This window comes from Leisingera sp. JC1 (assembly GCF_001679925.1).
Taxonomy (GTDB): Bacteria; Pseudomonadota; Alphaproteobacteria; order Rhodobacterales; family Rhodobacteraceae; genus Leisingera.
Genome location: NZ_LYUZ01000147.1, coordinates 53,987 through 108,621 on the forward strand (window position 1 = coordinate 53,987; position 54,635 = coordinate 108,621).

Sequence of the window (54,635 nt, forward strand, 5' to 3'; positions counted from 1 at the left end):
GGTCGGTCGGCCCGATCTGCATGTTTGCTTCAACGTCGCGTTCGGTATTGATGCCCATATTGCACTCCACTGGCAGTCAGCCGCTTGAATGCCGGTGCTAGCCCGCCGCAGGCTGAAACGCAAGCCGGGTTTGCGTTACACTGCCTGCATGATGGATGTAACGCTGCGCCGATTCGCCCCGACCGACATGCAATGGCTGGTGGCCCGCCACCAGGATCTCTATTCCCGGGAAGCCGGGTTCGACAGCAGTTTCGGAGTGCAGGTCGCGGAGATTCTGCACAGCTTCTGCGCGGCTCATGATCCGGCGTGTGAGCGCGGCTGGGTGGCGGTCAGCGGCAAGGAGCGCCTGGGCACGGTTTTCTGCATGAAGAAAGACCGGGAGACAGCACAGTTGCGCCTGTTCCTGCTGACGCCAAAGGCGCGCGGCAAGGGGCTGGGCAAACGGCTTCTGCGTGAGTGCATGGCCTTCGCCCGCTCCGCCGGATACAGCGCCATGATGCTGAAGACCCACGAAAGCCACCGCACCGCCTGCGCCCTTTACCGCGCTTTCGGATGGCAGCTGCAGGACAGCTGTCCAGTGCGTAATTATGGCCAGGAACTGGTGGAGCAGACCTGGCATCTTACTTTTCAGGAAGCTGTGGCATCATAAGGCGCAGGGGTGGAATTCTGGAGCAAATGCAAGCGGTTGCGGGTGACGCTCCGCGCCAGTTTGTGTGTCCTGCTGGGGGCATCGCCACGCGGGTTCTTATGAGGCGGATTTCTGAAACAGAAAGGTGAAAAACCTCTTGCACGCCTCTGGAGCGTGCTATAAATGCCCCCTCAGTGCCGCCTTAGCTCAGTTGGTTAGAGCGCTGGATTGTGGATCCAGAGGTCCCCCGTTCAAGCCGGGGAGGCGGTACCATCTCCCCGCTGAAAAATGTATGATGCCTGCCTTTTCATCAGGGTGTTAGTGTCCGGTTTTTCGGGCATGGATTTGCCCGGTGAACACATGACGGGGGTTCCCTTATGTGCGGCCGCCAATCCTAAGCCTGCCTGCTCTCAGTCCGCTGACGTGGATGACGTGGTTGTACCTGCGGAGTCACTGTCGCTTGCAACCACTGCAATGAACAGTAATCCGGTGATTGCCCCGGCGGCGGCTCCCGCTGAAAGCCCGGTGGCAGGCAGCGCCTGACCAGTGACACCGCTTATTGATTGGGCTCCCGCGGCCTGGCAGGTGACTTGCAGGGCGCCATCGGGCAGATAGCTGGCAGAGACTGGCGTTCCCGCTCCGCAGGCGAGCCGTCTTTTGGCTTCGTCGAGCGCAGATGGATCCGCCTGTGCCAGAGCAGCCTGTCCGGCAAAGATGATCGGCAGAATAAGGGGTATTCCCCGGAAAATACTGGTATACATAGGTAAACAACCTCATAGGTTCGGATGGATTAAGCTTAGGAAGTCATCTGTTTTTGAACAACATGATGGTGCTGTGTGATCCGTTTTCCAGCGAAATGCCGCCCAGCTGCGAACATCTGATCGGCGGAAAAGAGTTCTGTGATGCCTGACAGCGAATGGAGAGGGAAACTATGTTCAGAGTGGTGTTAAAGAGTTTGACAGCGGGGGCTGCCTGTCTCGGTCTGGCGGGCGGGCCGGTTCTGGCTCAGGCTCCAGGGGGGCTCATCTATACTGTGGTCGTGCCTGCGGGGGAATTCGGCTCAGCCGCATTTCTAAGCGAGCTTTTGAGCACATTGGCAGCTGCCAAGGCTTTCTGCAGTTCCACCGGCGATTCGTCGCTGCAGGTTGACTGCTTGTCCGAACGTCTGGAGGCTGCGGCGGACGGGATACCCGATGGCACCGACTACGAAGAGGTGCGGGAAGTCCTGCAGGACACTTCTCAGCAGCTGAAGCGGCTGGCCCGCCAGAACAGGGATCCGAACCGGGGGCGGGTGACGGTCACCAGTTCAACTGACCCGGCGCAAAAAACAAACCGTCCTCTGATCCCGGTCCGTGCGTCGGCGCAGGCTGCAGTCAACAGGGAAGCAGCCAAGATGTTTGAGGAGGCTGGCAAAGTGCTGCTGCGCAGTGCAGAGGCGGCACAGGAACGGCAGACGCAATATGCGCAAATCGCCGCGGCAATCGATTCCAACAAAGTGCTGCTCAGGTCCTGACCAGCCGGATCACCGGGTGATCTGCACTTCCTGGCGCAGGTCTCCGGTCTCGCGGTCAAAAATCAGGATGCGGTTGTCCTTGCTGATGATGGCAATCCAGTCGCGCCCTAGGGTTACCGCTTCGGCCTCAACACCGCCGGGCAGGGCGATTTCCGCAGGCAGCGGCGTTTCGCTTGCCTGCAGGCGGATGACAAGCAGAGAGATTATCACTACAAGCCCGCCAATCATCACCACCGTAAGTGTGGTCACCAGCCGCCGCAGGAACCGGATCTGCGGCGGTTCCTGTTGGATTTCGGTCTTGGAAGGATCAGTCATGGGCAGCCGCCGGATTGAGTTTGTCATCGCGGAAAACCCGCCTAAGCGGCTTGATAAAGCGGTTTCGCGCGATGTGCCAGAGGAGGCGTCTCTGTCGCGCACCCGGCTGGCCCGGCTGATCGAGGAGGGGGCGCTGACTGTGGACGGCGCTGTCGTGCAGGACCCCAAGGCCAAGATCGCAGAGGGCGCAGAGATCGCCATCCTGGTGGAAGAGGCTGAGGACAGCCACATCGGCCCCGAGGACATCCCGCTGGAGATTGTCTACGAGGACGAAGATCTGATTGTTATCAACAAGCCCGCCGGCATGGTGGTGCACCCGGCGCCTGGCTCGCCTTCCGGCACGCTGGTTAACGCGCTGCTGCACCATTTCGGGGGCAATCTGTCAGGCGTTGGCGGGGTCAAGCGTCCCGGCATCGTGCACCGGATCGACAAGGAAACCAGCGGTCTCCTCGTGGTGGCCAAATCCGATGCCGCCCACCAGGGGTTGGCGGCGCAATTCGAAAAACACACGGTAGAGCGCTACTATAAGGCTATCTGCTATGGCGTGCCGGATGGCAATGATCCGCGCCTGCGCGGGGTGAAGGGCGCCAGTTTTGAGCCGGGCAATATCCTCAAGCTCACCACCCAGCTGGCGCGGCACAAGACCGACCGCCAGCGCCAGGCGGTGCTGTTTCAGGGCGGCCGCCACGCGGTGACCCGCGCCCGCATCGTCGAAAGTTTCGGCACCCCGCCCAGCCTGGCGCTGATCGAGTGCTGGCTGGAAACCGGCCGCACCCACCAGATCCGGGTGCATATGGCCCATGCCGGCCACGGGCTGATCGGTGACCCCACCTATGGCGGCCGCCGCAAGCTGGCCGCGAAGACGCTCAGCGAGGCCGGGCAGGCGGCAGTGCAGGCCTTCCCGCGCCAGGCGCTGCATGCGGCGGTGCTGGGATTTGATCACCCGGTAACAGGCGAGGCCCTCAGGTTCGAGGCTCCGCTGCCCGCGGATATGGCCGGAATGCTGGACGCTTTGCGGCAGTAAACTCCCTGCAAATATGTGTGTTCCGACCTGTGACGCAATTCACAGACGAAAAGACTCGGGCTAACATAGAGGAATTCCTTAAGCGGTCCTTGAAAAGGGCTTAGCGCTAACACATATGCGCTAATGTTAAGTCCTTATACATTTTGGGAGGGACACTTTATATGGCGAATTATGCAAACCTGCCTGCCCCGACACCCGAAGGCGGCCTGAACCGGTATCTCCAGGAAATCCGCAAGTTTCCGTTGCTGGAACCGGAAGAGGAATACATGCTGGCCAAGCGCTGGGTCGAGGAACAGGATGCGGCTTCGGCGCACAAGATGGTGACCTCGCACCTGCGGCTCGCGGCCAAGATCGCCATGGGCTACCGCGGCTACGGCTTGCCGCAGGCCGAAGTGATCTCTGAGGCGAATGTCGGCCTGATGCAGGCGGTGAAACGCTTTGACCCGGAAAAGGGCTTCCGCCTGGCAACCTATGCCATGTGGTGGATCCGTGCCTCGATCCAGGAATACATCCTGCGGTCATGGTCTCTGGTGAAGCTCGGCACCACCTCGGCACAGAAGAAACTGTTCTTCAATCTGCGCAAAGCAAAAGCCCGCATCGGTGCGCTGGAGGAGGGCGACCTGCGCCCCGAAAACGTCGCGCAGATCGCTCACGACCTTGGCGTGACCGAGGATGAAGTGATCTCGATGAACCGCCGCATGTCCGGCGGCGATGCGTCCCTGAATGCCACCGTCGGCTCTGAGGGCGAAGGCACCATGCAGTGGCAGGACTGGCTGGAGGATGAGGACGCAGACCAGGCCGGCGATTATGAGGCCCGGGATGAGCTGGAAGCCCGCCGCGAGCTGCTGGCTGAGGCGCTGGATGTGCTGAACGACCGCGAGAAGGACATTCTGACCCAGCGCCGGCTGATGGATCAGGCGGTCACGCTCGAGGACCTGAGCACCCAGTATAATGTCAGCCGTGAACGCATCCGCCAGATTGAGGTGCGCGCGTTTGAAAAGCTGCAGAAGAAGATGCGCGATCTGGCGATGGAAAAGGGTATGCTGAACAGCGCCTGATCCCCGGCTCTGGCAGTAAAGCAGAAAGGCGGTGCAGTGCACCGCCTTTTTTGTCTGCTGGCAATGACGCTGGCTTTACGGCAGTGGTTCTGCCGGAATGTTTCGCGCGCGAAACATTTGGTCAGAAGTTCTGACCTTCTTTGCTGGCAAATGCTTTCGGGGATACCTGTCTAGCACGGGCCTGGCAAACTGCTGGGTGCGCGGCTGAATGGGCGTGGGCTGGCAGAATTGCTGGCTGAGATGTCTAGGCGCGGCTGGCTGAAATCACGCTGGTTGCTGGCGAGGCTTGCTGTCTGGCTGCCCTGGCGGGTGGCTGGAGCGCTGGCTGCTTGCGGCCTGGTGATTCTGGCTTGCTTGCAATTTCTGCATTCTGTGTAACCGCCTGGGGCGAGGTGGTCAATGGAAAATCTAATGAAATCAAATAGTTGATAGATTTACTCGGAAATTGGAGCGGACTGGACCTAGTCAGGCCATCCGTACGGCCCTAAATTCATCTCCTCTGGCACAGGAGGAAGGACCATGGCAGGCGGCTGGGCGCAGGACGGCGCGGTGAATGAACAGATCGAAGCCTCGATCAATGACGAACTCGCGCGGCTGAAGGCGCAGAAACGCCCCGTCGGCGAAAGCCTGACCCATTGCGCCGAATGCGAAGAGCCGATCCCGGAGAAGCGCCGCATTGCCATCCCCGGCGTCAAGCTGTGCATTGATTGCCAGCAGGAGCGCGACGGCGCCCACCAGGCGCGCGGCGGCATTAACCGGCGCGGATCCAAGGACAGCCAGCTGAAATAGCCCGGGTCTGGGCCTGGGGGTGTGAAACATCTTCCCCGGGCTCATTGCTGATGATATATCCAGCGCCGGGCTGACTGGCGATGGCGTCGCTGCAGAGCTGACTGCTCTGGCCCGCAACCCACGATCCTGTACGCCGGGACTTTCAATCGGGAGATTGAAGGCCCCGCCTTTGCCTCCCTAACAAAGGAGGCATTCATGGCCTGGTCGCCGGAGAAAACTGAAGTCAAAAGCTGGAATGAATGGGACACGTTGCGACATGTGATCGTGGGCCGCGCCGATGATTGCCATATCCCGCCGGAAGAGCCCGCGCTGGATGCCAAGGTGCCGGAAGACAGCGACATGCGCGGCCAGTGGGGGCGCCGTCCGCAGGAAACCATCGACCGAGCCAATGAACTGCTGGACAATTTCGCCAGCCAGCTGCGCGGCCGTGGCATCCGGGTGGACCGTCCGGTCTCCATCGACCATTCCCAGCCGGTGACGACCCCGGATTTCCACACCGACAGCCAATTCGGCTGCATGCCGCCGCGCGACGTGCTGCTGACCGTGGGTCATGAGATGCTCGAAGCGACCATGTCCTACCGCTGCCGCTGGTTCGAGTATCTGAACTACCGGCCGCTGCTGAAGCAGTACTGGGAGGAAGATCCGAACTTCCGCCACGAGGCAGCGCCCAAGCCACGCCTCACGGATGCGGATTACCACCCGGATTACCTCAGCGACAAGATCGGCGTGGCCAAGCGGCTGGAATGGGCAGCGGAGAAGTTCTTTGTCACCACCGAAGAAGAACCGCTGTTCGACGCCGCCGACGTGCTGCGTTTCGGCAAGGATCTGGTTGTGCAGCATGGCTTCACCACCAACCTCAAGGGCATTGAATGGCTGCGCCGCCACTTCCCGGACCACCGGGTGCACACGGTGAACTTCCCGGGCGATCCGTACCCGATCCACATCGACGCCACCTTCACGCCGCTGCGCCCGGGCCTGATCCTGAACAACCCGCAGCGCCGCCTGCCGGAGGAGCAGCGCGCGATGTTCAGCAAGAACGGCTGGGACATCGTCGATGCGGCCCAGCCCGCCCACAACACCCCGCCGCCGCTGTGCTATTCCTCGACCTGGCTATCGATGAACGTGCTGGTGCTGGACCCGAAAACCGTCTGCGTTGAGAAATCAGAGGTCTACCAGGCAGAGCAGATGGACAAGCTGGGCATGGAAGTCGTCGAAGTCGAGCTGCGCGACGCCTACGCGTTCGGCGGCGGTCTGCATTGTTGCACCGCGGATGTTTACCGCGACGGTGACTGCGAGGACTACTTCCCGCATCAGTAAGCCTTTTCAGAAGCCGCCCGCTCTAAGAAGCGGGCGGTTGACCCAACCCCATCCGCAGGATGTGCTGCGGGCCGGCGATGCCATGCGGATAAATGCCGCCGGTGTCCTGAAATCCGCCTTTCAGATAGCAGCGGACCGCACCGGGGTTTTGCATGTTGACCGTCAGCAGCACAGCGGCGCGGCCTGTGTAGTGCCCTGGCAGGTAATTTCGCAGCGCTGCTACGGCTGCGGTCGCGTAACCTTTGCCCTGTTCAGCGCGATCCACCATGAAAGCGCGCAGGCCCAGGGTATCTGCATCCGCGAAATCATAGGTCTCATGGTAAAGGCGGTCTGTTTTGAAGAACCCGACCGCGCGGGTGCCGTTGAGGATGGCGTGGAAATCCACGCCCTCCTCATCTTCTTCAAAGGCTTGCGCCACGGTCCCGGAAAAGCGGGTCTGATCCGGCTCCACCTGAATATGGCGCACCAGGTCAAACTCGCTGCGGGCCACCGGGCGCAGGCTGAGGGTCATTACTCCTCCATCGCCTCCAGCTCATCAATGAAGCCGGAGATCATGCTGAGGCCCTTGTCCCAGAATTTCGGGTCGGTGGCATCTAGGCCAAAGGGCGCCAGCAGCTCCTTGTGGTGCTTGGAGCCGCCCGCCTTGAGCATCTCGAAATACTTGTCCTCAAAGCCCTCCGCACCGCTGGCGTAGACAGAATAGAGCGCGTTGACCAGCCCGTCGCCGAAGGCATAGGCGTAGACATAGAAGGGCGAATGCACGAAGTGGGGAATATAGGCCCAGAAGGTTTCATAGCCTTCCATGTATTCAAAGGCTTCGCCCAAGGATTCCGCCTGCACCGACATCCAGATGGCGTTGATGTCATCCGGGGTCAGCTCGCCCTCGGCGCGGGCAGCGTGCAGTTTGCATTCGAAGTCATAAAAGGCGATCTGGCGCACCACCGTGTTGATCATGTCCTCGACTTTGCCCGCCAGCAGCACCTTGCGCTGCTGTTTGGTTTCGGCCTTGTCGAGCATCTTGCGGAAGGTCAGCATCTCGCCGAACACGGACGCGGTTTCCGCCAGGGTCAGCGGGGTGGAGGAGAGCATCTCGCCCTGTTCCGCCGCCAGCACCTGGTGCACGCCGTGGCCCAGCTCATGTGCCAGCGTCATCACGTCGCGCGGTTTGCCCAAGTAGTTGAGCATCACATAGGGATGCACGTTGGTGACGGTCGGGTGCGCAAAGGCGCCCGGCGCCTTGCCGGGTTTCACGCCCGCGTCGATCCAGCCGTCGGAAAAGAAGGGGGCCGCGATTTCGCCCATGCGGGGATCAAAGGCGTTATAGGACTCCATCACGGTCTTTTCGGCCTCATCCCAGCCAATGGTGCGAGAGTCTTCCAGCGGCAGCGGCGCGTTGCGGTCCCAAACCTGCATCACATCCAGCCCCAGCCATTTGCGCTTCAGCTCGTAATAGCGGTGGCTGAGCTTGGGGTAGGCGGCGACCACCGCCTCGCGCAGCGCTTCGACCACTTCCGGCTCCACGTCGTTGGACAGGTGGCGGCCGGTCTGCGGGCTGGGCATGCCGCGCCAGCGGTCAATGATTTCCTTCTCCTTGGCCTGTGTGTTGTGGACGCGGGCAAAGGTCTTGATGTTTTCAGCAAAGACGCGCGCCAATTCGCGCGCTGCAGCCTCGCGCATGCTGCGGTCCTGTTCGGTCAGAAGGTTCAGGGTGCCCTCGATGTTCAGCTCTTCGCCGTTCACAGTGAAGGTGAGGCCTGCGATGGTCTCATCAAACAGCTTCTCCCAGGCGTCGCCGACGATGCCGAGGTCGTGCATGAACCTCTCCAGTTCGTCAGACAGCTGGTAAGGCTTCATCGCGCGGATGCGGCGGAACACGCTGTCATAACGCCTCAGTTCCGCATTGGCGGTCAGATGCGCGTCCATCACACTGTCTTCGATCCGGTTCAGCTCAAGCGTGAAGAACACCAGCGGGGTGGTGGAAACGGTGACCTTTTCCTGGCAATCGGACAGGAATGCGGCGCGGTCCGCGTCGATGGTCAGCTGGTAATAGCGCAGGCCCGCAAAGGACATGATGCGGCCGGCGATGTTGTTGATCTTCTCGTTGCGCTGCACGCAGGTCAGCAGCCCGTCCGCGTCCAGCTCCGCCAGCTTGCCCTCGTAATCGGCGGCAAAGGCGGCGCATTCCTTGTCCAGCCACTCCAGGTCGCGGGCCAGTTCGGGGGCGTCCTCAGACGCGTAAAGATCGCTGAGGTCCCATTCCGGCAGATCGCCGAGCCCGCCGGAACCGGCAGTTGCGTTTGCGTCGCGGACGGGGAAGGGAAGCTGGAACATGGGGGCTCCTATCATGAGAAATACATTGACCCAACATCTAAGGGCGGGCTTGCGGGATCACAAGCAGGCGGATGCCGGGCCGCAGGACAATGGCATATTCGGGTAAGGAGCGCGTAAACGGGGCGTGCGCAGCCCGCGCAACGGCCAGTGTCAGCCGCTGTGCTGATCGAACAGGCGGCACATGCTGGAAAACACATGGGCGCGGATTTCCGGGGTTTCCATCATCACCTCGTGCTGCCCCCCTTTGATCAGGTCCAGTTCACCGCCCGGCCAGCGGTCCATGCGGTCGTGGATCGCCTCCGGATTGACGATCTGCTCTTCGGAGCCGAGGAAGGTGATGCAGGGCAGGACGGGTGAGGGCATTTTCTCCAATTCCGCGCATTCCTGCAGGCTGACCCGCAGCCATTGGATGGTGGGGCCTCCCAGCGCCAGATCCGGCTGTGCGGCCAGTTGGGCGTGCATCAGCTTGTACATCTCGGGATCGGTGGTCAGCGTGTTGCCCTCGAACGGGGTGATCTGCACGTATTGCTCCAACGCGGTGGTCGGCAGCAGCCGTTCGTCCAAGCGCAGCAGCGGCGCGATGCCGCCAAGGGCACGTACCAGCGGACGCAGCAACGGCGGGATCTGGATGCCCCACATCGGGCCGGTAAAACAGCAGGAGTTGACGTTCAGGCCCTCAACCAGCGAGCGCAGGCCAATGGCGCCGCCCATCGAATGGCCAACCAGGTGCCAGGGCCGGGGCAGATCCAATTGCGCGGCCAGTGCGGCCAGCGCCTGCACGTCTTTCTGGAAATCGGTGAAATGGCCGACATGGCCCAGCCGCCGTTCTGCCAGCATCCGTCCGGCAAGCCCTTGGCCGCGCCAGTCCACGGTCAGCGTCGCATAGCCCCGGGCGGCGAACTCGGCCGCGGCAGGGCCATATTTTTCGATGTATTCCGTGCGCCCGGGGAACAGCAGGACGGTGCCCTTTGCCTCCCCCTCCGGGCGCCAGTGGCCTGCACGGATGCGCAGGCCATCGCAGGTGTGCACCCAGTGGGCTTCCCCGCCGGCCGGTCCCTGCGCAATATCAGCAAACAGGGGGGCGGGCTGGAGGTCCACCGGGGTGCCGTCCATCAGGCCAGCGCCGAGGCGAGCTGCATCGCCGTGCCCATGTCGCCGTCAATGGTCAGCTTGCCGGACATGAAGGCCGCGGTCGGGTTCAGGTCGCCCTCAAGGATCGACTGGAAGGTGTCGGCGTCGGCGGACATGGTTACATCCGCCTCTTCGTCGGCGACGCGGGCGCCGGAGCTGTCCAGCATGATGGCGCCCAGGCCTTCAATCTGGAATTTGGCGGAGGCGGTGAATTCGCCTGCGTCCAGTTTGCCGTTCAGCGCCTCAGCTGCCTGTTCAAGGGTAACGCTCATCTTGATCCTCAATCTGTTTTGCGCGCCTTATAGCACAAACCTGTGAAGCCATAGCAGCTATTACTGGTAAATGCAGCGCGCGGGATTACACTGGGGGCATCATGGTGGCAAATTTCCCAAAGCTCAAAGCTATCGTGGCGGCAACGGCTGCCATGGCCGCGCTTTCCCTGCCTGGCAGTGGTGCCGCGCAGGCGCTGTCCGCCGAGGTGCTGCTGCAGGATCTGGCGCAGTCCGAAGCATCGGAGGCCGCGGCGATTGACCGGGAGCTGCAGGCGCTGTGGGCCAGGAGCGGCTCTCCGTCGATGGACCTGCTGCTGCGGCGCGGGCGCGACGCGATGGAGCGCGGCGACCTGCAGGAGGCGGTGGAGCATCTGACCGCGCTGACCGATCATGCACCTGGCTTCGCCCGCGGCTGGTATGAGCGCGCGCGGGCCTATTTCGAGATCGGGCTTTACGGACCGTCAATCGCGGATCTGGAGCGGTCGCTGGCGCTGAACCCGCAGGATTACAACGCGATCTACGCGCTGGGCGTGGTGTTTGAGCAGTTCCGCCAGCCGGAACGAGCCTATGAGGCTTACCGGCGCGCCAAGGCTATACATCCGCACCACGAGGAAGTAAGCAGCGCCCTCGAACGTCTGAGGCCCTCGATCGAGGGCCGGAAACTGTAAGCCCCTTTGGGGCGCGGGGGCTGAAGTTATGGCAAGCGCATCGCGGATCGTGGCCGTCCTGGGCCCGACCAACACCGGCAAAACCCACTATGCCATCGAACGGATGCTGGGCTACCGCACCGGGGTAATGGGGTTCCCGCTGCGCTTGCTGGCGCGCGAGGTCTATGACAAGGTCGTGGCCGCCCGCGGGCCGTCGGTGGTGGCGCTGGTTACCGGTGAGGAGCGCATCGTTCCGCCGCGGGCGCAATACTGGATCTGCACGGTCGAGGCGATGCCGGAGGGCATGGGCTGCGACTTCCTGGCCATCGACGAGATCCAGCTCTGCGCCGACCCGGAGCGCGGCCATGTGTTCACTGACCGGCTGCTGCGCGCCCGCGGTACCCATGAGACGCTGTTCCTGGGCGCGGACACTATGCGCGGGCCCATCTCCGCCCTGGTGCCGGGCGTCGAGTTTGTCCGGCGCGAGCGGATGTCCGATCTGGTCTATACAGGTTCGAAAAAGATAAGCCGGATGCCGCCCCGGACCGCAATCGTCGGGTTTTCGGTTGATAATGTCTATGCGATTGCCGAGCTGATCCGGCGCCAGAAGGGCGGTGCGGCAGTGGTGATGGGGGCGCTGAGCCCGCGGACACGCAACGCGCAGGTGGAGCTTTATCAGAATGGCGAGGTCGACTATCTGGTCGCCACCGATGCCATCGGCATGGGGCTGAATCTGGACATCGACCACGTGGCGTTTTCCTCCACCACCAAGTTCGACGGCCGCCGGATGCGTCCGCTGGCACCGAATGAGCTGGCGCAGATCGCGGGCCGTGCGGGCCGGGGGATGAGCCACGGCACCTTTGGCGTCACCGGCGATGCAAGGCCGCTGGATGAGGGCACCGCTTCGGCGATCATGAACCACCAGTTCACGCCGCTGAAGAAACTCAACTGGCGCTCCGCAGAACTTCAGTTCGGCACGGTGGAGGCGCTGATCAATTCGCTCGAATCAAGTCCCGCGAACGAAAACCTGATCAAGGCGCGCGAGGCGGATGATCTGGGCGCGTTGAAGATGCTGTCGCGGGAATCCGCCGTGATTTCGCGCACCACCAATGCGCAATCGGTGAAACTGCTATGGGATGTCTGCCGGATCCCCGATTTCCGAGGTATCAGCCATGCTGAGCACGCCTCGCTTCTGGGGGTGATTTTCGAGCATTTGCACGGCGGCGGGGTGGTGCCGGACGACTGGATGGCCCGCCAGATAAAGCGGATTGACCGCACCGACGGAAACATCGACACATTGTCCAAGCGTCTGGCATTTATCCGGACGTGGACATATGTCGCGCAGCGGAACGGATGGCTGCGTGACGAAAGCCATTGGCGCGGAGAGACGCGCGCTGTAGAAGACAGACTGTCGGATGCTCTGCATGAGCGTTTGACTCAGCGATTTGTGGACCGGCGCACGTCTGTGCTGTTGCGGCGGCTCAAACAGAAGGAGGCCCTTTTGGCCGAAGTGAATGACAAGGGTGAAGTGACGGTCGAAGGCGAATTCGTCGGCCGTCTGGAGGGGTTCCGGTTCAGCCCGGATAAAGCTGCGCAAGGCACTGAGGCAAAAGCCCTCAAGGCGGCTTCGCTGCAAGCTTTGGCGCCGCAATTCCATCTGCGTGCGGACCGGTTCTATAACGCGCCCGATACCGAGATCGATTTTACCGAGCAGGGCGGCCTGATGTGGGGCGAGCATGCGGTGGGCAAGCTGGTTGCCGGCGCCGACGCGCTGAACCCTCAGATCGAGGTATTTGTGGATGAGGCGGCAGGCCCGGATGTGGCCCAGAAGGTCGAGCGCCGCCTGCTGCATTTCATCACCCGCAAGATCACGGCGCTGTTCGAGCCGCTTTTGAACCTGCAAAAGGATGAAGAGCTGACCGGCCTCGCGCGCGGCTTTGCCTTCCGCATGGTCGAAAACCTTGGCGTGCTGCCCCGTGCGGGCGTGGCACAAGAGGTCAAGGATCTGGATCAGGACGCTCGCGGCGCGCTGCGCAAGCACGGCATCCGGTTCGGCCAGTTCACCATTTTCATGCCGCTGCTGCTGAAGCCTGCGCCGACCCGTCTGCGTCTGGTGCTGTGGTCGCTGGCAAACGGCCTGCAGGACTTCCCCGAGGCACCGCCGCCGGGCCTGGTCACTGTGCCGTCGATCAAAGACGCGCCGGAAGGCTATGACACTATGTCCGGCTACCGCGCTGCAGGCGAGCGGATGATCCGCATCGACATGCTGGAACGCCTGGCCGATATGCTGCGCAGCGAAGACAGCCGCGGCGGTTTTGAAGCCAAGGCCGACATGCTGTCGATCACGGGCATGACGCTGGAGCAGTTCGCCGACCTGATGCAGGGACTGGGCTACAAGGCCGAGAAAGGCGAGCGCGAGAAGGTGAAGCCGGTTGCGGCTGAGGCCGAGGCGAAACCTGCAGAGGCGGCCGAAGAGGCGCCCGCAGCGGAAGACATTGCCGCTGAAGATCCGGTTGCTGAGGCTGTTGCGGAAACTCCGGAAGCGCCGGTTGAGGCCGAGGTCGAAGCGGCACCTGTTGAAGAGGCAACTGAAGCCAAGGCTGAGACTGCTGCTGACGCAGACCCCGAGGTCGAAGTCTTCTTTACCTTCACCTGGGGCGGTAACCGCGGCGGACGCCAAGGCGGTGGCCAGCGCCAGCAGAACCGCCGCCCGCAGGGCGAAGGCAAGCCTGGCGGCAAGGGCAAGCCGCGCGGTGCCAAGGGCGGCGACCGTGATGGTGGCCGGGGCAAGCCGGGCCGCAAGGGCGGTCCGCGCCAGGACCAGGGCGCCAAGACCTATTCCTCGCGTCCCGCCAAGAAGGAAAAGCAGATCGACCCGGACAACCCCTTTGCGGCAGCGCTGATGGGGTTGAAGCAGGGCGATTGATCCGGCCATGACTGAGGGGGCGCCCAAGATCCGCATTGACAAGTGGCTGTGGCATGCGCGGTTCTTCAAGACCCGCAGCCTGGCCGCCAAGCAGGTCAGCGCGGGACATGTGCGCCTCAACGGCACCAAGGCTTCGAAACCGGCTCAGAGCGTCGCCCCCGGTGACGTTCTGACCTTTGCTCAAGGCAAAGTGATCCGCGTGGTCAAGGTGGAGGCAATCGGCGAGCGCCGCGGCCCGGCGCCGGAAGCACAGGCGCTGTACTTCGACATGACGGAAAAGCAGGAAAAAGTTCCGGCTAATCCAAGGTTCGAAGGAAAAGGCCGCCCGGACAAAAAAGCCCGCAGGGCGCTTGATCTTACCCGCAAGTCCGAAGGCTTTTGACGCCTTGAAGTGCAGCCGCGTCTGGATTAGCTAGGCGCAAACGGAAAACGGGACTCGGTACAATGACCTATGTCGTGACGGAAAACTGCATCGCCTGCAAATACACCGACTGTGTCGAGGTATGCCCGGTGGACTGTTTCTATGAGGGCGAGAACACCCTTGTGATCCATCCCGACGAATGCATCGACTGCGGCGTTTGCGAACCGGAATGCCCGGCTGACGCAATCCGCCCGGATACCGAGCCGGACATGGACAAATGGGTTGAATTCAACCGCAAATATGCAGAGCTGTGGCCGGTCATCGTGTCCAAGAAAGACCCGATGCCCGGGTATGAGGAGCGCGACGGCGAAGAAGGCAAGATGGAGAAGTATTTCTCCGAGGCGCCCGGCGAAGGCGGCTGATTCTCTGCCTCTCGCGGCAATGCCGCATTTGTGCGGAAAACCGCCGTATTGCTTCGGGTTTTCACGGGCCCTTGCCAGCAGGCCGCCTTTCGGGCGGACCTTTTTTATGGTATACTTAAACCACAATAGACATAAACAATCGGAGTCCGCCCCCGGTGCGCCGTAGCAGTGGCGCGCATAATGGGCGGTATTTCTGCGGAGAAAATGTCCTGAGGGCTGGTCAAACTGAACTGACCGGAACTGGAGATTTATTCCGCCATAGTGCCGGTGCCGCCCGGCCATGAGTGAGGAAGAACCTGTATGACCAAGTCGAAGAAGCTCGAATTCCGCCCCAATGATTATGTGGTCTACCCGGCGCATGGCGTCGGCCAGATCATCTCGATCGAGGAGCAGGAAGTGGCCGGCTTTGCGCTGGAGCTTTTCGTGATCACCTTTGAGAAGGACAAGATGACCCTGCGGGTGCCGACCAACAAGGCGACCGAAGTGGGCATGCGCTCGCTGAGCTCGCCGGACGTGATTGCCCAGGCGATGAAAACGCTGAAAGGCAAGGCCAAGGTCAAACGCGCCATGTGGTCGCGCCGCGCCCAGGAGTATGAGCAGAAGATCAATTCAGGCGATCTGATCTCGATCGCTGAAGTGGTGCGCGACCTGCACCGCACTGACGACCAGCGCGAGCAGAGCTATTCCGAGCGTCAGCTGTATGAAGCCGCGCTGGAGCGCCTGACCCGTGAAGTGGCTGCCGTTTCCGGTAATGATGAAATTGCTGCTGCCAAGCAGGTGGATGAGGTTCTCACCTCCCGCGCTGCCTGACTTTTGCGATGAATTTTTGTTGAGAGGGCCGTGCCTGAAAGGGCGCGGCCTTTTTCGTGTTTGAAGGCAGCCTAGCTGCAGAGTGCAAGCAAGGTTAGCAAGCCCGCGATCTCAGCAACTTGCTGGGAGGCGCCAAGGATATCGCCGGTCTGCCCGTCGATTTTGGCCTTTGCCACCCGGCCCAGCCCGGCCGCAGCCGCACCCATTGCCGCAGCCGCGGCAAATGCAGTGCCGCCGACAATCGGCAGCGACAAGGAGATGGCCATTCCCGCGGCCAAAAGGCACGGGAGAGTGCCAGGGCGTCCGACAGTCTGAGACAGCCCGGTGGAACGGGCGTGGGGAAGCGCGGTCATCAATACCGGCATCACGGCCCGGCTCAGCATGGCGAGAGCCAGAAGCGGCCAGACACCGGCGGATGCAAACAGCGCTGCCAGACCGCTCCAGCGCAGGCCCAGGCCTAGGATCAAAGCGATCACCCCATAGGCGCCGATGCGGCTGTCCTGCATGATCTCCAGCCGCCGCTCGCGGGTGAACCCGCCCCAAAGCCCGTCGGCGGTATCAGCCAGCCCGTCCTCGTGCATGGCGCCGGTCAGCATCACCTGAACAGTCAGCGCAAGCCCGGCGGCAACTGTTGCGGGCAGCCCGGCGGCCATCGCCAGTGAGGCCAGCAGTGCCGCAGGCAGGGCAACTGCAAGGCCTGCCAGCGGAAAGGCCCAAACCGCCTTGGCCTGCCGCTGGAATGTATTGGACGGCAATTGAGGCAGCGGCAGCCGGGTCAGCAGCACCAGTGCCAGAAGGATGTCTTTTGGCTGTATGTCGTTTTTTGGCATTCGCGGGCCTATTGCAGTGCTTGCGGCGGGGCTGCTAGCGGTTAAAGAGGGTCAATCCGCTTTATCCGCGTCCACCACTCAGATGCAACGAGGCTTTCACATGCTGCCACAGCTTTCCTCCCTTGATGATTTCCGCGCCGCACTGGCTGGCGCACCGGCCCAGGACCAAACTTCCGTGGCCGGCGCGGCGGCACGCAATGGCCAGCTGACAAAACCGCCGGGTGCGCTGGGACGGCTGGAGGATCTGGCGATTTGGTACGGCGGCTGGCGGGGCAGCGAACGGCCTGAAATCACTGCGCCGCAGGTGATTGTGTTTGCCGGCAATCACGGTGTGATGGAGCAGGGTGTCTCGGCATTCCCGGCAGAAGTGACTGCCCAGATGGTGATAAACTTTGAGCACGGCGGCGCAGCCATCAACCAGCTGGCCAAGCTGGCCGGGGCCCGCATGGATGTGCATGCGCTGGAACTGGACCGCCCGACCGCCGACTTCACCAAAGGTGCCGCAATGAGCCAGGAAGACCTGCTGGCGGCGCTGAAAGCTGGCTGGGATGTTGTGGATCCATCAGCGGACTTGCTGGTGGTCGGCGAGATGGGCATCGGCAACACCACCCCGGCAGCGGCCCTGGCCTGCGCGCTGTTCGGCGGTGAGGCGGCGGACTGGACCGGGCGCGGCACTGGCGTGGACGACGCGGGGCTGGCCAATAAAACCAGAGTGGTTGCTGAAGGGGTGGCGCTGCACGGGGATGCAATCCGCGACGGCCTGGACGCGCTGGCCTGCCTGGGCGGGCGGGAGATTGCGGCAATGGCAGGCGCTATAGCCGCAGCCCGTGTGCTGCGCATTCCGGTGATCCTTGATGGGTTCATCTGCTGTGCTGCGGCTGCGTGCCTGCTGCAAACGGCGGATGGGGCGCTGGATCATACGGTTGCGGGCCACCAAAGCGCCGAAGGTGCGCATGCCGCGTTGCTTGCAAAACTTGGCAAGGAGCCGCTGTTGTCGCTTGGTTTGCGCCTGGGTGAAGCCTCTGGTGCGGCGCTGGCCATCCAGATTCTGAAGGGCGCCATAGCCTGCCACAGCGGGATGGCCACATTTGCCGAAGCCGGGGTTTCGGACGGCTGATCCATAGGCCTTTTTAGCTTTAAAGGGAAAACCCCGGCTTGGCGCCGGGGTTTTGTCATTCTGCGGCTTCCGATGATCTTTTGCGCCGTCGTTCAGCCATTTCGAAGATTGCGCTTTCGATGGCTTTTTCCAGCTCCTGAGCCCGTTCGATATAGGCCGGGTTCTGGCTCGCGGGCACGCCCGGCATCCAGTGCTGCGCCAGGTCGCGCAGGTTCTGGCGGTCATGGTTGTAGAAGGTCTGCGCCGCTTGCGCCGCCTCATACTCGCTGAGGCCAACGTTTTCGAGCACATAGCGGCCCGCGCGCACTGAGCTGTCGAACAATTCGCGCACGATGTCGTCGGCGCCGGCCTGATACAGTTCGTAGACGTGGTTGCGGTCCTTGGCGCGGGCGATGATGTGCAGGTCAGGATAGGCGCGGCGCACATAGGACACCATCTTTACCACACCTTCAGGGTCGTCCAGCGCCACCACAAAGACCTTGGCCTTGGCGATTCCTGCGGCCTTCAGGAGTTCCGGGCGGGTGGGATCGCCGAGGAAGCTCTTGACCCCGAAGCGGCGCATCAGCTGCACCGCTTCCATATCGTGGTCCAGCACAACTGTCTTGAAGCCGCTGGCCTGCACCAGGCGGTTGACGATTTGCCCGAAACGGCCGATGCCTGCGATGATCACCGGCCCTTCTTCGTCGATCTCGTCAGGTTCAGGCGCCTGCAGCGGTTCGCCCATGCGTTTGGACAGCAGGTCATAGGCGATGAACAAGAGCGGAGTGATCAGCATAGACAGCGCGATCACCAGCAGCAGTTTCTCTGACAGTGCCGTCGGAAGAACGTTGAGCTGAGCGGAAAACGCCAGCAGCACAAAGCCGAATTCCCCGGCTTGCGCCAGGCTGAGGGTAAACAGCCACAGCCGGCGCCGGCGCAGCCCGAAGGCACGGCCAACAGCAAACAGCACCACGCCCTTGGCAAAGATCACCAGGAGCGCCAGTCCGATCAGATCGCCAGGATCGGCCAGGAACTGCCGGTAATTTATACCGGCGCCCACGGTGATGAAAAACAGCCCGAGCAAGAGCCCCTTGAATGGGTTGAGATCGCTTTCCATTTCGTGCCGGAATTCGGAGTTGGCCAGAACCACACCCGCCAGGAAGGCGCCAAGCGCCGGAGACAGGCCGACAAGGGTCATCACGAAGGAAATGCCAACCACGATCATCAGCGCCAATGCGGTGTACATTTCGCGCAAGTTAGAGGCGTGGATGAAGCGGAATAAAGGCCGGGTCAGGTAGATGCCCGCCAGGATTATGAAGGCGATTGCAGCCAGGGTCACCAGCGCCACAGCCCAGCCGGGCAGCCCGTCGACCAGTGACAGGGAGCCATGGCCGCCGCCGTGCCCGCCCGCGCCTTCACGGCTGATTGAGCCGTCGGCGGAGAATTGCGGGATGGCGTAAGAGCCCAGAAGCGGCAGAAACGCGAGGATCGGAATGACCGCAATATCCTGCGTCAGAAGCACCGAGAATGCCGCGCGGCCACCGCCGGTCTGCATCAGCCCCTTTTCCGATAGTGTCTGCAGCACAATCGCGGTGGAAGACAGAGATAGCGCCAGGCCCACCGCCAGGCTGACATGCCATGGCTGGCCCATGGCCACTGCCGCGCCCATCAAGACAACTGTCGAAGCGGTAACCTGCATGCCGCCCAAGCCGATCAGCTTGTCCCGCATCGCCCAAAGCGCGCGCGGTTCAAGCTCCAGCCCGATCAGGAACAGCATCATCACCACGCCGAACTCGGCAAAATGACGAAGATCCTCAGTTTCGGCGCCGGTCAAGCCAAGCACAGGGCCAATCGCGATGCCGGCCGCAAGATACCCCAGCACCGACCCCAGGCCGAGCCGCGCCGCCAGCGGCACTGCGATGACCGCAGCGCCCAGGTAAATAGTTGCCTGATAGAAAAACTCTTCCATGAAACAGGTATCGCAAGCCCGCCGGTACCTTGGCAATGGCTTTAGAGCGGCAGGGCAGGCTGTTATGGCAATTGAGCGCCTGCGTGGCGCTATTGCTCGAGCATACGGATGTCCTCGCTGAGTTTTGCGATCCTATCCAGCCGCCGTGAAATCCGTTCCTGGAAGCCGCCGAGCTGGTCGATGATGTCAGCCAGGGTTTCGCCGGAATCAGTAAGCCGCGCACTTTCGATCTTGAGCAGTACCCTGGTCGAGCTGAGACCCAGAAAATGGCGGTGCATGATCTGGCAGGCGCCGGTGATGCGTGCGGCTTCCTCATCCACTTCCTTCATTCCGTCCTCAGACCGTTTCACCTGCGCCTTCACCAGGTCGCCCAGGATCTTGCGCTCGGATTCCATGTCGGCGTTGCCGAGTTCGCGACGTTCCTTCTGAAGCTGGTTGTCGCACTCAATAAGCACGCGCGCCATGCCTTCGACAAACAGGCTGTCGTTCACCGACGACTTAATCTTGGCGAAGTTGCTGTTCTCTCCCATCACGTGGGCGCCGAACCAATCGGACATCTGCCGTGACATGGCGCCATAGTTCTGGGACAGGACTGTCACAGGGCCGCCCGAAGGTTCGATGCGTGAGGCCAGCACCCGCAGGTTATGCGGGATGGTGTGCATGGCATCGAAATCGGCAATCAGCCCATCGGTTTCCTCTGCCAGTTTTTCGGCATCCTGCAGCATGCCTGACAGCTCTTGAATCCGGGCATGCGTCTGGTTTCCCAGCCCCTGATCCCGTGCAATCAGTTCCTGGCTGAGAGCATGGGCTGCAAATTGATGATAGTTCTCGTAGCCTTGGCCTTTGAGCCAGTCGAGCAGGTGCTGGGCGCTTTCTTCCGGTTTGACGCCTTCTTCCTTTTCGCGCTTCAGCATTTTGGCGTATAGGCTGCGCACGTCTTCAAACAGCTTGCTGCTCGGTTTAATGCGGGCAGACAGATAGCCGTCCTGACAGGGGACCACCACGGCAAAGACCCAGTAGTACAGCCCGTCCTTGGCCTTGTTCTTAACGTAGGCGCCGATGCTTTCTCCGCGCTGGATGGTATCCCAGAACAGCGAGAACACGCCCTTGGGCATGTCCGGGTGGCGGATCACTTTGTGCGGCGCACCAATCAAGTCTTCCCAGGGATAGGCGCCGACGCGGCGGAACACATAGTTGCCGGCCTGGATCACACCGCGGCTGTCGGTTCGGGAGAAAAACACTTCATTGAGGCCAAACGGGGCCTCGCCGCTGGTTGGGCGGGTTTCAACACGGCGGTCTACAAAGGACACGGAAGGGATCCACTTTGGGTTACAGAAATCGTTGCAGCATCTTTATGTCCAATTCCTTCCCAGCTGGTTAAGTCGGCAGCGGCGCGTCGCGTTTTAATTGTGCCATCACGATTTGGCTTTGAACCCTCGCAACGCCGGGATGGGGCAGCAAAATCTCGTGGATGAGGGTGTTCAGTGCCTGCAGGTCGGTGCAATAGACGCGCAGCAGGTAATCGGCCTCGCCGGTCATGGTCCAGGCAGATGTGATTTCCGGCTGGCTGGCCACCAGACGGGCGAATCCCTTCGACTGTTCCGGTCCATGGCTGCTCAGGTGCACCTGCACGAATCCCTGAACGGCCAGCCCCAGCCTGGCGGGGTTGAGCCGGGCGGCGTAGCCCTCGATGTAGCCTTCTGCCTCCAGCCGCTGCCGCCGCCGGCCAGCCTGGCTGGGGGACAGGTTCAGCATCTCTCCCAGCTCTTGAGCCGTCAGGTGGGCGTTTTTCTGCAGAGCCGCGAGCAGTTTGGTGTCGGTCGGATCGATCATGCGCGATTTTCCTTTCAATGATCATAATGGTGCGGCAACTGCGCATATTTCAAGGTTTTGGTGCGTAAGTATGCGGAAAATATGCGCTCGGAATGCGGTATTCTTGATTCAAGAAATCACATTATCCCGAATGACATGAAGGAGACGCGCTATGGGTCCATTTCCGCACAACGCCCCCAAATCCGAGATCACGCCGGAAAACCCGGCCGGCACGGATGGCTTTGAGTTTGTTGAGTTTGCCAGCCCGAACCCGGAAGAGTTGCGGGCTTTGTTCACCCGCATGGGTTATGAGCTGACCGGCCACCGCAAGGACCAGCCGCTGGTGGAACTGTGGCAGCAGGGGGATGTCACCTACATCCTGAATGCCGACCCGGAAAGCTTTGCCGCAAAATTCGTGGACGAACACGGCCCCTGCGCCCCGGCGATGGGATGGCGGGTGGCCGACGCTCAGAAGGCCTTTGAACATGCCGTGTCCAAAGGCGCGGAAGCCTATGAAGGCCCTGGTAAGGTCATGAACGTGCCTGCCATCAAGGGCATTGGCGGTTCTCTGATCTACTTCATCGACCAGTACTACGACACCTCGCCCTACAACGAGGAATTTGAGTGGCTGAAGCAGTCCAAACCGCGCGGCGACGGCTTCTACTACCTCGATCACCTGACCCACAATGTCTACAAGGGCAATATGGACAAGTGGTTCAAGTTCTACGAGGAGCTGTTCAACTTCAAGGAGATCCGTTTCTTTGACATCCAGGGTAAATACACAGGCCTGTTCAGCCGTGCACTGACCTCGCCTTGCGGCCGCATCCGGATCCCGATCAACGAAGACCGCGGCGAGACCGGTCAGATCGTGTCTTACCTGAAAAAATACAACGGCGAAGGCATCCAGCATATCGCGGTCGGCACCGAGGATATCTACGCCAGCACCGATGCAATTGCAGAAAAGGGCCTGAAGTTCATGCCCGGCCCGAATGACACCTACTATGAGTTGTCCAAGGAACGGGTGCACGGCCATGACGAGCCCCTGGACCGGATGAAGAAACACGGCATCCTGATCGACGGCGAAGGCGTGGTGGACGGCGGCGAGACCCGCATCTTGCTGCAGATCTTCTCGAAAACCGTGATCGGGCCGATCTTCTTTGAGTTCATTCAGCGCAAGGGCGACGACGGCTTTGGCGAGGGCAACTTCAAAGCGCTGTTTGAATCGATCGAGCGCGAGCAGATTGAAAGCGGCGAGATCCAGGCCGCGGAATAAGCGCAGGCTGAGGAACTGACTGAGCCGGGTCTGTCATGCAGGCCCGGCTTTCTTGTGCCTGGGTATTGTCGGCTTTGGCGCCTGCAGGCGGACAACAGTGCTGACACTTGACATGCGGCCAGCACCAGGGATGCCTAATGCCGCAGGGGGCTGGGGTGTTCAGTTTTCTCTTTTAGCCTTTGGGCATCGTCAGGGTGCGGTTGCGGCCGCCTTTCTGATACTGCAGCTGGCTTTCGCCAATGGCGATAACCCGGCCGCCGTCGATGCGGTCGCCGACTTGCACCTTCTTGTAGCGGCCCGAAGGCAGGCGCACCAGGGCGCGGCGGTTGGCTGCCGTGCCATAGACGCCGATCAGGTTCAGCTTTCGCAGGTTCAGGGCGTTGCTGACGGTGGCGCGGCGGGCGACTGAGGCGCTGGTCGGAATGCGCGGCGGCGTTGCCGCTGCGGCGGCAGGAACGGCGGCGGCAACTTGCACTTGGTTCTGGGCATTGCGGCGGGCGCGGTCGACCAGGKTGGCGAAATTGGCAGGACGGCCGCGCGGCACGACTGAGGACGCGATGGCCTGCGCGGTGACCGGCAGTTCCTCCTCTTCTGCCGGTTTCAGGCTCGCGGGACGATGGCGCGGGCGCAGGCTGGCCAGTTCGGCGCGGCTGAGGCCGCCATTCTGGGCCCGTTCCACTTGCTCCGCCAGATCGGAAGGGCGGGCCTTGGGCCGCTTGCGCGACAGCACCTGATTTCGGGCGACTTCTTCTGCCAGCGCTTCGGCGGCCGGGTCGCTGCGGTCCGGCGCAGGCGGCGGAACCTTTTTGGGGCGGCCTAGGTAAACGGTGATGCCATCGGGATTGAGTGCCCCCTCCGGTGTTGCCTTGACCAGACCGCGTGCATCCAGATCAAAGGCTGATCCTGCCGCGGCAGGGGAGGCAACTGCAGACGGCGCGTCATCCTGATCATAGGACCGGGGATCTGGCAGGGCCAGGGCGTCAGCCGCAAATTCGGTGCGGTCGACAGACGCGGTATAAAGCTCATCCAGACCGGCCGCTGCAGGGATGCCGTCAAGTTCCGGCACCACTGGCCAGACGCCGGTCGCCGCGTAGCGTGCGGTCAAGGCCAGTTCTTCCAGTTCGGGTGAAACCTGCGTGTCTGCGGCACCAGGCTGCAAGGCTTCCGGATCCAGGAAGGCAGAATCTGTTCCTTCTTCCGGCGGCTCGACGCCGTCTGCAGCTGCTTCATCTTCTGCTGTGGGGTCCGCGTCCGAACTGCTGACTTCAGGGAGACCGGCATCGGCGAGACCTGGGTCCGGCTGATCCGCCAGCACGCTGACCTGCGGTGCGATATCCTCCGCAGGCCCGGTATCGCCGGAAAGCCGGGATGAAGCGGTTTCGCTGCTGCTGATGGTTGGGGCAGGGGAAAGGTCGCTGCCGGTTTCCGTCAGCGCTGCAAGAAATCCGTCCTCGCGGAACAGCGCCCAGGCGGCCATTGCCGCCAGGAGCAGTGCGGCTGTCAGGGCAAGCCCAAACGAACGCCGCTTGCCGCCAGTTGCAGCCTTATGTTCCGGTGCAGTTTCCGGCGGCTGGACCGGCGCGGCAGGGGACGGCGCGCGTAAGGCGGCTGGAGCGGGCGGAATCGTTCGCGTTGGTCCGGGCTGCTCCGCTGCGGGAGCGGCACTTGCCGGTCCTAGTGGTTTCGCCGCTGCAGGACTTGCGGCACTTGAATGTCTTTCAGTCAGGACCAAGGGGGCTGGTTTCGCCGCAGGCGGCGGACCGGAAGTGAAATTATCTTCGGTCCCTTGCAAGTTCGCCGGAACCTGGGGGCTGGTGTCTTTTGGGGTATCCGGCTTTGCGGCCTCCGGGGCAGGAGTGCTGCCGGTTTCGGATGCCGCTGGCGGCGCAGGCGGAACGCTTGCTGGCATTGCAGCAAGAGGTGGCTGATCGGTTTCCGCCTCCCTAATAGTTTCCGTCCGTTCCAGCAGGGGGGGCGTCTTCGGGGTGTCTGGTTCCTCGTCAGCGTCAGACATTTCTTCCGCTTCTGCAGCTTCCTCTGAGGAGGCGGCTGAGACGAGCTCTTCTTCAGGCTTAAGTTCAGTATCAGCCGGGTCTTCAACGTCATCGGCTGGTGCAGGATCGGGCAGCTGAACCGCACCGATTGTTTTGACAACGGTATTGTCGGGTTCGACCTCGGTTCCGCGGATCGCCCGGGTGGTGCCAAAGAACGGCTCTCCCTGGAAAACACCGTCTTCCGGCACCGCCACGAAACTGACAGGCCCGAAGCCATGCTCAACCGCAAAAGTCTCTGCCTCGTCCAGCGTTTCCAGCGCCACTGCGGCCACGTGGGTTACACTGCCGTCAGCGCAAACATCAAAGGCCAGTTCGTCCACCGGATACGGCGTGGCACCTTCCAGCGCCTGACGTGCCGCCTCAATCCTTTCTCCGGCGGGGAGCCCGCCTGTTTCAATGCTCAGATAACGGATCTGGTCATTAGGTAGGATCAGCTTGCTGTAAATCCCTTCCGGCGCCAGCCGCAGCGCGTCAGCCCGGATTGCGGCCAACGCGGCGGGAAGGTCATCTGTGTCAAACGGAGTGCTGGCGACGCTCCTCCAACCGTCCTCGGCGCGGTAGATCAATGCGATCCCGTCGGCGGAAAGCGAAAGAGCAAAGGCCGGTTTCATGCTTTGGGTCAAACCATCCGAATCCATACTGCCCGGGGGCGCACGGCACGCCCGGTGTTTTGCCGCGAACCTTAAAGCAGGAACCTGCCGAGTTAAAGGAAAAGACATTTCCAGGCTCTTGCGGGCGGCGGTTTGCCGTCCCCATGTAAAGGGTATTCGGAAAAGGAGCTTTTTCAGCATGAAGGCAAAGAAACTTTTGGCAGCCGCGCTGATGCTGTCGGTGAGCGCAGGCGCTCTTGCTGCAAATGAAACCGTGCCGCCGCGCCAGATTACTGTGAACGGTGAAAGCACCTTGCAGGTGCCGCCTGAGCTGGCAACGATCACCCTGGGTGTGACTGAGGAGGCCGAGGAAGCCGCCGCCGCCATGGCCGCCGTGTCAGAAGCCATGAGGGCGGTGATCACCCGGCTCAAGGAGAGTGGCATTGCCGCTGAGGACTTGCAGACCCAGCAGATATCCATGCGGCCTGTCTGGTCGCAGGACCGTTCCTATGACAGCGGCGGGCAGCGCGAGATCACCGGTTTTGAAGCCTCGAACACGCTGATGGTGCGGGTGCGCGATCTGGACGGCCTTGGGCCGGTTCTGGACAAGGTTCTGGCTGCAGGCGCGAACCGGTTTCAGGGGTTGAGTTTCGGGGTGTCTGATCCCGCCGCGGTGATTGACCAGATCCGCGGTGAAGCGGTCAAAGATGCCATCCGCAAAGCTCAGCAGCTGGCGGATGCCGCGGGCATGGACTTGGGGCCGGTACGCTCGATCTCGGAGCATGGCGGCGGCGGCCGTCCGATGATGGCGATGGAAATGGCCCGCAGCGACGCGATGCCGATCGAGGCCGGGGAACTTACCTTTACCCACAATGTCTCGGTTGTCTTCGATTTGGCAGTGCCGGGCAGCGATTAACCTTAATCGAAGAAAGGCCGGGCATGGTGCCCGGCCTTTCTTTTGGAGTGGAGCAGCCCTTAGCCGCAGGCTTTGGCCAGTGCTTGATCCAGGTCGCGTATAAGATCGTCCGCATCTTCGATACCGATTGAGACACGGACCACGTTCGGTCCGGCACCTGCCGCTTCCTGCTGTTCCGGAGTCAGCTGCCGGTGAGTGGTTGAGGCCGAGTGAATGATCAGCGAGCGGGTATCGCCGAGGTTGGCCACATGGCTGAAAATCTCCAGCGAATCCACCAGCTTGACGCAGGCCTCATAGCCCCCCTTGACGGCAAAGGTGAACAAACCGCCGGTGCCTTTCGGATAGCAGACCTGGGCGCGCTCGTAATAGGGGGAGGACGGCAGGCCGGCATAGGTCACATAATCGACACGGCTGTCATTCTCCAGCCATTCGGCAACCTTGCGGGCGTTCTCGCAATGGCGTTGCATCCGCAGGGACAAAGTCTCGATCCCCATCAGTGTGTAATGTGCGGCTTGCGGGTTCATGGTCATGCCAAGGTCGCGCAATCCGATTGCGATGCCATGGAACGTATAGGCCAGTGGGCCGAAGGTTTCGTGGAACTTCAGGCCGTGATAGGCGGTTTCCGGCTCCGACAGCGAGGGGAACTTGTCATTTGCAGACCAGTCGAACTGGCCGCTGTCGATAACACAGCCGCCAGTGACGGTGCCGTTGCCAGTCAGATATTTGGTAGTGGAATGCACGACTAGCGTCGCACCTTGGGAAATCGGGTTGCACAGGTACGGTGTGGCGGAGGTGTTGTCGACGATCAGCGGAATGCCTGCGCCATCGGTGATGTCAGCAAGCGATCGGATGTCGGTTACATAGCCGCCGGGGTTGGCCACGGATTCACAGAACACCGCGCGGGTGTTCTCGTCGATCGCGTCCTTCACCGCGTCCAGATCGTCGGTATCGACGAATTTCGCCGACCAGCCGAAGCGTTTGAAGGTCTGGCTGAACTGAGTGACGGTGCCGCCATACAGCCGGGTCGAGGCCACTACGTTGCAACCCGGCCCCATCAGCGGGAACAGCGCCATGATCTGCGCCGCATGGCCGGAGGAGCAGCAGACGGCACCGACGCCGCCCTCCAAGGTTGCGAGGCGTTCCTGCAGCACTGCAACTGTAGGGTTGGTCAGCCGCGAATAGATGAAGCCGACTTCCTGAAGGTTGAACAATGCCGCAGCGTGTTCGGCATCGCGGAAGACATAAGCTGTGGATTGGTAGATCGGTGTCTGCCGTGCGCCGGTGGCCGGGTCCGGCTTGGCGCCGGCGTGAATTTGCAATGTGTCAAACCCATAGGACGGGGCGTCGGTCATCTGTATGTCTCCCTGAGAGGTCTTCTGTTGCGCGCACCTCAGCATGGCTGCGCGCGGAAGGCAATCGCACGAATGCCGCAGCAGCAGCGTCCTCCCGGCTAGTGAATGTCTTGCGCAGCCGTGCCCTTTGAAAAACGCATCATGGGATGGCACCTTGGCCAAAGGTATCGCTCCAGAACTTGAGCAGCAGTGCGCGCCGGTTGGCATCGAGCGCGACCAGCAGGGATGGCGACAGGGGGATGTACCTTCGGGCGCTAGCGGTAAGGCCGGAGCTGGTGTCCTCGATCACGGCGACGAGACCGGCCTCGACGAGCAAGTTTTGCGCTTCGGCGCTCAGCAGAAAATCGAGCAGCTCCGCAGATGCGCCTTTTTGCGCGGCTCGTTTGGGGATCATAAATGCACGGGACAGAACCAGCGTATAGTCCTCTGGCAATATGGTGCCGACCTCTGGTGCGGATGCGTTTGCAACATAGGACCCCAAGACGTTGTAGGCGATCAGAAACCGGCCTTCCGCCACGCCTGCGATGATCTCGGCGGAACAGCAGGTGGCAACAGCATCAACACGGGCAAAGCCCTCCATCAGAGCGCCGAAGGTGGTGGCTTCCAGACTGTCGCTGTAAGCGAACAGGTAGCCCAGGCCGGAGGCGGCGATGTCGTAGGTGGCGATCCTGCCGCGGTAAAGGCCAGGATTGGCGCGCAGCGCATCCAGCAGGGAAAAGCGGCTGCGCGGCACATCGGCGCCATCAATTAGCCGCTTGTTGTAGACGATTACTGCCGGTTCAGTGGTGATCCCCCACAGCTCGTCGCGCCAGCGCCGCGAAGGCGGCAGCGCCAGTGCCGCGGGCGAGCGGTGCGGTTGCGCACAGGCCGCGTTAACCAGCCAGACCATTTGCTGCACGGCCGAGGACAGCACCGCGTCGGCAGGCGGGTTGCCATCCCGGCAATCGGCGCGGCTCCGGGCAAAAAGTGCGTTGGACCCCCATTGCTCGTAGGTGATTGTCAGATCCGGATTCAATTCCGCAAATCGCTCCATAACCGGCTGGATGATGCTGTTGTCGGTGGTAGAGCGGATCAGGAAAGGCACCGGGCCGCTGCCATATTGCACGGTCGCCTCCTGTGCGGTGGCGGCGGCAGGCAGCAACGCGGCAATGAGCGACAGCATCTTCCAGGCCCGCGTCATGGTTTCTCCTCCGCGGCTGGCAGGACCAGCGCCGCGCGGAAGCCGTCGTCCTCGCGCACCATGTCAACCCGGCCGCCAAAGGCAGCGGCCACGGAAGCCACGATCGACAAGCCGATGCCGGTGCTGTTTTCCTGGGTTCCTGCGCTGCGGTTGAAGCGGCGGCCGAGATGTTCGGTGACTGCAGGCCCCGGGCCGGGTCCGGCGTCGCGCACCCACAAGATAGCATCGGGGCCGCGCTGCTCTGCTCCGATGGACACTGGCGGGGTGCCGTGTCTGAGCGCATTGCCCAGCAGGTTGCCGGCCGCCTCGCCAAGGGAAAAGGCGTCGGCTTGCACCATCACCGGGTCCTCGCCGATCTCCAGCCGCAGGTCGCTGCCGGGAGCCAGCAGTGCGTGGTCGTTGCGCTCCATGATTTCCAATGCCACCTCGCGCAGGTCGACGGCCAGCCGCGGGGCGCTGTCGGTGCGGTGCACCACCAGTGCACGGCTGAGGAGCTGATCCAGCAGCCTGCCCAGCGAGCGGGTGCGCGCCAGCAGCCGGTCCAGGGCATGGCGGCGGGCGGCCTCGCCGGGTTCCGCCACCGCAGTCTCTGCCTGAACACGCATCGCGGCCACCGGGGTGCGCAGTTGATGCGCGGTGTCGGAGATCAGGTTGCGCATCGCCTCGACCTGGCCGTCCAGACGGCCCATGAACCGGTTCATGGCACCCAGCACCACCTGCAGTTCCCGCGGCAGGCGGCCAGTGGCAATCGGTGTCAGGTCATAGGGGTCGCGGCGGGCTAGGTCATCAGTGATGGCCTCCAGCGGGCGCAGGGCGGTGCGGATGACCAGCCAGGCAATTGCCATCAGCGCCAGCCCAGCCACTGCCATCGGCAGGAGCGCATCCAGCATCAGGTCCGCTGTCATCGCCTTGCGCGCCCGTAAGGTCTGTCCGACCACAACCTCGACCGGGCCGGAGAAGTTGCGCTCCGCGAAGCGCCGGGTGATCCGCACGAAACGCGCGGGCTCGCCGTTGAGTTTTGCCTCGAAGTAATCCGGACCGCCGGATCCGGGTTCCGGCACCCGGACTGCACTTTCGGGATCAACCCCGGTTATGAACTTCTGCCCGGGCCCATGCACCGCATAGTAGATGCGGTCGTCGGGCGCCTGTGCCAGCAGCTGGAAAGCCGACACCGGCAGGTCGGCGACCGGGAGGCCTTCCTGGATCCGGACCGACTCGGCAATATCTCTGGCAGCCCCCAGCAGGATGCGGTCATAGGCCTGACGCGCCGCCTGCTGGCCGTTCAACCAGGCAGAGCCGGACACCAGCACCCCTCCCAGAAGCAGGATCAGCAGCACTGCCCCCAGAACCCGGGCCGCCAGCGTCAGCGGCGGGCGCGGCTCAGCCATTCAGGTGCAGCCGGTAACCGACCCCCCGCTGAGTGCTGATGCTGACATCACTGCCGGCGATTTTCTTGCGCAGGCGGGCAATGTACAGCTCGATCGCGTTCTCGCCCACATCGGCATCGTCGAAACCATAGAGCGAGTCGTAAAGCCGTGTTTTGGACAGGTAGCGGTCCTGATGGCGGATCAGCATATCCAGCAGGGCGGCTTCGCGGCGGGTCAGCTCCAGCAGGCGGCCGTCCAACCGGGCGCTGCGGTCGCTGGGCGAAAAGGCCAGGGAGCCCAGGATGATCTGCTCATCCTTACGCTCCATCTGCCGCCGCACCAGGGCCCGCAGCCGCGCCTCCAGTTCGCGCTGGTCGAAAGGCTTGCCTAGGTAATCATCCGCCCCCTGGTCCAGGGCTGCCACCCGGTCGTCCACCGAGGTCAGCGCGGTCAGCATCAGCACCGGCGCCGGGTCGCCCGCCAAGCGCATCTCGCGCAGCAGCGACAAGCCGGAACCGTCCGGCAGGTTGATGTCCAGAATAACCGCGTCATAGGCCTGCACCGCCCTGCAGTCGCGGGCGCTTTCGATGTCCGGCGCCAGATCGCAGACAATACCCGATCGGGCCAGGTGGGCGGTCACGCCTTCGGCCAGATCCTCTGCATCCTCAACCATCAAGACCCGCATTCAATGACGCTCCGCTTTGCTGAAACCGGCGACAGGTTGGTGACAGCTTCAATGGGTAAACATGTCTAACCCGCAGAAACGGAGCTGCCAAAGCGAATTGTTGCGGGTGATCTCCGGCGCTTGGGAGTGCGCCGGCCACGACCTGAGGAGGAACGCATGAAATTCACCGTCACCCGCGGCCTGGTTGCCGCTGCCGCCCTGTCGCTGTACGCCTTTGCGGCCCAGGCACAGGAAAACCCCGAATGCATCGCCCCGGCCAACCCTGGCGGCGGCTGGGACTTCACCTGCCGCCAGGTGGGCAAGTCGCTGCAGGATCTGGGACTGATCGACAAGACCATGCAGGTTGTGAACCTGGCTGGCGGCGGCGGCGGCGTGGCCTTTGCCGAGGTGGTCAACAAGCGCACGGATGACAACAGCCTGATTGTTGCGGCCTCCAGCGCTACAGCGACACGCTTGGCACAGGGCGCTTATCCGGGCAACAGCATGGACCAGGTGCGCTGGCTGGCTTCCATCGGCGCAGATTACGGCGTGATCGCGGTTGCGGCTGACAGCGGCATCGAAACCCTGCCGCAGCTTTTGGACACCATCAAAGCTGATCCGTCCTCGGTGTCCGTTGCGGGCGGCTCTGCGGTTGGCGGCTGGGACCACCTGAAGGTTCTGATCGCGGCAAGCGCCTATGGCATCAAAGACGTGCGCAGCGTCAAGTACATCGCCTTTGATGGTGGCGGCGAAGCTGTGACCCAGTTGCTGGCAGGTTCTGTGCAGGCCTTCACCGGCGACATCTCCGAGGCCAAGGGGTTTGTGGATTCCGGTGACATCAAGGTGATTGCAGTGCTGTCGCCGGAACGCCTGCCAGGCGAATTCGCTGACTTCCCGACTGCCAAGGAACAGGGTGTTGATGCCATCGGCGCCAACTGGCGCGGCTTCTATGCGCCGGGCGGCATGTCGGACGAGGCCTATGACGCATGGGTATCCAAGATCGGCGAACTCTACGCCTCCGGCGAGTGGAAAGAGGTGATGGCCGCCAACGGCCTGGCACCGCTGGACCTGCAGGGCGCCGCGTTCCAGGAATTCGTGGCCGGCTCGGTCGCGCAGATCCAGTCGATTTCCAAGGAAATCGGCATCATCAAGTAACCTGCACGGGGCCAGCCCCGGAGGAGGCCGCGCAATCCTGCGGTCCCCTCTGCGGGCGGCGGCCCCGCCTGAATACCCGAACTGGAGACCGCTATGAGCGATCGTATCTTCGGGGTTTTCGGCATGATCCTTGCCGTCGGCTATTTCTTTGCCGCGCTTGCGATCGAGGAAAGCTTTCTCTCCGATGCCGTCGGCCCCAAGGCCTTTCCCCTGATCATTGCCGCCATCCTCGCCCTGTCGGGCGCCGTGATCGCGCTGCGCCCGGATCCCGAACCGCACTGGCCTGCCTTGGGCCGGCTGGCCGAAGTGGCAGCCGCTGTGGTGGTGCTGATCCTGTACGCCGAAATGCTGCCCGTCGCGGGCTTTGTCATCGCCACCGCCTTTGCCGCCGCCTATCTTGCGTGGCGCCTCGGCTCGGGGCCGCTGGAGACAGTGGCCGTGGGGGCGGGCACTTCTATCGGCATCTATGTGACCTTTCACCTGACCCTCGGCCTGTCGCTGGCCAAGGGTCCGCTTGGCTTCTGAGGAGGGCGCAGCATGGAGCTTCTCGCAAATCTTGGCGACGGCTTTGCCATTGCGCTCAGCTGGCAGAACATCGGTCTGGCGCTGCTGGGCTGCTTTCTGGGTACTATCATGGGCGCCTTGCCGGGGCTGGGGCCGTCGAATGGCGTTGCCATATTGATTCCCCTGGCCTTTACCCTGGGGCTGGGGGCGACGCCGTCGCTGATCCTGCTGACCAGCGTTTACTACGGTGCCATGTACGGAGGCCGCATCAGCTCGATCCTGCTGAACATACCAGGGGATGAGCCCGCCATGATGACCTGCCTGGACGGGCATCCGATGGCCAAGAAGGGCCTCGCGGGCGAGGCGCTGTCGCTGTCGGGCATTGCGTCTTTTGTCGGTGCATTCCTGGCCACCTGGGGCCTGATCCTGCTGGCGCCGCAGCTGGTGAAGATCGCCCTTCTGTTCGGCCCGGCCGAATATTTCGCCCTGTTCGCGCTGGCCTTCATGACGCTGGGCGGCGTGTCCTCGACCAACCAGGCGAAATCGGCCTTTGCCGCGGCGCTGGGGTTGGGGCTGGCCACCATCGGCGTCGACACTCAGACCGGCGTGCCGCGGTTCACCTTTGGTGAGGTGCATTTGTATGACGGGCTGGATTTCCTGGTCGCCATCGTCGGCCTGTTTGCCCTGTCCGAGGTCTTCATCTTCCTGGAAACGCGTCATGGCGGATCCGATGCCGCGGGGCGCAAGCTGACCATCGGCAAGCTTTATCCGCCGGTGTCGATGATCCGGCAGACTACTCCGACCATGCTGCGGACCTCGGTCCTGGGCTTCATCGCCGGCGTGCTGCCCGGCGCCGGCGCCTCGCTGGGTTCGTTCATCTCCTATTCGATGGAAAAGAAGCTGGTCGACAAGAATGGCACCTTCGGCACCGGTGATCCGCGTGGTGTGGCAGCGCCTGAGGCCGGCAACAACGCCGCTGCTGGGGGCGCGCTGGTGCCAATGCTGGCGCTGGGCGTACCGGGATCGGGCACAACCGCGGTGCTGCTGGCGGTTCTGCTGGCGCTGAACATAACACCCGGCCCGCTGCTGTTCAGCCAGAACCCGGATGTGGTCTGGGGCCTGATCGCGGCGCTGTTCATTGCCAACTTCATGCTGCTGGCGATGAACATCCCGATGGTTGGCCTCTTCACCCGCGTGCTGATGATCCCGTCGCGGATCCTGATGCCGATTGTGGCGATGGTCAGCTTTGTCGGTATCTACGGCATCTCGGGCAGCACCTTTGACCTGTTGGTGATGATCGGATTCGGTGTGATGGGCTGGGTGCTGCGCAAGCTGGACGTGCCGCTGGTGCCTATCATTCTGGGCACCCTGCTGGGCAATTCGATGGAGAACAACCTGCGACGCGCCGTGACCATCGACAACGGCAACTGGTGGACGCTGATTGACAGCCCGCTGTCCATCGCGCTGTGGGCGATTGCCATTATTGGTTTTGTACTGCCGCTGATCGTTGGTGCGCGTGTCAAAGCCAAGATGCATCAGCGCCGCGACGAGGAGGGCGCAATCAGCGACTGACCAAACGAACAGCCATTCCAGAATCCCCTCTGGAATGGCTTCATTTGACTTTTCTCAACGAATAATTGCCCTGTTCAGCCGTTGTTCAACGTGCCTGACCCCGGTAAGGCGGCGCTGCCGGAACGCGCAGTTTAGACAGGACGGGGGGCGTTGGATATCACCGCCAGTATTTTGTTCCGCTGGATTTTTCCTGAGGGGCCTTTTGGCAGTTCGTTCAGGAAATGCACACCGTCGGGTGTTTTGAACTTCCCGAGCTGAGACCGGCAAATATCGATCAGCTCCATTTCGGTCAGTTCAGAACCGTCGCGGATTTTCACCGCCGCCTCCACCGTCTCGCCGTAGCTGCTGCAGGGGCGTCCGAAGGCGGCTGCCTCAATCACGTCGGGATGGGAGTAAAGCGCCTCGTCGATCTCGCGCGGGGCGATGTTCTCGCCGCCCTTGATAATCAATTCCTTGAGCCGCCCGGTGACATAGACGTAGCCGTCGCTATCGATCCGGCCCAGATCGCCGGTACGCAGCCAGCCGTCCGGGGTGAAAGTTGCGGCCGTAGCTTCCGGGTTGTTCAGGTACTCCAGCATCACGTTAGGGCCGCGCACCGCCAACTCTCCCTCACTGCCATCACTGACGGGCTGCAGCCGGGCATCCAGGATCGTAACTTTGTTGCCAAAGGCGACACCAGGGGAGCCGATCTTGCGGATGCCGGGGGGCAGGGGGTTCGACAGGATCTGGGCCGCGGTTTCGGTCAGCCCCATAGTCTCGATAATCGGAACTCCGAAACGGTCTTCAAACGCGCGCTGCACGTCTGGGGCCAGTGCCGATGAGGCGGAGCGACCAAAGCGCAGCCGCGCCCTGGTGCTGCCGACGGGGTCCAGATCCGAGTGCAGCAAATGAGAGATGATGGTGGGGACCACAGAAAACCAGGTGGCCTGCGACCAGCCGGCGTGGGCCCAGAAGCGGCTGGCGGAGAAACGCTCGCACATGGCCAGCGAGCCCCCGGAGATCAGCGTGCCCATCACCGTCACGCAAAGCCCGTTGATATGGTAGACCGGCAGCACGCAAAGGCCGCGGTCCTGCGGGGTCAGCTGATGTGCGACGGCAGTGGTCCAGCCGCCGGCCAGCAGGCTGGCGTGGGTGTGCACCACTCCTTTGGGGCGTCCGGTAGTGCCGGAGGTGTACATCAGCAGGGCGTGGTCCCCGGCAGAGACCGGGTGCAGCTCTGCCGGGGAACCACCAGTTGCCGCCACCTGGTCCAAAGGGGAGAAAAAGGGCAGGCTGGCGGTCTGCTCGAACAGCTCTGTCTGGCTGGGGTGCACAAAGGCAAAGCGGGCGCCGCTGTGCTGCAAGGCGTAGGACACCGCGCTGTTGCCCGCGACCAGGTTGATCATGGTGGCGCGGAAGCCGCCGTAGAGCACGCCGAACAGGCATTCCAGCGCGCCGCGCCCGTTGGGATGCAGGATGGCGATGCTTTCACCCTTGGTGATGCCTTGTGCGGTCAGGTAGCGGGCTATGGCGTCTGCGGTCCGGCGCAGCTCTGCCCAGCTGAGATCGGGGCCGCCGTCGGGAAAGACAAAGCCGGTCCCGCCCTCAGCCGCGCGTGTGTCCAGCCAGTCGCGGATGGTTCCCTTGGGCGGCTCCATCATTGGCCCGCCTCCGCCCAGTAGCTGGAAAAAATGTCTTCCAGTTCTGGTTCGCGAGCCGGAATTTCGCGCACGATCTTTGTGGTTTGCACGAAATGGCGCCAGTTGAGGTTGGTGTCGATCGAATTTCCGCCCCAACTGCCGCAGCCCATCGACAGGGAGAACGGCATTCCGTTGGTGAAGGCGCCGCCGGTGGCGAAGGTATGGGCCTGGTTGACGATCACCCGGCAGGCCGGCATTTCGCGGCCCAGTTCGACGGCGCGCTCATCCCTGGCGGTGTGAATGCCGATGGAATGGCCGGCGCCCTGGTGGGAGAGGATGCGGGCGGCGATGGCCTTGGCCTCTGTGTAGTCAGCGGCCCGGTAGACCGCGAGGATGCGGCTCAGCTTTTCCCCGCTCAGCGGGTGCTCCGGGCCGATGCCCTTGGTCTCAACCGCTAGAAACTTGGTACCTTCTGGGACCTTGCCCGCCATATCCAGCGCGGCCAGCATCCTGTCCGCGTCCTGGGCAATGACATTTCGGTTCAGATGGCCGCCGGGCCAGAGCCGGGCGATGATGCCATCTGCGTCGGCCTCCGGCACAAGCGCGCCGCCTTCGCGGGCCAGTGCGGCGATGAACTGGTCATAGATGGCATCCACCACCACCACCGCGTTTTCCGAGGAGCAAGAGGTGGCGTTGTCGAAACATTTGGAGGCGGCGATCTTGGCCGCCGCATCGGCCAGATCGGCGGTTTCATCCACGATCACGGTCACATTGCCTGCCCCGACGGCCACGGCGGGGGTGCCGCAGGACTGGGCGCGGTGGACGTTGTTCTGGCTGCCGGTGCAGATCACCCGGTCGGCGGCCTCCATCAGCGCCTGGGTCTTGGCCTTGGAGCCGGGGGCCGGGATCATCTGCACCAGATCCGGGTTCAGCCCCAGTTTTGCGAATTCGGCGTGGATGTAGCTGAGCAGCAGTTCGCAGGAGGCAACGCCTTTGGGAGAGGGGGCGACGACGATAGCATTGCCGCCCTTCAGCGCGTTGATGATGTTGTTGGCAGGCGTTGCCGCGGGGTTGGTCGAGGGGACAACGGCGCCAATCACACCAATGGGGCGCATGATCTCGGTGATGCCGGTTTCCGGGTCGTCGCTGACGATGCCATGGGTCTGAACCTCCGAGATATCGCGCAGAAGGCCCAGCGTCTTGCGGTGGTTCTTGGTGATCTTGTCCGCCGCGTTGCCAAGCCCGGTGGTTTCCACCGCAAGCTCCGCCAAAGCGCGATTGCGGGCGGGCTCCATGATGGCCCATCCGGCCGCCAGGGCAGCCTTGTCGTACAGCGTCTGGCTTCCCTTGGCTTCGAAATCCTGTTGGGCGGTGCGGGCGCGCACCACGATCTGTTCCACCTCGGCTGTGCCGGAGGCGAGTGCGTCCTGAGCGTTCATGTCTTACCTCGATATCTTGGCCGGGACGCGCGCTGCGGCTGTGCGCGCCCCGGAGGAGTTCCGGCTTGGATCAAAGCCCGGCCAGAAGCTCTTTCAGTGTTTGTTCGCGGGCGGCCCACATTTCCTTGACCTCGTCACGGGACATGATGTGCATGGGCGAGCCACCGGCTGCCATTTTCTTGGCGACCCGGTCATTGGCGAACATCTCAGGCACCGTTGCCGCCAGTTTTTCGATTACCTCTTGCGGGGTGTCCTTGGGCACCATCACGCCGCGGAAATTGACGGAGGAGTTGTCCACCTCCAGGCCCTGCTCCTGCATGGTGGGCACATCGGGCAGGAAGTCAGAGCGCTGCAGGTCGGCGACGCCCAGGATCTTGACGTTGCCCGCTTCCTGCGCGCGGTAAGCGTCGGACAGGTTGTTGATGCCGCCCATGACCTCACCGGCGATCACTGCCTTCATTGCCGCTGCGCCGCCGCCCTTGGTCGGGATATAGGCCATCTTCACGCCTGCAGCCTTTTCAATTTGAAGCGCAGCGATGTGGTGGCCAACGAACAGGCCCGCACCGGAGAAAGTCAGCTTGCCCGGGTTTTCCGTGGCATAGGCAACCACATCTGCCATCGAATTGAAGGGACTGTCGGCGGCGACCACAAAGACCGCCGGGTCAGCGCCCCAGTTGGCAATGGGTTCAAAGCTGTCTGCGGAATAGGACACGCCGCCCTTGATCGACTGCGCGATGAAGTGGGGCACATTGTAGGCCGCCAGGGTGTATCCGTCTGCATCGGCCTGGGTGGCAAACCAGTTCCAGCCGACACGGCCGCCAGCGCCAGGCTTGTTGATGATGGCGATGGGCATTCCCAGCGCATCCTCGTTACCCGCGGTCATGGTGACGATCCGGGCCTGGAAATCGGTTGCCCCTCCGGCCCCGTATGAGACCATCATCATGATCGGGCGTTCCGGGTAGTCCTCGGCCATGGCAGTACCTGCCAGGCCCGTCAGCGCGATGGCCGCGCCTGCAATCAGTTTCCTCATTTTCTTCTCCTCCTTAATGGGTTCGGACCGGTTTCTTGCCGGTCAGAACAAAATTTCGCGCGGCGTATAGACGCTCAGCAGCTTGGCAAAGAGGCCGTACATCACCGCCACAAACACCGCGGTGATCAGCGCGCGCCGGACCCAGCTTTTGCCTTCGGAATGGGGCGCCGGGTCGTAGAGCGACAGCAGGATGAAAAAGCCGATGGCGGTGGCGGTATAGAACCCCAGCGCCTTGGCGGCCCAGAAGACATAGGCCAGCATCACCGCCAGCCCCGGCACCATGTTCAAAAACATCGTGCGGGACACGCCGGAGCCGACCTTGCTGAACCCCATGACGGCCTTGCCGAAGGTCCAGCCCGCCAGCACCGCAAACACCGATGCGATAAGGCGCGGGAACAGGAAGGCTTCAGAAGGTTGCTGGGTGTAGCTGATCCAGGCGACCGAGATGCCCACTGCGAACACAAGGCCGGAGCCAAGAATGTGCTGAGACCGGTTCATGCCTGCGCCTCCTCTTTTGTGGTGTAGCGGCGGCTGCGCAATTCCATCCAGGCCGAGTAGGCGATGGAGGCAACAACCACGGCGATCAGGAAGATGTTCAGGCCGCCGGTCAGGAAGTACGCGGATTTGCCAACGGTGGCGTCGGCTATCATGCCGCCTTGGATGAAGTTCGCCTCAGCAATCGGGCCTAGGATCAGACCCAGCACCAGCGGTGCGGCGGAGAAGCCGAAACGCTCCAGGAAATACATGCCGATACCAAGGCAGGCCATCACGTAGACGTCACCCATCGAGCTTTGCACCGAGTAGGCTCCGAAGACGGATAGGGCGAGCACGATGGCGGCCATAACCGATTGCGGCACCTGGGCCACGCGGGCGGCAAGGCCCGCCACATAGAGGCCAAAGAGGCACATCAGGACCTGGCCCACCAGCATCGAGTTGATGAAGGTCCAGGCAACATCCGGGTGATTGTCAAACAGGTCGGAGCCAGGGAAGATGCCGTGGATCAGGAGTCCGCCCAGAAGCACCGCGGCGGTGGGGCTGCCGGGGATCGACAGCGTCAGCAGCGGTACCAGCGACGGGCCGACCATGGCGTTGTTGGCGGCTTCCGCGGCGATCACGCCTTCGCTGTGGCCCTGGCCGAATTTCTCCTTCTCGGAAGAGAACTTCTTGGTCTGGTCATAGGCCACCAGCCCGGCGATCTGGCCGCCGACACCGGGGATCAGCCCGATGATGGAGCCGGTGATGGTGCCAATGCCAAGCGCGCGCGGGCGGCGCAGCAGTTCGCGGGTGGCGTCGAGGACGGAATGCTTCTGTACCTCGATCACCTCGGCGCCGCTGGTGCGGCGGCCTTTGGCGAACATGGTCAGCACCTGCGGGATGGCAAAAAGACCGATGAGGGCTGCAATGATGTTGATGCCGCCGCCCAGGGACGGGTGGAAGATGAACCGCTGGGCGCCCATGATGTCGTCAAAGCCGATGGTCGCCAGCCACAGCCCGATGCAGCCGGACAGCAACCCTTTGACCACCGAGGCCGAGTCCAGCGAGCCGATCACCGTAACGCCCAGGATCGCCAGCCAGAACAGATGCGAAGGGCCAAAGGCCAGCGCCCATTCAGCTAGCAGCGGGGTGAGGAAGATCAGCAGCAGCACGCCGAAGATGCCGCCCGCGGCGGAGGCCAGGAACGACAGCTGCAGCGCTTTGGCACCCTGGCCCTGCTTAGCCATCTTGTGGCCGTCCAGCGTGGTGGCGATGTTCGCGGGCGCGCCGGGGATCTTCAGCAGGATTGCACTCACCGCGCCGCCCGCCACGGTGGAGGTATAAGCGGCGCCCAAAAGGATCAGGCCCTGAACGGCCTCCAGATGGAAGGTGAAAGGGATCAGCAGTGCCACCGCCATTGTGGGGGAAAGCCCAGGAGTTGCCCCCAGGATCAGCCCGCCGATTGTGCCACCCAGAAGCAGCAGGAATGACAGCGGTGAGAACACGTCTCCGAAGTAAAAAATGAACTCCATTCAGGGCCTCCCAACCCGGCTGATCGCGCTTTTGCTTTTGTTGACAAAACAGGTTAGGCCATGAAAATAGTATTGCAAACGTTTTCATTAATCTTGCTGGAGGAGGGGAGATTATGGCGCCAAAACAAAAAGGTAACGTGGATATCGTGGCCGTGGCGAAGGCCGCAAAGGTGTCACCCTCCACAGTGTCGCGCACCTTCAATCACCCCGATCTTGTCAGCCCGGCGACTCGCAAGAAGATCACCCGGGCGGTGCAGAAACTGGGCTATGTCAGAAACCGCGCGGCGCAGATGATGCATGGCAAGCGGTCGGGCACGATCGGGCTGGTTGTGCCAACCATCAACCACGCGATTTTTGCCGAAGTGATCCAGGCGTTCTCAGACGCCATCGATCAAGCCGGGTTTACCCTCCTTCTGGCGTCGCACGGCTATGATCTCGACCGCGAATACGAGATGGTACGCAAGCTGATGGAGCACCGGGTGGACGGGGTGGCGCTGATCGGATTGGAGCATTCGGCGGCCACTTCCCGGCTGATTGCACAGCAGGAAACGCCTGCAATGGCGATCTGGAACTATGCTGAGGAGTCTGAGCTGCCCTGCGTCGGCGCGGACAACCGGCTGGCCGGGCGGATGGCGGCGGAGCACTTGCTGGAGCTGGGGCACCGGGACATCGGCCTGATTTTTCCCGACACCCGCGGCAATGACCGGGCGCAGTACAGGTTGTCGTCGGTGTTGGAGGCACTGCAGGAAAGTGGTGTGTCTGTTCCTGAAGACCGCATGTCTGAGGCCCCCTACAGTGTGGCACAGGCAAAGCAGGCGGCGATCAGGCTGCTTTCAGGAAGTGCCAAGCCGACCGCATTGCTGTGCGGCAATGATGTGATCGCCCAAGGTGCTCTTTACGGCGCGCAGAAATGCGGTCTGCGGGTGCCCGAGGATGTGTCAATCATTGGGATAGGCGACTTCAAGGGGTCAGCGGATATTGAACCGGGGCTGACAACCATCCGTATTCCGGCGGAAACCATCGGATCGCTCGCCGGGCAACGCTTTACAGATTACATTACTTCTGACACGCGCGAACAGTTCAGGCTGCGCTGCGGGCTGGAACGTGTCGTCCGGGGAACTACGGGGCCCGCTGCCTGAAGGAAATTCAGCAATAAGCCAGCCTGTCTATGGCCTGCTTCATTCCCGCCGCAGAAGATAGATATCCATGATCCAGCCGTGCTCTGCCCGTGCCAATGCGCGGGTTTCGATGATCCGGCCGGCCACCTCTGCCAGCGGGCCTGCGGCGGATATCTGGTTCTCCATCCCGGCATAAGCAGTCCAGAAAATTTCCACGCCTTGCGGGTCGATCGCCTGAAAGGAGCATTCCCCGTCCAGCATGATCACTAGCGTATCAGCACTTTCCGGCCAGCCGTTTTCGCGCAACTGCCGACCGGTCGTGACGGTGAAGGGAGCGCCGATTTCGTTGACCGGAATGCCGTGCGCCGCTGTCAGCGCTTGGATCGAAGTGATGCCGGGGATCACGGTCAGCTTGATTTCCGCCAGCTTCTTCAGCCGCTCGGCAATCCGCATGGTGCTGTCATACAGCGACGGGTCGCCCCAGACCAGAAACCCGGCATTGCCGCCAGCGGGCAGGTTTGCGGTGATGGTCTGCCACCAGATTTCCGCGATGGCGTCGTGCCAGTCGTCCACCCGCTTGCGGTAGCTCTTGGTGGCTTCGTCGCGCACCGGCAGGGCGAACTCGACGATCCTGGGTCCATTGCCCCGGATCGCCCGGTTGCAAATCTCGCGGCGCAACCCCGCCAGGTCATCCTTGCTCGCGCCCTTGTTGGGGATCAGGATCAGGTCCTGCGCGTTCAGCGCCTCAATTGCCTGCAGCGTCATGTGCTGCGGGTTGCCGGTGCCGATGCCGATCAGGGAAAGCTCAATCATGGCGGGGCCTTTCACTTGAAAACACGGCCTCCTATGGGGTCGCGCTTGGGGTCTTGCAAGGGGGCTGTTGCGCTCAGGAGCCTTCGCCGGCCGGCACGGTGATTTTCGCTTCAACCGGCTGGCCCTCGACCAGCAGCGCGCTGTGGCTGTTGGTGTTGAGCGAGACCTTCACCTCAGCCCCTTCGGGCAGGGCAGGGATGTGCATCCAGTTGGCGTAAAGCCGGGCAAGTTTCTCGCCGTTCACATAGACATGCGCGTGGCCTTCGCCGTCAACGTCTGCGGCGGAGGCGTTTTGCGGGGCAAAGCGGAAGTTCTGCGGAGTGACTTGCAGGTTCCAGCCTGCCATCGGGTCCTTGTGCAGCTGGATGGCGACGCCGGGGGCATCGGGGCCAGCTGCCAGGCTGACAGCCTGGGAATGGTCATGGGCGGCCACTTCACCATGGCCGCCGCCGTGATGCGCAGGGTCGCCATGGTCATGGCCATCGAAGGTGACGCCATTGCCGGCTGCGATCACAAAGCCAGCACCGCCGCCAAAGATCAGGCCAATGGCAAAAAGAGCAAGTGAGCGGGACATATCGGTATCCTCTGAAAAGAGTTTCCCCGCCGGGCGGAACCGGCGGGGATCAGGTTGGGCCAGTATCAGGCGGCGGCTTCTGCACGCTTGCCTTCGGTTTGCCAGAAGTAGCCGGCAAAGCTGCCCAAGAGCACCCAGGCGGCCATGCCGACGCCAAAAGCACGGGCGGCAAACAGGGCGCCGATCTCTGTCGGAACCGGGCCGGTGAAGCTTTCGGGCTCAGGCGCGCCGATTACATGCGGCGCCAGCAGCAGCAGGGCCGCGACGGCATAGCCCGCCAAGCTGCCGCCATAGGCAATCAGCCACATGGCAACGCCGGCGGCGGCCACAGTTGCCCCCCACCAGATCTGACGCGCGCCGACATCGGCGGCGGCCACACCCGGTACCTCCGGCGCCAGCGTCAGGCCGGGCGCGAAGTGGAAGGTGATGAAACCCGCCAGGCCCCATAGAATGCCGGTGCGCGCGTTGATCTCGTGGCCCTGGCGTTCAGCCACCGACATCAGTGCCGCCATCACCAGCGCATAGCCGGTGTAGGTCAGCATAGTGAAGATGATGCTGAGCCCGTCACGCACCGGCTCGGCGAACATGCCGGGCAGCTCGGGATGGGCGGTTACGGGGTCAGCGCCGAAATGCACCAGCTCGCCGCCCTCATAGAGTTCAGCGTGGAGCAGCACGGGCTGCACAAAATACAGCTGCAGCAGGGCGGTAATCAGCCCTGCTGCAGCACCAGCGAACAGGCCGCTGGTCAGAATGCGACTGAACATGGCCTTAGTGGCAGGGGAAGCCAGTTGCGTGGCGCACATCATGCGCGGCGTCGTGCAGGGCAGATGCCTGAACATGGCCGGTCAGCGTGATGATCCCGAAACCCAGAACCACTGCAAACAGTGCCGGAAGAACACTGGTGCCAGCGGCGGAAGCCTTTAGCGTCTTGGTCGTCATTTCTAGTCCTCCTTACCGTCACACCCGACGGCATAAGTTGCGTTACTACACGGCCGGTCTCCTGACTCGCGGGTCGCTGCTGCCATCCTCCTTCCCGGCCTTGGCCAGTGGATAGTGGAAGGCCGCTCGCCGCTCACAGTCGCGGGGGCGGTTGAGGCTTCGGTGCCGCGATTTGGTCCACCGTCCTCATTCCCGTTTCAGTCCCAGTGCTTAGGCACCATCGGACACCGTATCTGACTGTATTGCCCCGTGCCGCTGAGTCCGGTCAAGGAAGAATCCGCCAATCTGGAGTGCTTCCGCGTCATGCGGGGGCGGAATCCTGCAGTATGGAGAACGGGAGAATTCAATAAGTCCGGCCGGGTATCCCGCGCTGGGATGTTGAAGCTGCCTTCGGCAGGCGTATCACGGCAAGTCTGCCGGGATACGCGCTATTGCCTTGAACCGCAGCTGGCCCAGGGGCCGCGCGTCGGCAAAGTTCCCGTCGGGGCTGTTCCGGTACATCCGCAGGAATGTAAGGACGTCCGGCAGATCCTCGCCAGTGATCTCTCCGAACAGATAGGCGGTCTTGCCGCTCTGGCGCACCGCCAGCGTCTGCGGCCGCTGGCAGCCGGACATGCAGTCCACCTGCTGCAGCCGCGCCTCCACACCGGCCGCCTCCAGCGCCGCGGCAATCTGCCCGAACAGGGCAGGGTCCGCGGCGCGGCAGGTGCGGCACAGAGTGAGGGTCGGCAGGCTCATGCGGCAGGCAGGTCCTGATCCGCCAGCGGACCATAAAGGATCAGCACCGGCGCCTTGGTCTCCATCGCGCGCAGTGTCGCGGGCAGCTCGCCCACGGTGTGGCAGAACAGTTGCTGTTCGGGTGTCGAGACGCCAAGCGCGACCATGGCGTGGGTGTCCGCGGGCAGGCCCGCTTCCATCAGTTTCTCCGCCAGCGCGGCAAAGGTACTCTTGCCCATATAGACCACGGTGGTGGCATGGGGGTCGGCCAGCGCCGCCATGTTCAGGTCGTCCGGCAGCCCGCCGGTCACGTCATGGCCGGTGATGAACTGCAGCCGCCGCGCGGTCAGGCGCCGGGTCAGCGGAATGTTGGCTGCCGCCGCCGCCGCCGAGGCTGCGGTGACGCCGGGCACGATCTCGAACCCGATGCCCGCCTCGCGCAGCGCGGTCATCTCTTCCTCCAGCCGCCCGAAGACGCCAGAGTCCCCGGATTTCAGCCGCACCACGTTGAGGCCGCTTTGGGCGTAATCGACCAGCAACTGGCTCACATGATCCTGCTTGGGGGAGGGGCGGCCTGCGCGTTTGCCCACGCCCACCAGATCGGCATCGGCGCGGGCATGGCTCAGGATCGGGCCGGACGACAGGTCGTCGAACAGCACCGCATCCGCCGCTTCCAGCCGCTTCACGGCCTTGACAGTCAGCAGTTCCGGGTCGCCGGGGCCGGAGGAGACAAAGCTCACAAAACCGCTCATGCCTGTTCTCCCGTGATCAGGTGGAAGAAGGTGCCGGTGACGTTGCCCTTGATCGAGCCGGTCTCCGGCACCGGGCCGCCGTCGGCATCCATGACATTGGCCAGCGGTGCGTCGGGTTCTTCCAGAATGGTGGAGTAATGGAACTCATGCCCGCGCAGTGCTGTGCCTGCGTCAAAGCCCGGCATCCCTGCCTGCAGAATGGCGCGGCGGTAGCCAAGGTGGAACTTGCGCTTCTCGTAGGAGGTCACAAGGCCCAAGAGACCCAGCATTTGGTGGCGGTTGCCTTCCTTGTCGATCAGCGCCTCGCCCAGGGCCATGTAGCCGCCGCATTCGCCATGCACCGGTTTGGTTTCGGCGTGCTTGCGCACTCCCGCGCGGAAGGTCTCCGCCGATGCCAGCGTGCCGCCGTGCAGCTCCGGGTAGCCGCCGGGCAGCCAGACCAGATCGGCATCTGCCGCGGGCGCTTCGTCCGCGAGCGGCGAGAACGGCAGGATTTCTGCACCCGCCGCGCGCCAGCCGGTTAGCAGATGCGGGTAGGTAAAGGAAAACGCCGCATCCCGGGCCAGCGCAATCCGCTGGGCAGGCGGTTTCGGCAGGTTGGCCGGGGCGGGCGCCTGGCCTGCCAGTGCCGCGGATTTGATCGCCTCCAAGTCCACATGTTCGCGCAGGAAGGCGGCATAGCCCGCGATGGCGGCTTCCAGATCGGGGTGCTCCACTGCCTGGATCAGGCCCAGATGCCGCTCCGGCAGGGTCAGGTCGCCGCGCCGGGGCAGGGAGCCGAGCACCTTGATGCCTGCCTTCTCCATCCCCAGCCGTGTCAGCCGCTCATGGCGCGGGCTGGCGACCCGGTTCAGGATGACCCCGGCAAAGGGCAGTTCCGGGTCGTAGCTTTTGAAACCCAGCGCAGTGGCGGCAGCGGATTGCGCCTGACCGCCGACGTCGACGACCAGCACAACAGGCCAGCCCATCCGCTTGGCGGTCTCGGCGGAGGAGCCGAAGCCCGACTGCCCGCGCGTGGCAACACCGTCATAAAGGCCCATGGAGCCTTCACCAATGCAGATTTCCGCACCTGCCGACTGGCTGGTGACCGCATCCAGCAGCCCGCCATCCATCGCCCAGGTGTCCAGATTGAAGCTGGGCCGCTTGGCAGCTGCCAGGTGGAAGGCCGGGTCGATGTAATCCGGCCCGCTCTTGTAGGGCTGCACGGTCAGCCCGTCCTCGGCCAGCGCCCGCAAAAGGCCCAGCATCACGGTGGTCTTGCCGGTGCCCGAGGAAGGCGCCGAGATCATCAGTCCGGGAGGGTTCATGCTTGTCATGGCCTTAGTCGTCCCCATGGCTCCAGCTCGACCACGGGCTGTCGGCGCTTTGCGGCCGGTAGCGGCGGTCATAATCGGTGGAATAGAGGCAGCTTTCGTCAAAGCCCTCACCCTTCAGCACCGGCCCCACCAGGATCAGTGCGGTGCGGGAGATTTTTTCGTCCAGCGACTCCTTCAGCGTATCCAGCGTCGCGCGGATGATCTGCTGGTCCGGCCAGCTGGCGCGGTAGACCACGGCCACCGGGCAATCCGCGCCGTAATGCGGCGTCAGGCTCTCGACCACATGGTCCAGATTGCCGATCGACAGGTGGATCGCCAGCGTGGTGCCGGTACGGGCGAAATTCTCCAGCGACTCGCCTTCGGGCATCGAGGACGCGCGCCCCGGGGTGCGGGTCAGCACCACCGACTGGCCGAGGCCGGGGAGGGTGAGCTCTGTCCCCAGTGCCGCTGCAGCGGCGGCAAAGGACGGCACCCCGGGAGTGACGCTCACCGGGATTCCCTCTGCCTTCAGGCGGCGGATCTGCTCGCCCATCGCCGACCACACCGACAGGTCGCCGGAATGCAGCCGCGCCACGTCCTGGCCCGCCTCATGCGCGGCCTTGATCTCTGCCACGATGGCATCGAGGTCCATCGCCGCGGTGTTCACGATTCTAGCGTCCGCCGGGCAGTGGCTCAGGATTTCCTCTGGCACCAGTGAGCCCGCATAGAGGCACACCGGGCAGGCGGCGATTATGTCGCGCCCGCGCAAGGTCAACAGGTCGGCAGCGCCCGGTCCGGCGCCAATAAAGTGAACGGTCATGGCTCAAGTCTTTCTGCTATGGCCGCGGTGGCAAGCCCATCCGCGGTGACAACTCTGGGGGCGAGAAGGCGCGACTGCGCGCCCGGCACCCCTTGGCGCGCCCCGGCCAGCGCCGCGGCTTCCGCCAGCGACCCGGTGCCGAACCGCGCCTTAATCCTTGGCGAGCAGGTCAATGTCTGCTCCCCGGCAATGTCCTGATTTTCAAGCGCAATCACCGGCAGGCCGATGCTGCGCGCAAATTCCTGCAGGGCAGGGGCTTCGGCCTTCTCGGCGACGGACGCCAGCGCATCCACCCGCGCGCCGGTCAGCGCCAGCGCCGCCTGCAGATCTGCCGCCGTGGCGGCACCGCGAAACCCGAAGCCCGCCACCTTCATCGCGTGACGCTCCATTGGATTACCGGCCGCGCCCGGCGCCAGTCGCGCATGGACCCCAGCGGCCCGGCCTCGGCAATCTCCGCTTTCAACAGATGCCCACCGCGCTTTGCATGGGCTTGCATCAGTAGGGTTTCGGTTTCCAGCGTGACGCCATTGGCAACCAGCCGGGTGCCTGCGGGCAGGACGTCCCACAGGTGGTCCAAAAGCTCTTGCGAGCCGCCGCCTCCGATGAAGACGCAGTCGGGCAGGGGCTGGCCGTCCAGCACCTCCGGCGCTTTGCCCAGCACCGCGGTCATCCGGTGATCCAAGCCAAACGCTGCCGCATTGGCGTGGATGTTCTCCAGCCGGTTCTCGCGCGGCTCAAAGGTGATGGCCTGTGCGCCGGGCGCGGTCAGGCACCATTCGACCGACACCGAGCCGGAGCCGCCGCCGATATCCCACAGCAGTTCTCCCGCACGAGGCGCCAGGGCCGACAGGGTCAGCGCCCGGACCGGACGCTTGGTGATCTGCCCGTCGCTGGCAAAGAGATCATCTGCGAGGCCGGAGGCCTGCGGCAGGCCCTTGTGGCCCGCGGCCTCAACGGCCACTGCCACAGGCGCCTGAATGTCTTGCAGAACAAACCCTTCGGCAGTGGCAAACCGCAATTTCTGGCGCGGCCCGCCCAGGCATTCCATCACAGTCAAAGCGGAAGCGCCAAATCCTTCCGCGGCCAGCCATTCCGCCAGCTCCGCGGGCGCAGCCCCATCCCGCATGGTGCAGATCACCCGCGTCCCGTTTCCAAGCAACGGGCGCAGCCGCGCATAAGGCGCCGCGTGCAGGCCGAAGCACAGCACTTCCTCCAGCTTCCAAGCCAGATGGTTGGCCGCCAGCGCGAAGGTGGACGGCACCGGGTAAGAGACCCACTCGCCATCCTCCAGATGCCGCGCCAGCGAGCCGCCGGCGCCATGCCAGAACGGATCGCCCGAGGCCAGAACAGCGACTTTACGGCCGCGCAGTTCCAGCACGGGATCAATGGAAAACGGCACCGGCCAAGGCTGGCCTTTGTTGCCGGCCGCTGCTAGTTCCAAGTGGCGCGGACCGCCATAGATTACCTCGGCCTCTACCAGTGCCTTCCGGCTTGCATCGCCCAAGCCTTCCAGTCCATTTTCGCCCAGACCAATGATTGTGAGCCACGGATCAGACATGACACGCATCCTTCTCCTGGGTGGCACCTCTGAGGCCTCGACGCTCGCCAAGACCCTGGCCGAGGCGGGCATGGATGCGGTGTTTTCCTACGCGGGCCGCACGGCCAAGCCCGTCAGCCAGCCGCTGCCCACCCGCGTTGGCGGTTTTGGCGGCGTGGACGGGCTGGCGGATTACCTGCAGGCCGAAGGGATCACCCATGTGGTCGATGCCACCCATCCCTTCGCAGCTCAGATGAGCACAAATGCGGTGCGCGCTTGCAAAGCGGCTGGGGTGAACCTCTGCGCCTTTGAACGCCCCGCCTGGCAGGCGGGAGAGGGCGACAAATGGGTTCACACGGACAGCATCGAAGCGGCGGTGGGTGCTCTGCCGGAGACCCCCGCGCGGGTGTTTCTGGCGATCGGCAAGCAGAACCTTAGCCAATTCGCCGCCAAGCCCCAGCACCACTACCTGCTGCGGCTGGTGGACGCGCCCGAGGCGGAGCTGCCGCTGCCGCACACCACGGTTGAAATCGCCCGCGGGCCGTTTGATGCGGCGGGCGACACCGCGCTGATGCAGCGCCATGGCATCACCCATGTGGTCGCCAAAAACGCAGGCGGCGCGGGCGCCGCGGCCAAGCTCACTGCCGCGCGCACCCTTGGCCTGCCGGTCATCATGATCGGCAGACCGCAGGTGCCTGAACGGCCCGTCCTGGGCAGTGTGGCAGAGGTTATGGCTTGGCTGTCCCATTCCCCGGCTTAGGCCTCTGCCGCGTAGCGGGGGGTGTAGACGTAATTGCCGACCCGGCGGGTGTCGCGGTTGCCGACAATTACCACCGTGCGCATGTCCGCCATCTCGGGCGTGGCTTCCTTCAGCGGCACGGTCAGCAGTTCCTGCCCGGGTTTGGTCACGTCGCGGGCAAAGGTGATCAGCGTGTCCGCGCCGCAGGCCTCCCGCAGGATTTCCAGCGCGCGGGCAAACTGATGCGGGCGCGACTTGGACCGCGGGTTGTAAAACGCCATCGCCAGCCCGGCCTCGCCAACCAGTTGCAGTCGCTTCTCGATCAGGCCCCAGGGCTTGAGGTTGTCGCTGAGGTTGATGGCGGCGAAATCATGTCCCAAAGGCGCACCTATGGCTGCAGCGGCAGCCAGCATTGCGGTGATTCCGGGCAGAACCTTGATCTCCAGATCCAGCCACGCGGGGTTGGCTTCCGCGCTGTCCTCCAGCGCCTCAAACACCGCCGAGGCCATGGCGAACACGCCCGGATCACCGGAGGAGACCACAACCACGCGTTTGCCCTCAGCCGCCATTTCCAGCGCATGGGTGGCGCGGTCAACCTCCACCCGGTTGTCGGTGGCATGCAGGGTCAGCCCCTCGCGCGGCTGGATGCGTTTGACGTAGGGGATATAGCCAACAATATCAGTGGCTTTCGCAATGGCGTCGCGGACTTCCTGCGTCACCAGCGCCTCGTTTCCGGGGCCGAGGCCTGCAATCACCACCCAGCCTTTGTCACTTATGCTCATGGCCGGCGTCCCTGTCCGTGAACCAACACGATGGAGAAATATGGCACTTCGCCCTCGATTTCCGAAAGTTTCTGCACGGTCTGGCCGGGCATGGTACCGCGTTCCACCAGCCAAGCGTCATCGGCGCGGCCCGCACGTTCCAGTGCGCGGCGCAGCTTGGGCAGGTTGCGGCCGATCTTCATCACCACCAGCGCGTCCGTCTCAGCGGCGCGTTTGGCGAGCTCGTCCTCACTGAGAGTGGCCATCGCCACGGTCAGCACATCGTCCCCCCAGGTAATCGGCTGACCGGAGGCGGTCCAGCAGCCGGACATGCCGGTGATGCCGGGCACGATCTCCTGCGCGGCGCGGCCCTGCAGGCGGGTGTAGAGATGCATGTAGGAGCCATAGAGGAACGGGTCGCCCTCGCACAGCACCACCACGTCTTCGTCCTGCGCGATCTCGGCCAATGTGTCGGCCCACTGGTCATAGAACTCCGCCAGCACCCGGTTGTATTCGGGGTCGGAGAAATGGATCTCAGTCGTCACCGGGTATTCCATCGCGTGTTCGGTGACGCCGTCTGCCAGCATGCCCTCGACGATGGCGCGGGCCTGGCCCTGGCGGCCTGCCTTGCGGAAATAGGCGATGTGGCGCGCGGAGGAAATCAGCCGGTGCGAGCGCACGCTCATCAGGTCGGGATCGCCGGGGCCAAGCCCCGCGCAGATGACTTTGCCCATTGTTATTCTTTCCAGCTTGCCAGCGCGTTCACCGCCGCAACGGTGATGGCGGAGCCGCCCAGGCGGCCCTTCACGATCATCGACGGCACGGGCAGGTCTTCCATCAGCGCGTCCTTGGATTCCATTGCACCGACAAAGCCCACAGGGCAGCCGATGATGGCGGCGGGGCGGGGGCAATCGGGGTCCTTCAGCATGTTCAGCAGATGAAACAGCGCGGTGGGCGCGTTGCCGATCGCCACAACTGCACCTTCCAGTTTCGGGCGCCACAGTTCAAGTGCTGCGGCGGAGCGGGTGTTGGACATTTCCTTGGCAAGCTCCGGCACTTTCGGGTCGCGCAGGGTGCAGATCACCTCATTGTCCGCGGGCAGGCGCGGGCGGGTGATGCCCTCGGATACCATATAGGCGTCGCAAAGGATCGGCGCGCCGTTCGCCAGGGCTGCGCGGGCGGTTTCGGCCATGCCCTCGGAGAAGCGCACGTGTTCCTCCAGCCCCACCATGCCGGCGGCGTGGATCATGCGCACGACAACGCTTTCCTCGTCCTTGTTGAAGCGCGCCAGGTCGGCTTCGCGGCGGATGGTGGCAAAGCTTTCGGCGTAGATCGCGGCGCCGTTGGTCTCATAGGTGTGGAGCATGTCAGTTGCCCTCTTTCAGAAGTTCGGGAGCGGCGCGCAACGCGCCGGCGCTCAGGCGGGTCTTTAGCGGCTCATCCGCGGCAGTGCCATTGCGGATCAGGGAGAATTCGTTTTTGCCGGTGGCTGTCAGGGTCAGCGGTGTGGTTCCCGGGCAGGCGCAGCCCTTGGCACAGCCGGAGATATGCAGTCTTGCCCCGGCGGGGACATGCGGCGCCAGCTCCCGTGCAAGATCGCGGGTGGCGGAAAGCGCCTGCAGGCAGCCGGGCGCTCCGGTGCAAGCGACGACTTGCAGGCGCGGGTCCGCCTCGTCCAGGATCAGGCCAGGCAGGGACGGCAGGTTTTCCGTGCCTTCCACCAGCAATGCGCGCCACGGCGTAAGGCGGATTTCACCGTGTTCTGCCAGCTGTGCCAGCGTTGCGGCGGGCATCTGGCCGAATTCCAATGCGGCCAGTGCCCCTGCAGGAACCGGGCCCGGTTTTGCGGTGAAGCCGGCCTTTGCCGCCGGTTCGGTATGCGCCAGCGGCGGCCCGCGGCGCGCTATGAAACGGTGCATCCTGCCACGCCCGTCCGGCGCACCGCCCTGTTCGAGGAACCAGCGGGCGAGGGCGAGGGCTTCGGAGACGGCGGATTCACTTGTGACGGGCTTGCCGGTGTCCGCGCCGTCAGCGCGCAGGATCAGGGCGCTGCCAGAGCGTTCGATGCGGATATCGGCAGCGGTGTCTTGCAGGACGGGTTCCGAGCTGCAGTCGACGGCAAAGCCGAACTTGCCGGGCAGGGCAAGGTCCGTTGCCGCCGTCAACGCGGCGCTGAGGGCTGTTGCGATGGCATGGGTGTCATCGCCTTCCTGCCAGAACGGGGTGAGCAGTACATTGCGGCGGGCTTCGGCACCTGCGTCCGGGTCGATAAGGCCAAGGCCGCGCAGGCCATCGATCAGGTCCTCATGCGCGTCTTCGCGGATGCCGCGCATCTGCAGGTTGGCGCGGGCGGAGATATCCAGCAGGCCATTGCCAAACTCTTCAGAAAGTCTTGCCACACCGCGCGCCTGGGCAGCAGACAGTTTACCCAAAGGCGCGCGCACCCGCACCACTAGCCCGTCACCGGACATCATCGGGCGCAAGGCGCCGGGGCACCAGCCGTACACCTTGGGTTCAGCGGTGCTGCTCATGCGGCGCCCTCCAGCTCTGCCATGATCGAGTTGCGGCGGGTGCTCCAGAGGCCTGCATCAAACAGGGCGCGGAAGCGGTCGCGCATGGCGGCGAGGGCCTCCGGGTTTTCTTGCTCCATGAATTCGACCAGGTCGTCACGGCCCAGGGTGGCCTCAAAATAGAGGTCGAAGAGATGCGGTTGCACCACCTGTGCCAGATGCGCGAATGCGGCCATGTGGTCCAGCGTGGCGGCGATCTCCGCCGCACCGCGGAAGCCGTGACTCATCATTGAAGTGGCCCAGTCCGGGTTGGCGGCGCGGGCGCGGGTGACGCGGGCAATCTCCTCGCCCAAACTGCGCGCCTGCGGCCTGTCGGGCCGGGTGGCGTCGAGGTGGTAGAGCGCGGGTGCGGCCTGGCCGATCCGGGCCATTGCGGCGGCAAAGCCGGCCTCATGCGCGGCGTAGTCGGACGCGACCAGGAGGTCGGTTTCGGGCAGGTCTTGCAGGTGCACAAAGCTGTCAGCGCCCTGCAGGCGGGTTTCCAGCGCCTCGCGGGCGTCGGTGATCGCGCCCTTGGCGTCGATCGCATGGGAGGAGGCATTCAGCCAGGCCTCGCCCGCCGCCTGGCGCGCTGCATCGGTGTAATCATCCAGGTGCGGGTTCATCGAGAGGCCGTACTGGCCTGGCTTGGGGCCGAAGACGCGCGGGGTTTCGGTGAGGTAGGGGTTGTCGGCTTGGGTCTCCTCGCGGCCCGCCAGCGCGGCTGCGGCGGACTCAAACATCTGGGCAAGGCCGGGGAAGACGTCCCGGAACAGGCCGGAGACGCGCAGGGTCACGTCGATGCGCGGGCGGTTCAGCATCGAAAGCGGCAGCACCTCGAAGCCGGAGACGCGCTCGGAGCCTTCATCCCATTTGGGCGCGAGGCCTGCAAGGTGCAGCGCCATCGCGAACTCCTCACCCGCGGTGCGCATGGTGGCAGAGCCCCAGAGATCGATCACCAGCCCCTTGGGCCAGTCGCCATGGTCCTGAAGGTGGCGGCGCAGCAGCTCTTCCGCCAGTTTGACCCCTTGCGCATGCGCCGCCCGCGACGGCACCGCCCGCGGGTCGGTGGTAAAGAGGTTGCGCCCGGTGGGGATCACATCGGCGCGGCCGCGGAACGGCGAGCCGGAAGGGCCGGGGGTGACGATTTTCCCATCCAGCGCGGCGACCAGCCCGGCGCGTTCCTCTGCCCCGCATTGGCCGGTGCCGAAGATGTGCAGGCCCTCGCCGTACTGGCTTTCCTTGATGTCGCAGACAAAGGCGTCGATGCGGGTGATCGCCTCAGCGGGCGAGGTGTCCGGCGTCAGGCCAAGGTCGGCCTCCACGCCGGTGCCTTGCGCCTCCGCCCGGATGTCATCAATCAGCCGGTCGCGGCGGGCCGGGTCCAGGCCGTCGGCGGTGGAGTATTCGTCCAGCAGGCTTTCGAGCCGGGCCATGCCCTCGGGCAGGTTTGTCTGCGCCAGGGGCGGCGGCAGGTGGCCGATGGTGACGGCGCCGATGCGGCGCTTGGCCTGGGCGGCCTCGCCGGGGTCGTTGACGATGAACGGGTAGGCGACCGGCAGCGGGCCGGTCAGAACCTCGGGCCAGCATTGCCCGGACAGCGCCACCGCTTTGCCGGGCAGCCACTCCAGCGTGCCATGAGCGCCGATGTGGACAAGGGCGTCGGTTTGCTCCCGCAGCCACAGGTAAAACGCCACATAGGCGTGGCGCGGCGTGCGGTCGAGGTCGTGGTAGTCGTCGACGCGCGTTTTCACTTCACCGCGTTCGGGCTGCAGGGCGATGAGGGCGTTGCCAGCGCGCAAAGCTTTGAAATAAAACGCACCATCGCGGCAATCGGTGTCTTCTTCCGGTGTGCCCCAGGCCTCGGCCAAGGTGTCCTGCAGCCCTTGCGGCAGGGTGGCGAGGGTCTTGCGGTAGTCCTCCAGCGGGACGCTCAGCGTCTCCTGCATCAGCCGCAGGCCGGTGTTCTCCAGCGCTTCAACGGCGTAGCCCTGGGCGGCGAGTTCGCGCAGGATCCCGTCGCAGGAGGCGAGCGCGTCGAGGCCGACG

Annotated in this window: 55 protein-coding genes, 1 tRNA gene and 1 riboswitch (2 of these 57 running past the window's edge); of the genes, 20 read left to right on the forward strand and 36 right to left on the reverse strand. The window is 63.4% G+C overall.

Features of this window, described 5'->3' with window-relative positions; genetic code table 11:
- Positions 1–58, reverse strand: the 5' portion of a protein-coding gene (locus tag A9D60_RS23585; protein WP_065269838.1) for a DUF6324 family protein. Its footprint begins 128 nt before the window's first position; the window shows 58 of its 186 coding nt (coding positions 1–58); its start codon is at positions 56–58; its stop codon lies beyond the left edge, outside the window.
- Between the two features lie 90 nt (positions 59–148).
- Between A9D60_RS23585 and A9D60_RS23590 the strand changes: the two genes are divergently transcribed.
- Both A9D60_RS23590 and A9D60_RS23595 read left to right on the forward strand, forming a co-directional pair.
- On the forward strand, positions 149–649 hold the full coding sequence (locus tag A9D60_RS23590; protein WP_065269923.1) for a GNAT family N-acetyltransferase: 501 nt from the start codon (positions 149–151) through the stop codon (positions 647–649).
- Positions 650–824: 175 nt separating this feature from the next.
- Positions 825–901, forward strand: a tRNA-His gene (locus A9D60_RS23595).
- 137 nt (positions 902–1,038) lie between these two features.
- On the opposite strand, the gene A9D60_RS25800 is transcribed toward A9D60_RS23595, so the two are convergent.
- Entirely contained in the window at positions 1,039–1,389 is a 351-nt protein-coding gene (locus A9D60_RS25800) for a hypothetical protein (protein ID WP_083194348.1), read from the reverse strand.
- Positions 1,390–1,571: 182 nt separating this feature from the next.
- On the opposite strand from A9D60_RS25800, the gene A9D60_RS23600 reads away from it, so the two are divergent.
- Positions 1,572–2,141: a hypothetical protein gene (locus tag A9D60_RS23600; protein WP_254656789.1), complete on the forward strand. Its 570-nt coding sequence runs from the start codon at positions 1,572–1,574 to the stop codon at positions 2,139–2,141.
- Between the two features lie 9 nt (positions 2,142–2,150).
- Here the strand turns inward: A9D60_RS23600 and A9D60_RS23605 are convergent, their stop codons facing one another.
- Positions 2,151–2,456: a DUF6476 family protein gene (locus tag A9D60_RS23605; protein WP_065269840.1), complete on the reverse strand. Its 306-nt coding sequence runs from the start codon at positions 2,454–2,456 to the stop codon at positions 2,151–2,153.
- Between A9D60_RS23605 and A9D60_RS23610 the strand changes: the two genes are divergently transcribed.
- The 4 genes from A9D60_RS23610 to A9D60_RS23625 all read left to right on the forward strand — a co-directional run bounded on the left by A9D60_RS23610 (position 2,455) and on the right by A9D60_RS23625 (position 6,644).
- Positions 2,455–3,480: an RluA family pseudouridine synthase gene (locus A9D60_RS23610; RefSeq protein ID WP_065269841.1), complete on the forward strand. Its 1,026-nt coding sequence runs from the start codon at positions 2,455–2,457 to the stop codon at positions 3,478–3,480. The two genes, A9D60_RS23605 and A9D60_RS23610, sit on opposite strands and share 2 nt — an antisense overlap.
- Positions 3,481–3,641: 161 nt before the next feature.
- Complete coding sequence (rpoH, locus tag A9D60_RS23615; protein WP_065269842.1) at positions 3,642–4,538, forward strand: RNA polymerase sigma factor RpoH; 897 nt, start codon at positions 3,642–3,644, stop codon at positions 4,536–4,538.
- Between the two features lie 519 nt (positions 4,539–5,057).
- Complete coding sequence (locus A9D60_RS23620; protein WP_065269843.1) at positions 5,058–5,327, forward strand: DksA/TraR family C4-type zinc finger protein; 270 nt, start codon at positions 5,058–5,060, stop codon at positions 5,325–5,327.
- Positions 5,328–5,522: 195 nt separating this feature from the next.
- Positions 5,523–6,644 carry a serine/threonine protein kinase gene (locus A9D60_RS23625; RefSeq protein ID WP_065269844.1) on the forward strand — a complete coding sequence of 374 codons (1,122 nt, stop codon included), beginning with the start codon at positions 5,523–5,525 and terminating at the stop codon, positions 6,642–6,644.
- 22 nt (positions 6,645–6,666) lie between these two features.
- Here A9D60_RS23625 and A9D60_RS23630 read toward each other — a convergent pair whose 3' ends face one another.
- From A9D60_RS23630 to A9D60_RS23645, 4 genes are all read right to left on the reverse strand, one after another.
- Positions 6,667–7,155, reverse strand: coding sequence for a GNAT family N-acetyltransferase (locus tag A9D60_RS23630; RefSeq protein ID WP_065269845.1), 489 nt, complete (start codon positions 7,153–7,155; stop codon positions 6,667–6,669).
- A complete protein-coding gene (locus tag A9D60_RS23635) occupies positions 7,155–8,975 on the reverse strand; it encodes a M3 family oligoendopeptidase (RefSeq protein ID WP_065269846.1) in 1,821 nt (606 codons plus the stop codon). The genes A9D60_RS23630 and A9D60_RS23635 overlap by 1 nt, the downstream gene beginning before the upstream one ends.
- Positions 8,976–9,125: 150 nt before the next feature.
- Positions 9,126–10,088, reverse strand: a complete 963-nt coding sequence (locus tag A9D60_RS23640; RefSeq protein WP_065269847.1) for an alpha/beta hydrolase — start codon at positions 10,086–10,088, stop codon at positions 9,126–9,128.
- On the reverse strand, positions 10,088–10,378 hold the full coding sequence (locus A9D60_RS23645) for an SCP2 sterol-binding domain-containing protein (RefSeq protein ID WP_019294699.1): 291 nt from the start codon (positions 10,376–10,378) through the stop codon (positions 10,088–10,090). Before A9D60_RS23645 ends, A9D60_RS23640 begins: the two co-directional genes overlap by 1 nt.
- A gap of 101 nt (positions 10,379–10,479) precedes the next feature.
- Between A9D60_RS23645 and A9D60_RS23650 the strand changes: the two genes are divergently transcribed.
- The 5 genes from A9D60_RS23650 to A9D60_RS23670 all read left to right on the forward strand — a co-directional run bounded on the left by A9D60_RS23650 (position 10,480) and on the right by A9D60_RS23670 (position 15,544).
- The gene (locus tag A9D60_RS23650) at positions 10,480–11,046 is read left to right on the forward strand and encodes a tetratricopeptide repeat protein (RefSeq protein ID WP_065269848.1); all 567 of its coding nucleotides are present in this window, start codon (positions 10,480–10,482) and stop codon (positions 11,044–11,046) included.
- 28 nt (positions 11,047–11,074) lie between these two features.
- Positions 11,075–13,951, forward strand: a complete 2,877-nt coding sequence (locus A9D60_RS23655; protein WP_065269849.1) for a helicase-related protein — start codon at positions 11,075–11,077, stop codon at positions 13,949–13,951.
- A gap of 7 nt (positions 13,952–13,958) precedes the next feature.
- Positions 13,959–14,333, forward strand: a complete 375-nt coding sequence (locus tag A9D60_RS23660) for an RNA-binding S4 domain-containing protein (RefSeq protein ID WP_065269850.1) — start codon at positions 13,959–13,961, stop codon at positions 14,331–14,333.
- Positions 14,334–14,395: 62 nt separating this feature from the next.
- A complete protein-coding gene (fdxA, locus tag A9D60_RS23665; RefSeq protein ID WP_019294695.1) occupies positions 14,396–14,734 on the forward strand; it encodes a ferredoxin FdxA in 339 nt (112 codons plus the stop codon).
- A 300-nt stretch (positions 14,735–15,034) separates the two neighbouring features.
- Complete coding sequence (locus A9D60_RS23670; RefSeq protein WP_019294694.1) at positions 15,035–15,544, forward strand: CarD family transcriptional regulator; 510 nt, start codon at positions 15,035–15,037, stop codon at positions 15,542–15,544.
- Positions 15,545–15,615: 71 nt separating this feature from the next.
- Here the strand turns inward: A9D60_RS23670 and cobS are convergent, their stop codons facing one another.
- Positions 15,616–16,374 carry an adenosylcobinamide-GDP ribazoletransferase gene (cobS, locus tag A9D60_RS23675; protein ID WP_065269851.1) on the reverse strand — a complete coding sequence of 253 codons (759 nt, stop codon included), beginning with the start codon at positions 16,372–16,374 and terminating at the stop codon, positions 15,616–15,618.
- Between the two features lie 100 nt (positions 16,375–16,474).
- On the opposite strand from cobS, the gene cobT reads away from it, so the two are divergent.
- On the forward strand, positions 16,475–17,491 hold the full coding sequence (gene cobT / locus A9D60_RS23680; RefSeq protein WP_065269852.1) for a nicotinate-nucleotide--dimethylbenzimidazole phosphoribosyltransferase: 1,017 nt from the start codon (positions 16,475–16,477) through the stop codon (positions 17,489–17,491).
- A 55-nt stretch (positions 17,492–17,546) separates the two neighbouring features.
- Here cobT and A9D60_RS23685 read toward each other — a convergent pair whose 3' ends face one another.
- The 3 genes from A9D60_RS23685 to A9D60_RS23695 form a co-directional block, all read right to left on the reverse strand.
- Complete coding sequence (locus A9D60_RS23685; protein ID WP_065269853.1) at positions 17,547–19,439, reverse strand: cation:proton antiporter domain-containing protein; 1,893 nt, start codon at positions 19,437–19,439, stop codon at positions 17,547–17,549.
- A gap of 89 nt (positions 19,440–19,528) precedes the next feature.
- Positions 19,529–20,749: a PAS domain-containing protein gene (locus tag A9D60_RS23690; protein WP_065269854.1), complete on the reverse strand. Its 1,221-nt coding sequence runs from the start codon at positions 20,747–20,749 to the stop codon at positions 19,529–19,531.
- A gap of 67 nt (positions 20,750–20,816) precedes the next feature.
- Positions 20,817–21,272 (reverse strand): Lrp/AsnC family transcriptional regulator, encoded by a 456-nt coding sequence (locus A9D60_RS23695; protein WP_039180055.1) that lies wholly within the window; start codon positions 21,270–21,272, stop codon positions 20,817–20,819.
- A gap of 151 nt (positions 21,273–21,423) precedes the next feature.
- Between A9D60_RS23695 and hppD the strand changes: the two genes are divergently transcribed.
- The gene (gene hppD / locus A9D60_RS23700) at positions 21,424–22,524 is read left to right on the forward strand and encodes a 4-hydroxyphenylpyruvate dioxygenase (protein WP_065269855.1); all 1,101 of its coding nucleotides are present in this window, start codon (positions 21,424–21,426) and stop codon (positions 22,522–22,524) included.
- Between the two features lie 172 nt (positions 22,525–22,696).
- Here hppD and A9D60_RS23705 read toward each other — a convergent pair whose 3' ends face one another.
- Positions 22,697–25,189, reverse strand: coding sequence for a hypothetical protein (locus tag A9D60_RS23705; RefSeq protein ID WP_065269924.1), 2,493 nt, complete (start codon positions 25,187–25,189; stop codon positions 22,697–22,699).
- Between the two features lie 178 nt (positions 25,190–25,367).
- Between A9D60_RS23705 and A9D60_RS23710 the strand changes: the two genes are divergently transcribed.
- Positions 25,368–26,084, forward strand: a complete 717-nt coding sequence (locus tag A9D60_RS23710; protein ID WP_065269856.1) for an SIMPL domain-containing protein — start codon at positions 25,368–25,370, stop codon at positions 26,082–26,084.
- 59 nt (positions 26,085–26,143) lie between these two features.
- Here A9D60_RS23710 and A9D60_RS23715 read toward each other — a convergent pair whose 3' ends face one another.
- The 4 genes from A9D60_RS23715 to A9D60_RS23730 all read right to left on the reverse strand — a co-directional run bounded on the left by A9D60_RS23715 (position 26,144) and on the right by A9D60_RS23730 (position 30,668).
- Positions 26,144–27,436 carry an O-acetylhomoserine aminocarboxypropyltransferase/cysteine synthase family protein gene (locus A9D60_RS23715; RefSeq protein WP_065269857.1) on the reverse strand — a complete coding sequence of 431 codons (1,293 nt, stop codon included), beginning with the start codon at positions 27,434–27,436 and terminating at the stop codon, positions 26,144–26,146.
- A gap of 139 nt (positions 27,437–27,575) precedes the next feature.
- The gene (locus tag A9D60_RS23720; protein WP_065269858.1) at positions 27,576–28,616 is read right to left on the reverse strand and encodes an ABC transporter substrate-binding protein; all 1,041 of its coding nucleotides are present in this window, start codon (positions 28,614–28,616) and stop codon (positions 27,576–27,578) included.
- Positions 28,613–30,004 (reverse strand): sensor histidine kinase, encoded by a 1,392-nt coding sequence (locus A9D60_RS23725; protein WP_065269859.1) that lies wholly within the window; start codon positions 30,002–30,004, stop codon positions 28,613–28,615. The genes A9D60_RS23720 and A9D60_RS23725 overlap by 4 nt, the downstream gene beginning before the upstream one ends.
- Positions 29,997–30,668 (reverse strand): response regulator transcription factor, encoded by a 672-nt coding sequence (locus A9D60_RS23730; protein WP_065269860.1) that lies wholly within the window; start codon positions 30,666–30,668, stop codon positions 29,997–29,999. The genes A9D60_RS23725 and A9D60_RS23730 overlap by 8 nt, the downstream gene beginning before the upstream one ends.
- 156 nt (positions 30,669–30,824) lie before the next feature.
- Here A9D60_RS23730 and A9D60_RS23735 point away from each other — a divergent pair, with 156 nt between their 5' ends.
- The 3 genes from A9D60_RS23735 (at position 30,825) to A9D60_RS23745 (ending at position 33,878) form a co-directional block, all read left to right on the forward strand.
- A complete protein-coding gene (locus A9D60_RS23735) occupies positions 30,825–31,802 on the forward strand; it encodes a Bug family tripartite tricarboxylate transporter substrate binding protein (RefSeq protein ID WP_065269861.1) in 978 nt (325 codons plus the stop codon).
- Positions 31,803–31,895: 93 nt separating this feature from the next.
- The gene (locus A9D60_RS23740) at positions 31,896–32,327 is read left to right on the forward strand and encodes a tripartite tricarboxylate transporter TctB family protein (RefSeq protein WP_065269862.1); all 432 of its coding nucleotides are present in this window, start codon (positions 31,896–31,898) and stop codon (positions 32,325–32,327) included.
- Between the two features lie 12 nt (positions 32,328–32,339).
- On the forward strand, positions 32,340–33,878 hold the full coding sequence (locus A9D60_RS23745) for a tripartite tricarboxylate transporter permease (RefSeq protein ID WP_065269863.1): 1,539 nt from the start codon (positions 32,340–32,342) through the stop codon (positions 33,876–33,878).
- Positions 33,879–34,009: 131 nt separating this feature from the next.
- Here A9D60_RS23745 and A9D60_RS23750 read toward each other — a convergent pair whose 3' ends face one another.
- The 5 genes from A9D60_RS23750 to A9D60_RS23770 form a co-directional block, all read right to left on the reverse strand.
- The gene (locus A9D60_RS23750) at positions 34,010–35,518 is read right to left on the reverse strand and encodes an AMP-binding protein (protein ID WP_065269864.1); all 1,509 of its coding nucleotides are present in this window, start codon (positions 35,516–35,518) and stop codon (positions 34,010–34,012) included.
- Entirely contained in the window at positions 35,515–36,936 is a 1,422-nt protein-coding gene (gene sauS / locus A9D60_RS23755; RefSeq protein WP_065269865.1) for an acylating sulfoacetaldehyde dehydrogenase, read from the reverse strand. The genes A9D60_RS23750 and sauS overlap by 4 nt, the downstream gene beginning before the upstream one ends.
- Before the next feature lie 70 nt (positions 36,937–37,006).
- A complete protein-coding gene (locus tag A9D60_RS23760) occupies positions 37,007–37,966 on the reverse strand; it encodes a Bug family tripartite tricarboxylate transporter substrate binding protein (protein ID WP_065269866.1) in 960 nt (319 codons plus the stop codon).
- 42 nt (positions 37,967–38,008) lie between these two features.
- Positions 38,009–38,464: a tripartite tricarboxylate transporter TctB family protein gene (locus A9D60_RS23765; RefSeq protein WP_065269867.1), complete on the reverse strand. Its 456-nt coding sequence runs from the start codon at positions 38,462–38,464 to the stop codon at positions 38,009–38,011.
- Positions 38,461–39,972, reverse strand: a complete 1,512-nt coding sequence (locus A9D60_RS23770; protein ID WP_065269868.1) for a tripartite tricarboxylate transporter permease — start codon at positions 39,970–39,972, stop codon at positions 38,461–38,463. The genes A9D60_RS23765 and A9D60_RS23770 overlap by 4 nt, the downstream gene beginning before the upstream one ends.
- 113 nt (positions 39,973–40,085) lie before the next feature.
- Between A9D60_RS23770 and A9D60_RS23775 the strand changes: the two genes are divergently transcribed.
- Positions 40,086–41,111, forward strand: coding sequence for a LacI family DNA-binding transcriptional regulator (locus A9D60_RS23775; RefSeq protein WP_065269869.1), 1,026 nt, complete (start codon positions 40,086–40,088; stop codon positions 41,109–41,111).
- A 39-nt stretch (positions 41,112–41,150) separates the two neighbouring features.
- On the opposite strand, the gene cobF is transcribed toward A9D60_RS23775, so the two are convergent.
- From cobF to A9D60_RS23820, 10 genes are all read right to left on the reverse strand, one after another.
- On the reverse strand, positions 41,151–41,903 hold the full coding sequence (gene cobF / locus A9D60_RS23780; protein WP_065269870.1) for a precorrin-6A synthase (deacetylating): 753 nt from the start codon (positions 41,901–41,903) through the stop codon (positions 41,151–41,153).
- A gap of 73 nt (positions 41,904–41,976) precedes the next feature.
- Entirely contained in the window at positions 41,977–42,477 is a 501-nt protein-coding gene (locus tag A9D60_RS23785) for a hypothetical protein (protein ID WP_065269871.1), read from the reverse strand.
- A gap of 65 nt (positions 42,478–42,542) precedes the next feature.
- Entirely contained in the window at positions 42,543–43,241 is a 699-nt protein-coding gene (locus A9D60_RS23790) for a CbtA family protein (protein ID WP_065269872.1), read from the reverse strand.
- Positions 43,242–43,245: 4 nt separating this feature from the next.
- Entirely contained in the window at positions 43,246–43,416 is a 171-nt protein-coding gene (locus tag A9D60_RS25805) for a CbtB domain-containing protein (protein WP_082015742.1), read from the reverse strand.
- Between the two features lie 34 nt (positions 43,417–43,450).
- Positions 43,451–43,662, reverse strand: a riboswitch (cobalamin riboswitch).
- Between the two features lie 156 nt (positions 43,663–43,818).
- On the reverse strand, positions 43,819–44,154 hold the full coding sequence (locus A9D60_RS23795; protein ID WP_065269873.1) for a DUF1636 family protein: 336 nt from the start codon (positions 44,152–44,154) through the stop codon (positions 43,819–43,821).
- The gene (gene cobA, locus A9D60_RS23800; protein WP_065269874.1) at positions 44,151–44,885 is read right to left on the reverse strand and encodes a uroporphyrinogen-III C-methyltransferase; all 735 of its coding nucleotides are present in this window, start codon (positions 44,883–44,885) and stop codon (positions 44,151–44,153) included. The genes A9D60_RS23795 and cobA overlap by 4 nt, the downstream gene beginning before the upstream one ends.
- Complete coding sequence (locus A9D60_RS23805; protein ID WP_065269875.1) at positions 44,882–46,201, reverse strand: cobyrinate a,c-diamide synthase; 1,320 nt, start codon at positions 46,199–46,201, stop codon at positions 44,882–44,884. The genes cobA and A9D60_RS23805 overlap by 4 nt, the downstream gene beginning before the upstream one ends.
- 4 nt (positions 46,202–46,205) lie before the next feature.
- Positions 46,206–47,000 carry a precorrin-4 C(11)-methyltransferase gene (gene cobM / locus A9D60_RS23810; protein WP_065269876.1) on the reverse strand — a complete coding sequence of 265 codons (795 nt, stop codon included), beginning with the start codon at positions 46,998–47,000 and terminating at the stop codon, positions 46,206–46,208.
- Positions 46,997–47,374: a cobalamin biosynthesis protein gene (locus A9D60_RS23815; RefSeq protein WP_065269877.1), complete on the reverse strand. Its 378-nt coding sequence runs from the start codon at positions 47,372–47,374 to the stop codon at positions 46,997–46,999. The genes cobM and A9D60_RS23815 overlap by 4 nt, the downstream gene beginning before the upstream one ends.
- Positions 47,371–48,558, reverse strand: a complete 1,188-nt coding sequence (locus A9D60_RS23820; RefSeq protein WP_065269878.1) for a bifunctional cobalt-precorrin-7 (C(5))-methyltransferase/cobalt-precorrin-6B (C(15))-methyltransferase — start codon at positions 48,556–48,558, stop codon at positions 47,371–47,373. Before A9D60_RS23820 ends, A9D60_RS23815 begins: the two co-directional genes overlap by 4 nt.
- Here A9D60_RS23820 and A9D60_RS23825 point away from each other — a divergent pair.
- Complete coding sequence (locus A9D60_RS23825) at positions 48,557–49,297, forward strand: cobalt-precorrin-6A reductase (RefSeq protein WP_065269879.1); 741 nt, start codon at positions 48,557–48,559, stop codon at positions 49,295–49,297. The genes A9D60_RS23820 and A9D60_RS23825 overlap by 2 nt on opposite strands.
- Here the strand turns inward: A9D60_RS23825 and cobJ are convergent.
- The 5 genes in view from cobJ to cobN are tightly spaced (at most 2 nt apart) and all read right to left on the reverse strand, a layout consistent with a single transcriptional unit that may run on beyond the window.
- A complete protein-coding gene (cobJ, locus tag A9D60_RS23830; protein WP_065269880.1) occupies positions 49,294–50,058 on the reverse strand; it encodes a precorrin-3B C(17)-methyltransferase in 765 nt (254 codons plus the stop codon). The genes A9D60_RS23825 and cobJ overlap by 4 nt on opposite strands.
- Positions 50,055–50,771, reverse strand: coding sequence for a precorrin-2 C(20)-methyltransferase (locus A9D60_RS23835; RefSeq protein WP_065269881.1), 717 nt, complete (start codon positions 50,769–50,771; stop codon positions 50,055–50,057). The genes cobJ and A9D60_RS23835 overlap by 4 nt, the downstream gene beginning before the upstream one ends.
- 2 nt (positions 50,772–50,773) lie before the next feature.
- Positions 50,774–51,403, reverse strand: coding sequence for a precorrin-8X methylmutase (locus A9D60_RS23840; RefSeq protein WP_065269882.1), 630 nt, complete (start codon positions 51,401–51,403; stop codon positions 50,774–50,776).
- 1 nt (position 51,404) lies between these two features.
- Positions 51,405–52,568, reverse strand: a complete 1,164-nt coding sequence (gene cobG, locus A9D60_RS23845) for a precorrin-3B synthase (RefSeq protein WP_065269883.1) — start codon at positions 52,566–52,568, stop codon at positions 51,405–51,407.
- A protein-coding gene (gene cobN, locus A9D60_RS23850; protein WP_065269884.1) for a cobaltochelatase subunit CobN crosses the window boundary here: on the reverse strand, positions 52,565–54,635 show its 3' portion. 1,175 nt of this gene lie beyond the right edge of the window; only the last 2,071 of its 3,246 coding nucleotides appear in the window; the start codon falls outside the window, past its right edge; it ends in the stop codon at positions 52,565–52,567. The genes cobG and cobN overlap by 4 nt, the downstream gene beginning before the upstream one ends.

Excerpts from the sequence above, each read along its gene's own strand:
- A9D60_RS23590 (WP_065269923.1), top strand. The coding sequence starts at position 149 with ATGATGGATGTAACGCTGCGCCGATTCGCCCCGACCGACATGCAATGG.
- A9D60_RS25800 (WP_083194348.1), bottom strand. The coding sequence starts at position 1,389 with ATGTATACCAGTATTTTCCGGGGAATACCCCTTATTCTGCCGATCATC.
- A9D60_RS23610 (WP_065269841.1), top strand. The coding sequence starts at position 2,455 with ATGGGCAGCCGCCGGATTGAGTTTGTCATCGCGGAAAACCCGCCTAAG.
- A9D60_RS23605 (WP_065269840.1), bottom strand. The coding sequence starts at position 2,456 with ATGACTGATCCTTCCAAGACCGAAATCCAACAGGAACCGCCGCAGATC.
- rpoH (WP_065269842.1), top strand. The coding sequence starts at position 3,642 with ATGGCGAATTATGCAAACCTGCCTGCCCCGACACCCGAAGGCGGCCTG.
- A9D60_RS23620 (WP_065269843.1), top strand. The coding sequence starts at position 5,058 with ATGGCAGGCGGCTGGGCGCAGGACGGCGCGGTGAATGAACAGATCGAA.
- A9D60_RS23625 (WP_065269844.1), top strand. The coding sequence starts at position 5,523 with ATGGCCTGGTCGCCGGAGAAAACTGAAGTCAAAAGCTGGAATGAATGG.
- A9D60_RS23630 (WP_065269845.1), bottom strand. The coding sequence starts at position 7,155 with ATGACCCTCAGCCTGCGCCCGGTGGCCCGCAGCGAGTTTGACCTGGTG.
- A9D60_RS23635 (WP_065269846.1), bottom strand. The coding sequence starts at position 8,975 with ATGTTCCAGCTTCCCTTCCCCGTCCGCGACGCAAACGCAACTGCCGGT.
- A9D60_RS23640 (WP_065269847.1), bottom strand. The coding sequence starts at position 10,088 with ATGGACGGCACCCCGGTGGACCTCCAGCCCGCCCCCCTGTTTGCTGAT.
- A9D60_RS23645 (WP_019294699.1), bottom strand. The coding sequence starts at position 10,378 with ATGAGCGTTACCCTTGAACAGGCAGCTGAGGCGCTGAACGGCAAACTG.
- A9D60_RS23650 (WP_065269848.1), top strand. The coding sequence starts at position 10,480 with ATGGTGGCAAATTTCCCAAAGCTCAAAGCTATCGTGGCGGCAACGGCT.
- A9D60_RS23655 (WP_065269849.1), top strand. The coding sequence starts at position 11,075 with ATGGCAAGCGCATCGCGGATCGTGGCCGTCCTGGGCCCGACCAACACC.
- A9D60_RS23660 (WP_065269850.1), top strand. The coding sequence starts at position 13,959 with ATGACTGAGGGGGCGCCCAAGATCCGCATTGACAAGTGGCTGTGGCAT.
- fdxA (WP_019294695.1), top strand. The coding sequence starts at position 14,396 with ATGACCTATGTCGTGACGGAAAACTGCATCGCCTGCAAATACACCGAC.
- A9D60_RS23670 (WP_019294694.1), top strand. The coding sequence starts at position 15,035 with ATGACCAAGTCGAAGAAGCTCGAATTCCGCCCCAATGATTATGTGGTC.
- cobS (WP_065269851.1), bottom strand. The coding sequence starts at position 16,374 with ATGCCAAAAAACGACATACAGCCAAAAGACATCCTTCTGGCACTGGTG.
- cobT (WP_065269852.1), top strand. The coding sequence starts at position 16,475 with ATGCTGCCACAGCTTTCCTCCCTTGATGATTTCCGCGCCGCACTGGCT.
- A9D60_RS23685 (WP_065269853.1), bottom strand. The coding sequence starts at position 19,439 with ATGGAAGAGTTTTTCTATCAGGCAACTATTTACCTGGGCGCTGCGGTC.
- A9D60_RS23695 (WP_039180055.1), bottom strand. The coding sequence starts at position 21,272 with ATGATCGATCCGACCGACACCAAACTGCTCGCGGCTCTGCAGAAAAAC.
- hppD (WP_065269855.1), top strand. The coding sequence starts at position 21,424 with ATGGGTCCATTTCCGCACAACGCCCCCAAATCCGAGATCACGCCGGAA.
- A9D60_RS23710 (WP_065269856.1), top strand. The coding sequence starts at position 25,368 with ATGAAGGCAAAGAAACTTTTGGCAGCCGCGCTGATGCTGTCGGTGAGC.
- A9D60_RS23715 (WP_065269857.1), bottom strand. The coding sequence starts at position 27,436 with ATGACCGACGCCCCGTCCTATGGGTTTGACACATTGCAAATTCACGCC.
- A9D60_RS23720 (WP_065269858.1), bottom strand. The coding sequence starts at position 28,616 with ATGACGCGGGCCTGGAAGATGCTGTCGCTCATTGCCGCGTTGCTGCCT.
- A9D60_RS23725 (WP_065269859.1), bottom strand. The coding sequence starts at position 30,004 with ATGGCTGAGCCGCGCCCGCCGCTGACGCTGGCGGCCCGGGTTCTGGGG.
- A9D60_RS23730 (WP_065269860.1), bottom strand. The coding sequence starts at position 30,668 with ATGCGGGTCTTGATGGTTGAGGATGCAGAGGATCTGGCCGAAGGCGTG.
- A9D60_RS23735 (WP_065269861.1), top strand. The coding sequence starts at position 30,825 with ATGAAATTCACCGTCACCCGCGGCCTGGTTGCCGCTGCCGCCCTGTCG.
- A9D60_RS23740 (WP_065269862.1), top strand. The coding sequence starts at position 31,896 with ATGAGCGATCGTATCTTCGGGGTTTTCGGCATGATCCTTGCCGTCGGC.
- A9D60_RS23745 (WP_065269863.1), top strand. The coding sequence starts at position 32,340 with ATGGAGCTTCTCGCAAATCTTGGCGACGGCTTTGCCATTGCGCTCAGC.
- A9D60_RS23750 (WP_065269864.1), bottom strand. The coding sequence starts at position 35,518 with ATGATGGAGCCGCCCAAGGGAACCATCCGCGACTGGCTGGACACACGC.
- sauS (WP_065269865.1), bottom strand. The coding sequence starts at position 36,936 with ATGAACGCTCAGGACGCACTCGCCTCCGGCACAGCCGAGGTGGAACAG.
- A9D60_RS23760 (WP_065269866.1), bottom strand. The coding sequence starts at position 37,966 with ATGAGGAAACTGATTGCAGGCGCGGCCATCGCGCTGACGGGCCTGGCA.
- A9D60_RS23765 (WP_065269867.1), bottom strand. The coding sequence starts at position 38,464 with ATGAACCGGTCTCAGCACATTCTTGGCTCCGGCCTTGTGTTCGCAGTG.
- A9D60_RS23770 (WP_065269868.1), bottom strand. The coding sequence starts at position 39,972 with ATGGAGTTCATTTTTTACTTCGGAGACGTGTTCTCACCGCTGTCATTC.
- A9D60_RS23775 (WP_065269869.1), top strand. The coding sequence starts at position 40,086 with ATGGCGCCAAAACAAAAAGGTAACGTGGATATCGTGGCCGTGGCGAAG.
- cobF (WP_065269870.1), bottom strand. The coding sequence starts at position 41,903 with ATGATTGAGCTTTCCCTGATCGGCATCGGCACCGGCAACCCGCAGCAC.
- A9D60_RS23785 (WP_065269871.1), bottom strand. The coding sequence starts at position 42,477 with ATGTCCCGCTCACTTGCTCTTTTTGCCATTGGCCTGATCTTTGGCGGC.
- A9D60_RS23790 (WP_065269872.1), bottom strand. The coding sequence starts at position 43,241 with ATGTTCAGTCGCATTCTGACCAGCGGCCTGTTCGCTGGTGCTGCAGCA.
- A9D60_RS25805 (WP_082015742.1), bottom strand. The coding sequence starts at position 43,416 with ATGACGACCAAGACGCTAAAGGCTTCCGCCGCTGGCACCAGTGTTCTT.
- A9D60_RS23795 (WP_065269873.1), bottom strand. The coding sequence starts at position 44,154 with ATGAGCCTGCCGACCCTCACTCTGTGCCGCACCTGCCGCGCCGCGGAC.
- cobA (WP_065269874.1), bottom strand. The coding sequence starts at position 44,885 with ATGAGCGGTTTTGTGAGCTTTGTCTCCTCCGGCCCCGGCGACCCGGAA.
- A9D60_RS23805 (WP_065269875.1), bottom strand. The coding sequence starts at position 46,201 with ATGACAAGCATGAACCCTCCCGGACTGATGATCTCGGCGCCTTCCTCG.
- cobM (WP_065269876.1), bottom strand. The coding sequence starts at position 47,000 with ATGACCGTTCACTTTATTGGCGCCGGACCGGGCGCTGCCGACCTGTTG.
- A9D60_RS23815 (WP_065269877.1), bottom strand. The coding sequence starts at position 47,374 with ATGAAGGTGGCGGGCTTCGGGTTTCGCGGTGCCGCCACGGCGGCAGAT.
- A9D60_RS23825 (WP_065269879.1), top strand. The coding sequence starts at position 48,557 with ATGACACGCATCCTTCTCCTGGGTGGCACCTCTGAGGCCTCGACGCTC.
- A9D60_RS23820 (WP_065269878.1), bottom strand. The coding sequence starts at position 48,558 with ATGTCTGATCCGTGGCTCACAATCATTGGTCTGGGCGAAAATGGACTG.
- cobJ (WP_065269880.1), bottom strand. The coding sequence starts at position 50,058 with ATGAGCATAAGTGACAAAGGCTGGGTGGTGATTGCAGGCCTCGGCCCC.
- A9D60_RS23835 (WP_065269881.1), bottom strand. The coding sequence starts at position 50,771 with ATGGGCAAAGTCATCTGCGCGGGGCTTGGCCCCGGCGATCCCGACCTG.
- A9D60_RS23840 (WP_065269882.1), bottom strand. The coding sequence starts at position 51,403 with ATGCTCCACACCTATGAGACCAACGGCGCCGCGATCTACGCCGAAAGC.
- cobG (WP_065269883.1), bottom strand. The coding sequence starts at position 52,568 with ATGAGCAGCACCGCTGAACCCAAGGTGTACGGCTGGTGCCCCGGCGCC.